This is a genomic window from Streptomyces sp. NPDC043952, from assembly GCF_056435325.1.
Genome location: NZ_JBWKES010000041.1, coordinates 1 through 54311, shown reverse-complemented (window position 1 = coordinate 54311; position 54311 = coordinate 1). Strand labels below are relative to the sequence as shown.

The window sequence follows — 54311 nt, the reverse complement described above, 5'->3', positions numbered from 1 at the left end:
CTCGATGGAGTCGCAGCTTCGGTTACACGCCTACCCCTACCTGGGGTCGCGCCCTCTCGGCTCCTTCCAGCCCGCTCACATCCGCGACTGGGTGCGGCAGCTCCAGGAGAACGGCGTTCGTGGCTCGTATGCCCGGACGATCTACTCCAACGTACGTGCCGCCCTCAGCGCGGCCGTGGATGACGGGCACCTTCCCCGGAACCCGTGCGCCGCTCGCTCGGTCCGTCCACCGACTGTTGACAACAAGCGCGTTGTGCCCTGGACACCGGAACGGGTCTTCTCCGTCCGGGCCGGCATGCCTGAGCGCTACCAAGCCATGGTCGACCTGCGGCTGCGGCCTTCGACAGGGCGAGATCCTGGGCGTGGCCGTCGACGCGATCGACTTCGAGTCGGACACCCTCCACGTGGTCCAGCAGCTTAAGCTGAGCCGCAGCAAGTGGGTCTTCGCCCCGCCAAAGGGTGGCAAGCTCCGAGACGTACCGCTCCCCGGTCCGGTCGCTGACGCCCTCCGCGCGCACATGAAGCGATTCCCGCCGGTAGAGATCACCTTGCCGTGGAAGGTGGCGGACGGGCCTCCGGTGACCAAGCGGCTGATCTTCACCGGGCCGCGTGGCGGGCACGTCTGGCGTACGTCGCTCAACGAAGAGGCGTGGAAGCGGGCCCTCGCCTCGGCCGGCGTGATCCCTGAGCGGAAGCCGGGCGGGTCGTACGCCGAGTCCCGCGAGAACGGCATGCACGCCCTCCGTCACTTCTACGCCTCGGTGCTCCTGGACGCGGGAGAGAACATCAAGGCCCTCGCCGAGTACATCGGCCACTCGGACCCCGGCCTGACCCTGCGTGTGTACGCGCACCTCATGCCATCCAGCCAGGAGCGTACCCGCAAGGCTGTCGCTGCTGTCTTCGGCGATGTTTGAACCAAACTTTCAGCCGGTTCACAGCGCGATTTGTGACAGCTGATTTGCTTGCAGCGATTCCCGTTACGTGATTCGCGTTACGGATTCAGTTTCACAGTTCCAAATTACGCACCACGTTTCCGCCTAGATGATTACGCCTTCCGAAGTGCGATTCACGTTTGGTGATCCTGAATCGCTTCGCAAATCAAATCTCGCGGCAAAGTTCCGCATCGCATCGCTGTCGACGCCGTCGCTCCTGAGCATGGCGGCAGGCTCTCTGCCAGGCGGCAAAGCCTAGCGCGGCCTGCGACGGGTCGAATCCTACGTGGGCACCCGCAGGTACCAGAGTCGGCCATCCGGTGCTGCCTGCCAACTAATAGGGTAGATATAACGCTCCTGGCTGTGGCTTTTTGTCAGTCACCTGACGGGGTGTATGTTTCCTCCTACCCGATTAGCGGAGAGGCCGCCCGTGCAGGGGCGGCCTCTCCTTTCCATGGGATCGGTTATTGCCTAGAGATGGAGCAACGCATGACCCACATGGAGAAGGCCATGGTGCCACGCCGAGGCCTCCGCATCGACCTCACCCTCCGCCCCCTGCCATCCCCGCTCATTGGTCTCGGCGGCGCTTGGCTGGGTGTCCGGGCCGGCGCTGACGAATCCGTCGTCGCCCTGGCGGCGCTCCTCGTCGCGTTCCGCGTGAGCATCCGCCGCATCTGAGCACGACGGCCCGGACACGGCCCCAGCACACAGAAGAACCCCCTCCTGCCAGGAAAGCCGCAGGCAGGGGGCTTGATCGGCGGAGGTTACTTCTTCTTGCCCTGGTTCTTGACCGCCTCGATTGCCGCGGCGGCGGCCTCCGGGTCGAGGTACGTGCCGCCCGGAGTCAGGGGCTTGAAGGAGGAGTCGAGTTCGTAGGAGAGGGGGATGCCCGTCGGGATGTTCAGGCCCGCGATGTCGGCGTCCGAGATGCCGTCCAGGTGCTTGACCAGGGCGCGCAGGGAGTTGCCGTGGGCGGCGACGAGGACCGTGCGGCCGGACAGGAGGTCCGGGACGATCGCGTCGTACCAGTAGGGGAGCATCCGCAAGACGACGTCCTTCAGGCACTCGGTCCTCGGGCGCAGCTCCGGCGGGAGGGTCGCGTAGCGCGCGTCGTCGAACTGGGAGAACTCGGAGTCGTCGGCCAGCGGGGGCGGCGGGGTGTCGTACGAGCGGCGCCAGAGCATGAACTGCTCCTCGCCGAACTCGGCCAGCGTGGCCGCCTTGTCCTTGCCCTGGAGGGCGCCGTAGTGGCGCTCGTTCAGGCGCCAGCTGCGGTGGACCGGGATCCAGTGGCGGTCCGCGGCCTCCAGGGCCAGCTGGGCGGTGCGGATCGCGCGCTTCTGGAGGGACGTGTGGACCACGTCGGGCAGCAGGTCGGCGTCCTTCAGGAGCTCGCCACCGCGGACTGCCTCCTTCTCGCCCTTCTCGTTCAGGTTGACGTCCACCCAGCCGGTGAACAGGTTCTTCGCGTTCCACTCGCTCTCGCCGTGGCGGAGGAGGATCAGCTTGTACGGTGCGTCGGCCATGCCTCAGAGCGTAATCCACGCCCACCGGGCGCCGGCGCGGCCGACCGGTGGGCGGAACGCCGGGGCGCCTGTCGTACGCCGGTTAATCCGGTGGTCGATGGTTAATCCGGTGGTCGATGTCAGACCCCGTTAGTAAGTTGTGCGAGCGCCAGCAGCCGCTTACCGATCCAGGCGTCAGCCGTATACCGCCCAGGGGGTCCCCTCATGCCCGCCGCCCGTCTCGGACGCGCCGCCCGGACAGCCGTGTCGGGGCTCCCCCGTGAGTTCTGGTGGCTGTGGACCAGCACCCTCGTCAACCGGCTCGGCGCCTTCGTGGCCACCTTCATGGCCCTCTACCTCACCCTCGACCGCGGCTACTCCGCCTCGTACGCCGGTCTCGTCGCCTCCCTGCACGGGCTGGGCGGGGTCGTGGCCTCGCTCGTGGGCGGGGTCATGGCCGACCGCGCCGGGCGGCGGCCCACCCTGCTCGTCGCCCAGTCGGCCACCGCCGCCTCCGTCGCGCTGCTGGGGTTCATGACCGGCCCGGTCGCCATCGCCGGCGTCGCCTTCCTCGTCGGCGTGGCGTCCAACGCCTCCCGCCCGGCCGTGCAGGCGATGATGGCCGACATCGTGCGGCCCGAGGACCGGGTGCGGGCCTTCTCGATCAACTACTGGGCCATCAACCTCGGTTTCGCCGTCTCCGCCGCGGCCGCCGGCTTCATCGCCGAGTTCAGCTATCTCGCCGGGTTCCTGATCGAGGCGGGCATGACGGCCGCCTGCGCCCTCGTCGTCTTCCTGAAGGTCCCCGAGTCCCGGCCCGCCGCCCCGGCCCACGAGGACGAGCCCCGGATCGGCCTCGGCACCGTCCTGCGCGATGGGCGCTACATGGCCGTCGTCGGCCTGTCCTTCCTCGTCGCGCTGATCTTCCAGCAGGGCGATGTCGCGCTGCCGGTCGCCATGGGCCGCGCCGGGTTCACGCCCGCCGACTACGGCGTCGCCATCGCCGTCAACGGCGTCCTGATCGTCGCCCTCCAGATCCCCGTCACCCGGTTCATCGAGCACCGCGACCCGCGCACCCTGCTCGTCGTCTCCTCCGTCCTCGCCGGGTACGGCTTCGGGCTCACCGCCTTCGCCGGGTCCGTCGGCGCCTTCATGGCCACCGTCTGCGTGTGGACCCTCGCCGAGATCGTCAACGCGCCGACCCAGACCGGCCTGGTCGTCCGCCTCTCCCCCGTGCACGGCCGCGGCCGCTACCAGGGCGTGTACACCCTGTCCTGGTCCGTCGCCGCCCTGGTCGCGCCCCTGATGTCCGGCCTGGTCCTCGACCGGTTCGGGGCGAAGTGGCTGTGGGGTACGTGCGCCGTCCTGGGGATGGCCGCCGGGCTCGGGTACGCCCTGCTGATGCGCGGCCTCGGCGATCGCGGGGGCGAGGAGGAAGGCCGTACGACGGACGGGCCGGTGGTCGTCCCCGCCGCCGATGCCGCTCCGGAGCGCTCGCCGGCCATGTGACAGCACCCACCGGTCGTGTGACGCGGGTCACACGCTGCCATGTCACATTCGCCGGGCCCCCTTCCGTCCATGAGGTGAAGCAGCAGCGAGCCGTACGACCCGACACAGGAGCGCAGCACCATGGACGCCCGTCTGAACCTGATGACCAACCCTGTCACCGGCAAGTTCCTCAAGTACGTCAACTCGGCCGGGAAGGTGCTCTCGGACTCCACCCTGCCGTTCGCGACGCAGGAGCTGGTGAAGCTGCGGGCCAGCCAGATCAACGGCTGCGGGTTCTGCACCGACATGCACAGCAAGGACGCCGCGGCCGCCGGAGAGAGCGCGCAGCGGCTGCACCTGGTCGCCGCCTGGCGGGAGGCCACGGTGTTCACCGAGGCCGAGCGTGCCGCGCTGGAGCTGACCGAGCAGGGCACCCGGATCGCGGACGCGTCCGGCGGGGTCACGGACGAGGCGTGGGCGCGGGCCGCCCGGCACTACGACGAGGAGCAGCTCGCCGCCCTCGTGGGCCTGATCGCCGTCATCAACCTGTACAACCGCGTGAACGTCCTCGTCCGGCAGCCCGCGGGCGACTACCAGCCCGGCATGTTCGACTGACCGCGGGAAGCCGGGGGGCGGCCGGTACGGGGGTCCGGCCGCTCCCCCGTCAGGGGCGCGCGTCAGGGGTGCATGCGCGCCCCCTTCAACGTCTTGTCCACCGCGTTGCGCGGGCCGTACACCGCGAGCCCGACCAGATCCAGATCGGCGGTCGGTACGGCGCGTACGGCCGCGCGGTTGTCGCGGTCGTTGCCGGTGGCGAACAGGTCCGCGGTGAACACCGCGCAGGGCAGGGCACGGCGGAGCGCCCGTCCGTGGGCCGCGCGCAGGGTCTCCTTCCCGCCCTCGAAGACCAGCACCGGCTGGCGGAACATGGGCAGGTACCGGGTTCCGTCCGCGTCCTCGTAGGGCTCGCCGACCACCTCGGGCAGCGTCGCGCCCAGGCCGCTGACCAGGAACGCGGTGACGTTCAACCGCTGCCAGGGGGCCAGGTCCGCGCGCAGCAGCACGGCGATCCTGGTGTCGAAGCGGAGGGGTTCGGCGGCGTCGGAGGGGGTCGGTCCGGGGGCGTCGGCCGGGATCGGCCCAGGGGTCAGGGTGCTCATGGGATGAGACTGCCGACCGTCCCGCCGCACGGTCTTGTACGTTGTTTGCATGGCCGCGAGCAGGGCCGCGCGGGGAGTTCCGGGCGGGGCTCCGGGCGGGGAAGTGAGCGCGTGGCGTCCGCGGGTGCCGGGCGTCACCGAGGTCTTCCACGCCCATTTCACCGAGTACGCCTACCCGATGCACGTCCACGACGCCTGGACGCTGCTCATCGTGGACGACGGCGCGGTCCGCTACGACCTCGACCGGCACGAGCACGGCACCCCCCTCGACACGGTCAGCCTGCTGCCCCCGCACGTGCCGCACAACGGCTCCCCCGCCACCCCCGGCGGCTTCCGCAAACGGGTCGTCTACCTCGACAGCAGCCGGCTCGGCGAGGAGCTGATCGGGGCGGCCGTGGACGGGCCCGATCTGCGCGATCCGGTGCTGCGGCTGCGCGTCGGGCAACTGCACGCGGCCCTCGCCCGGCCCGGCGACGAGCTGGAGGCGGAGAGCAGGCTGACGCTCGTCGGGGAGCGGCTGCGGGGGCATCTGCGGCGGCGCACCGAACCGCCGAGACCCCGACGAGACCCGCGACTCGCGCGGAAACTCAGGGAGTTGCTGGACGCGCGGCTCACCGACGGTCTCTCGCTCGCGGAGGCGTCCGGAGCGCTGCACGCCCATCCCGCTCATCTCGTACGGGCGTTCAGCGGCGCGTACGGCATCGCCCCGCACCAGTACCTGATGTCACGCCGGGTCGGCCGGGCCCGCCGGCTGCTGCTGGACGGGCTGCCGCCCGGCGAGGTGGCGGCCCTGACCGGGTTCTACGACCAGGCCCATCTCACCCGGCACTTCCGGAAGTTGGTCGGGGTGCCGCCGGGCCGCTACCGGAGCGGGGCGCGGCCGGCGTCGTAGGCCCCCAGAGCTCACTCGGCCGGGCGCTCGACGAGGTGTTTGAAGGCGTCCAGGTTGCGGGTGGACTCGCCGCGGGAGACGCGCCAGGCGTACTCCTTGCGGATGGAGGTCGCGAAGCCCAGCTCCAGCAGGGAGTTGAAGGCGCCGTCGGCCGCTTCCAGGACCTGGCCGAGGAGGCGGTCGATCTCGTCGGGGGTGACGGAGGCGAGCGGGAGGCGCGCGGTGACGTAGACGTCGCCGAGGCGGTCGACGGCGTAACTCACGCCGTACAGCTTGAGGTTGCGCTCCAGGAGCCAGCGGTGCACGCCGGCCTCGTTCTCGTCGGGGTGGCGCACGACGAAGGCGTTCAGGGAGAGGGAGTGCCGGCCGACGAGGAAGGAGACGGTGGTGGACAGCTTGTGGGTGCCGGGCAGCTTGACCACGTAGGTGCCGGGTCCGGGGTTCTCCCACTCCAGTTCGGCGTCCTGGAAAGCGGCCTCCAGGACCTGTCCGGCCTTCTCGACATCACCCATGGTGGGAGCGTACGCGACGGCGGTACGACTGGATCGCGGCCGTGTACACGTCGGCGGTCGCCGCGGCCGCCGCGTCCCAGCCGAAGGACCGGGCGTGCCGGGCGGCGGCGTCGCCCATGCGCGCGGTGAGGGCCCGCTCGTCGGCGAACCGGGCGAGGACGCGCGCGTAGTCGGCCGGTTCGTGCCCCTCGACCAGGAAGCCGGTCTCGCCGTCGCGCACCGCGACCGGGAGCCCGCCGACCGAGGCGGCGAGCACCGGGGTGCCGGCCGCCTGCGCCTCGATGGCGACCAGCCCGAAGGACTCGCTGTAGGACGGCATGACCAGCACGGACGCGGCCCGGAACCAGTCCGCGAGCTGCTCCTGGCCGACGGGCGGGCGGAACCGTACGACGTCCGCGATGCCGAGCCGGGCGGCGAGCTTCTGGAGGCCCTCGGGCTTGGCGAGGCCGCTGCCGCTGGGGCCGCCGACGACCGGGACGAGGATCTTGGAGCGCAGTTCTGGGCGTTCGTCGAGGAGGACGGCCACCGCGCGCAGCAGCACGTCCGGGGCCTTCAGGGGCTGTATGCGGCCCGCGAAGAGGGGGATCAGGGCGTCCTTCGGCAGGCCGAGGCGGGCGCGGGCGGCGGCGCGGCCGTCGGCGGGGCGGAAGCGCTCCAGGTTGACGCCGGGGTGGACGACGGCGACCGCGCCGGGGTCGGCGTCGTAGTGGCGGACGAGTTCGCCGGCCTCCTCCTCGGTGTTGGCGATCAGCCGGTCGGCGGCGGCGACGATCTGGGTCTCGCCGATGACCCGCGCGGCGGGCTCGGGGCGGTCGCCGGCGGCCAGGTTGGCGTTCTTGACCTTGGCCATGGTGTGCATGGCGTGCACCAGGGGGACGCCCCAGCGCTGGGCGGCGAGCCAGCCGACGTGGCCGGAGAGCCAGTAGTGGGAGTGGACCAGGTCGTAGTAGCCGGGGCGGTGGCCGGCCCAGGCCTGCATCACGCCGTGCGTGAAGGCGCACAGCTGGGCGGGCAGCTCCTCCTTGGCGAGGCCCTCGTACGGGCCCGCGTCCACGTGCCGGACCAGGACGCCGGGGGCGAGCTGGACGGTGGGCGGCAGATCGCCCGCGGTGGCGCGGGTGAAGACCTCCACCTCGATGCCGAGGGCGGCGAGCCGCTGGGCCAGCTCCACGATGTAGACGTTCATGCCGCCCGCGTCGCCGGTGCCGGGCTGGTGCAGGGGCGAGGTGTGCACGGAGAGCATCGCGACCCGGCGGGGCCGGCGGAGCAGCCGTAGCCGGGGCGCGGCGGACGGGGAGCGGCGCCCGAGCCTGCTGGCGTACTGGCTCACCTGGCGTTCCTCCTTGCTGCGGGCATGCCGGACGGAGGACTCGCCTGCGCCCTCCACGCAGGTGCAACAGCGGGCGGGTGGTCGGCCATTTCCCATACAAGCCGCTTTGCCGAATCATTACCCTTCTTGGCTCGGTCCTATCCCCCTTTACCCTCGTACTCATGTCGACCCGCGCAGCTGCCCGCCGCCCCGTCGGGACCGTGACGCGCGGTACCACCAATCCCAACCGGCTGCGCCGCATGGACCGCTGGATCGCGGCCGTCCACGGCGCCGAGCTGCGCCGCGCCGCCGAGCCGGTCGCCGTCGACCTCGGGTACGGCGCCGCCCCCTGGACCGCCGTGGAACTGCTCGGCAGGCTGCGCACCGCCGCCCCGGCCACCCGTGTCGTCGGCATCGAGATCGAGCCGGAGCGGGTGGCGGCGGCGCGGCCGTACGAGCGCGTGGGGCTGGTCTTCCGGCACGGCGGCTTCGAGGTCCCGGTGGCCGGGCGCCCGCTGCTGATCCGCGCGGCGAACGTGCTGCGCCAGTACGACGAGGACCAGGTCGCCGCCGTCTGGGAGCGGCTGTGCGCGCGGCTGGCCCCGGCGGGCGGCGCCTCGCGCGGGGGGCTGCTGGTCGAGGGGACGTGCGACGAGATCGGGCGGCGGCACGTCTGGGTGGCGCTCGGGCCCGAGGGGCCGCGGACCGTCACCTTCGCCGCCCGGCTCGGCTCCCTGGAACGCCCCTCCGACCTCGCCGAACGACTGCCGAAGGCGCTGATCCACCGCAATGTGCCCGGCGAGCCGGTGCACGCCTTCCTGCGCGACTTCGACCGCGCCTGGGCGGCCGCCGCGCCGTACGCCGCGTACGGCGCCCGGCAGCGCTGGCTGCGCGCGGTGCGCGACCTGACCGCGGACTGGCCGGTGACGGACGCGCCGGTCCGCTGGCGGCAGGGTGAAGTGACCGTGGCGTGGGGGGCTTTGGCGCCGCGGGGCTGAGGCGGGGGCGGAGCGGGGGGCAGAGCGGGGGGCGGAGCGGGGCCAGCGGGGCTGGAGCCGTCGAAACCACCCCTTCGGGTGGGCGGGCGGCGGAACGAACCCGGCGCGTCGTTCGTCAGACGGGCGAGGTGATCGTCGTCAGGGCCGGGCGTGGGGGGAAATCCGACTTTCCTCACGGCCTCTGTCGCTTTGCGCGCGGCCGTGGCACGATCCCTCAGGCATCCGTAAGTTACTGACGGTAAATCAGCTGGGGGGTAGGTATGGGTACGGGCAAGCGCGGTCTGCTCGCGGCCGCCCTGACCGTGGTCTGCGCGGTGGCCGTCCTCGCGGCACCGGGTACGGCGCTCGCCGCGCCGGCACCCCCGCGGGACGCCGGTGCGACGGCGGGTCCAAGCCCGAGCCCAAGCCCGAGACCCGTCCCGGACAAGGATCTGGAGCAGGTCCGCGAGAAGCTGGACAAGCTCTACCACGACGCGGCCGTGGCCACCGACGCGTACAACGCGGCGGAGGAGAAGGCCAAGAAGCAGTCCGCCGAGATCGCCGCGCTGGCCAGGAAGATCGCGGCCGGGCAGCGCAGGCTCGCGCAGCTCAAGGACCAGGCGGGCGCGGCGGCGCGGGAGCAGTACCGCACCGGAGGGGTGCCGCCCACCGCGCAGTTCCTGCTCAGCGACGACCCGGATCAGTTCCTGGGCGGCGCGGGGCTCGTCCTGCAGAGCCAGCAGGCGGCCAACCACCTGATCGGCGAACGGACCGACGCCCAGAAGCAGTTGCGGGACTACGCCGCCGACGCGGCCGCCCAGGGCAAGAAGCTGGACGCCGACCGCAAGGCCAAGGCGAGCGCCAAGAAGAAGATCCAGCAGCAGATCGACGCCGCGAAGAAGCTGGAGTCCTCGCTGGAGGAGAAGCAGCGGGAGCGGCTCGCGCAGCTGGAGCAGCAGGCCGCCGTGAAGGCGCAGACCGCGTGGCTGGACACCGGCATCCTCGACCGGATCCACGGCAAGGCGTCCGCGGCGGGCGAGAAGGCCGTGGCGTTCGCCACCGCCCAGCTCGGCAAGCCGTATGTGTGGGGCGCCGCGGGCCCGGACTCCTTCGACTGCTCGGGGCTGACCTCCCAGGCGTGGGCCGCGGCCGGCCATCCCATACCGCGCACCTCCCAGGAGCAGTGGAAGCAGCTCAAGCACATCGACGTCAAGGACATGCGGCCCGGCGACCTCGTCATCTACTTCGACGACGCCAGCCATGTCGCCCTGTACATAGGGGACGGCACGATCATCCAGGCCCCGCGTCCGGGGCGCTCGGTGACGGTCGCGGGGGCGGGTTCGATGCCGATTCTGGGGGTGGTACGGCCGGACGCGTGATGGCGGGGGCGGGAGACGGGAACGCCGGAGGGCGGGGGTGGGGACACCGGGGGTCCGGGGGCGGGGACGCCGGGGGCCGGAGGTGGGGACGCTGGGGGTCCGGGCGGGGGGGGGACGCCGGGGGCCGGGGGCCGGGGGCCGGGGGTGGGGACGCCGGGGGTCTGGGCGGGGTGCGCTGACGGTCCGGCCGGGGGGCGCCGCCGGTCCGGCCGGGGGGCGCCGCCGGTGCCTGGGCTGGAGGCTCCGAGGTTCCGTGGCCGGGGCGGGCCACGCGTGCTGCCGGGGCGGGCCGAGGTTCCGCCGACGCGTGCCGCCAACGCATGCCGCCGGGGCGGGCTGACGCGTGCCGCCCTCGGTCCGACCGGGGGTGCACCGACGCGGGCTTCCGTCGCTCCGGCCGGGATTCCGCCGACGCGGGCCGCCGGGGCGGGCTGACGCGTGCCGCCGTCGGTCCGACCGGGGTCGCGCCGACGCGTGCCGCCGTCGGTCCCGCCGGGATTGCGCCGACGCGGGCCGCCGGGGCGAGCCGACGCCCGCTGCCGTCGGTCCGGGTGGGGCGCGGGTGTGAGCGGGTCGCATGAGCCGGGTTATACGGCTTTCGTCCCGGTGACGCGGGTCATGTGACCCACTCCACCGCCAACCCCCGTGCAAACCGGGGCAGGACGTGAGCTTCGTCATTCCTCGGGGCCCGGTTCCCTGTCCAACTGCGGTACGGAAAGCGGCATATGACAGCGGCCCGAGCCGGAGCGACGCGGCTCACACCATTCCATCGGGGTGGCCGCACCCGCTATGGTCACCCGACGGTGGGTCGAGACCCCTCGACACCGCCGCGCCCTCGGGGGGAGGGAAGGAACCCAGGACGATGCCCGTACCCGTACCGCGGCAGAGAGCGATCCCGGCCGTGGAGAGTGGTCAGGCGCAGGCCGCCGGCGCCGTCGGCGGCCCCCTCAAGGAAGAGGCCCACCGCGACGCCGCGACCGTGAGCGGCGCCACTCTCACCCTGCTGCTGATCGAGGACGACCCGGTCGGCTCGCCGATCGTGCCCGAACTGCTGGACTCGGCCGGCAAGCCGATCCGCGTGCGCACCGCCCGCAACCTCACCGAGGCCGAGCGGCTGCTCACCGACGACGTCCACTGCATCCTGCTGGACCTGGCGCTGCCCGCGCCGGGCGGCAGCGACACCGACGACGAGCTGGCCGTACTGCACCACGTCCTCCAGCTCGCGCCCCGGCACGCCGTGCTCGCGCTGACCGCCTCCGGCGACGCCGAGCGCGGCGCCGAGGCCGTGCGCGTCGGCGCGCAGGACTACCTCTTCCGGGACGAGCTGGACGGCCGTCTGCTCAGCCGCGCCATCCGGTACGCGGTGGAGCGGAAACGGTCCGACACCGCCGAGCGCCGGCTCACCGAGAGCCGGCTGCGGGCGCAGGAGAACCGGCGCCTGGAGCGGGGGCTGCTGCCCACGCCGCTGCTCGACGGCTCCTCGCTGCGGTTCGCGGCCCGGTACCGTCCGGGCCGCTCGCGCGCGCTGCTCGGCGGCGACTTCTACGACGCCGTGCGCACCCCCGACGGCACGGTGCACGCCATGATCGGCGACGTCTGCGGGCACGGCCCGGACGAGGCCGCGCTCGGCGTGGAGCTGCGGATCGCCTGGCGGGCGCTGACCCTCGCGGGGCTGTGCGGGGACCAGCTGCTGGGCACGCTCCAGGAGGTGCTGGAGCACGAGCGCGCGGACGAGGAGATCTTCGCGACGCTGTGCACGGTGGACATCGCGCCGGACGGCCGCCACGCGGGCCTGTGCCTGGCCGGCCATCCGGCCCCGCTGCTGGTGCGCCCCGGCATGCCCGCGCGGCTGCTGCCGTACGACAACAACGGTCCCGCGCTCGGGCTGCTGCCCGGCGCCCGCTGGTCGCGGATGCAGGTGGAGCTGGGCGCCGAGTGGAGCCTGATGCTCTACACCGACGGGCTGATCGAGGGCCGCGTCGGGGTCGGCGGGGAGCGGCTCGGCCAGGACGGCATGGTGGAGATGATCCGCCGCCAGCTCGCCGGGGGGCTGCGCGGCGAGGAGCTGCTGCGGGCCGCGGTGCAGGAGGTGCGCCGGCTCAACGGGGGCGAGCTGACGGACGACGTGGCGGTGGTGTTGCTGGACCGGCTGGCGTGACGGCGCAGGGGCCGCCCCCGCCGTTGTTCCCCGCGCCCCTGCCGGGGCGGCCGGTGTTGCCGGGGCTGCCGGAGTTGCCGGGGCGGCGGGCGGCTTTCAGCGTCCGCCGTTCCAGGGGCCGTACGGGCCGTCGCTGCTGCTGCCGCCGCGGCGGCCGAAGCCCTTGCCGCCGCCCGTGACCTGCCTGACGGCGGGGCGGACGTCCACGAGGTAGACGATGCTGGCCACCGCGCCGGCGATCGGCAGGATGGACAGGATCGAGAACAGGATGCTGACGACCAGGGCGATGGCCAGGATGATCAGCCAGAAGACCTTGTTGTTCTTGTCGGCCGCGCGGAAGGCGTCCTCGCGGCGCACGGCGGCGTCGACGAGCGCGAACGCGGCCAGGGCCATGAGGACGATCTTCAGGATCCCCATGAAACCCGCGAAGCCCAACATCAGCATGTTCGCCACCGCCCCTGTCCGCTGCTCGGTCCCTTTGCCGCAACCGTACCCATAGAACGGGCGGAACGGGCCGGACACCCCAAAGATGCCCGGCCCGTCGCGGCCCGCGCGGTCACTTGGCCGGCGGAGTGGGCTTCTTGGCCGGGGGCGTCTTGCGGGCGGCCGGGGCCTTCCTGGCGGCGGCGGCCTTCTTCTCCGCGGCGGCCTCGGGCGTGGCGACCTTGGGGCGGCCGGCCTCGTCCTTGACCTCGACGGGCTCGGGCTTGCCCTCGACGGCGATGGCCAGGTCCTCGATGTCCTCGGCGGCCTCGCCGCGCCAGGTCTTCACGGCCTGCTCGCCGTGCTCGGCGACCTTCTCGTAGGTCTCACGGGCCTTGACGGCGTACTCGGCGGCGACGCCCACGCCGCGCAGAGCGAGGTCCTGGGCCTGCTCGCCGAGCTTCTTCAGGTCCACGTCGAAGCCGCCGATCAGCTCGGTGACCTTGGCCTGGAGGGTCTCCTGGGCCTCCTTGGCACGGGCGGTGGCCTTCTCCTGCACGACCTTCGGGTCGGTGCCGCGCACCTTCTCGATCCGGGCCGGGGCCTCGGTGCGCAGCTGCTCGACCAGCGCGGGCACCTTCTTGGCCTGCTGGAGGGCGAGGTCGGCGGTGCCGGCGGCGAAGTAGAGCGGGGTCGGGTCGCTGAGGGTCTTGCGCAGGTCGTCGGTGATGGCCATGGTGATCAGGTCCTCCCGGATCTCGCGTTCGGCTGAGATGGTGTGGGTTCGCGGTGGGCGCCCGGTGCCCTGGTCCGGCGTCAGCCGGCCGTCCGCCGCGAACCGGCATCGTCGGTGTCCGTTCCCTGCTCCGCGCCGTCCTCACCCGCGGGTTCGCCGGCCCCGAATCCGTTCTCCTTGCGGAAGGACTCGTAGATCTGGAGCAGCACCTGCTTCTGCCGCTCGTTGAGCGAGGGATCGGCGAGGATGACGGCGCGCGTCTCCACCTCGTCCCGGTCCCGCTCGGCGTCGAGGATGCCGGCGCGGACGTACAGCGTCTCGGCGGAGATGCGCAGGGCCTTGGCGACCTGCTGCAACACCTCCGCGCTCGGCTTGCGCAGCCCGCGCTCGATCTGGCTCAGATACGGATTGGACACCCCGGCCGCCTCGGCGAGCTGCCGCAGCGACAGCTGGGCGTTCCGCCGCTGCTCGCGCAGGTACTCACCGAGATTGCCGACGTTCAGCGATGCCATGCCTCCACCATGCCCCTCCCCGCTAACAATTGCAAGCACCTGCTTGCAGGAGTGTGCCGACGCGGAGGGGACGCCACTTGAGCCTGAGCACGATAGGTGTCGTTGTCGGTGGGCTCTGCCAGGGTGTGCGTCGTGGATGAACTGGTGGAGCGTGTCGACGGTCAAGATCGCGTGCTGGGGGTGGTCAGCCGTCGGGGGGCCATCCGGGAGGGTTGGCTGCACCGGGTCGCCGTGACGGTGTGTCGTGATGAGCGTGGACGGATCCTCGTCCACCGGCGGTCGAAGCAGGTATCGCGCTTCCCCGGGCTCCATGAGGTCCAGGTCGGTGGCGCCGCAAATGTCGGCGAGTCCTATGAACAGGCCGCCGCGCGGGAGCTGGCCGAAGAGCTGGGCATTCGTGCGCTGCCGCGCCTGCTGTTCACGTTCATCAACCGCAGCGGCTTGAGCCCTCACTGGCTCGGCGTGCACGAAGCCGTGGTGCCGGACGCCGTGGTCCCCGATCCCGATGAGGTCGCCTGGCATGGCTGGCTGACCTGGCCTGAGCTGCGGTCGGCCCTGCTGGAGTGGCGTTTTACTCCCGACAGCCACGAGGCCTTCAGCCGGTATCTCGCGTTCCGGACCGCGCAGTCCTGACCTTGCCCGCCTCGCGGGCTGGGACGCCTGCTTGCGGCCCACCGAAAGTTGAACCGGACAGGACGGCCCCCCGGCGGATCACAGCTGGATACCCCGAAGTCGTCACACTGGTCGGCCTGTTCGTATCAGCCCATTGGAGACGGACGGTCCTCAATGGCAGCTTCACGTCGTCACACAAGCCATCGTCGAATGCCATCGCCCCTTCCCGATGCAGGCAGCCCTTCGGGGCACGGTCGAAGCCCTCGTGAACCCGGCAATCAGCGTGCGACGATGCAGAAGGGATGTCCAGCAGGGTCGGTGAGGACCCGCGCCTTGTCCCCATGCGGCTGATGATCCGGCTTGCCCGCGCCCAGCTCCAGCAGCCGGGCTTCGGCCTCGTCCAGGCTCTCCGCCACCTTGAAGCAGATGTGAACCTGCTGAGGAACGATCTGGTCGGGCCAACTCGCAGCCCGGTAGTCCTCGACCCGCTGGAAGCCGATGAAGAGTCCGTCCTCACGGTGGAGACCGGCGAACTCGGCGTCCGACTTCGGGTGTGGTTCAAAACCGGTGGCCTGCTGATAGAACGCCGCCAGAGCCAGCGGATCAGGGCAATCGAGGGTTATCGCGACCAATTCCATCTGGAGGGGCATGAGACCTCCGAGCCGCCCAGTGGACTTCCGTGCACGCCGTAGAGGCGGCTGCCTGCCTACGGCCGAGCGGGACGGGGAGGGCGCGTTCGTTCCGCTCAACCGTAAGCACAGCAGGTCAGGGCCACACCATGCCAACAGTTATCTGAGACAGGACAGCCGGGACCGGCGATCTTGGCACTCCGGGCGGCGCTCGGCGGGGGCGAAATCACGGGCGCGGGGTCGTAAGCACGGGCGCGGAGGCCGGATTCCCGGTGACCGGTGCCCGCGGTTTCGCTGCCGGCGGATCGGCTGGATGTCGTACGGCGGCCTGTCAGGATGGCGGCATGGGGAGGGATACGGCGGTACGCCGGCTCGATCTGGGGTATTTCGTCCGGCCCGCGTCGGAGACAGGCGGGGCGCGGCCGCGGGTCGAGCCGGTCCTCGCCTATCTGGTGCGGCACGACAAGGGGCTGATCCTCTTCGATACCGGCATCGGCGCCGCGGACCCCGAGACGGAGGCGCACTACCGGCCCCGGCGGCGGGCGTTGCGGGACGCGCTGTCGGCGTCCGGGGTCGCCCTCGACGACATCTCGCTGGTCGTGAACTGCCATCTGCACTTCGACCACTGCGGCGGGAACCCTCTTCTGGGCGGCAGGCCCATCCTGGTCCAGGACGTCGAACTGGCCACCGCCCGCCGGGGCGACTACACCTTCGCCGAGCTGATCGACTTCCCCGGCGCCACCTACGAGGAGATCTCCGGCGAGGCCGAGGTCTGGCCGGGCGTCCGGATCATCCCGACGCCGGGGCACACCGATGGGCACCAGTCGCTCGTCGTCCGGCGGGACGACGGCACAGTGGTCCTCGCCGGCCAGGCCTGCGACTTCGCCTCCCACTTCGCCTCCGCCCAACTGGCCCGCCACGCGGCACTCGACGGCGCGGAGCAGCCGCTCCCTCCCTACCAGCCCTGGCTGGACCGCCTCGCCGACTTCGACCCCCGACGCGTCCTCTTCGCCCACGACAGCTCGACATGGGAACCACCACGAACCGAGGGCCGCTGACCGGAAGGCTCCGCGTGCTGCCGCGGAGTGGGCGAGGAAGGTGGAGAGAGGAAGATGGAGATCAGAGTTCGGCGGCGGAGAGGTTGCGCAAGGCAGGCGCGGGCGCCGGGGGTGAGGCCGGTGAAGGCGCGGGCCGCGTACGACAGCCCCTCCTCGTACACGTTGCCGTTCTGCACGATGGACAGCCGGTACCGGACGACCTGGTTCCGGTGCACGTCGTACGAGAGCACACCGAGGCCGTCGTCCGGGCGCTGCTGGACGGGGCCGAGCCCCCCGCGGCCGCCCTGCGGGGGCTCACCGAGGCACAGCGGGTCGCGCCGGCGGTGTGGGAGTTCGGCGGGGACGGTACGAGCGTCACGGCTGTCCCCCGTCGCACCGGCCCGCTCGGTGTCCGCGTGGCCGCCGCGCCGGCCGGGGCCGCGGCCGGGCTGCTCACGTCGGGGCCGCGGCCGGGCTGCTCACCGAGCCGGCGATCGGCAGGCTCAAGGAGTGCGAGGCGGACGGCTGCGTGCTGGTCTTCCTGCCCGAGCACCCCCGCCGCCGCTGGTGCTCCCCCGCCCGCTGCGGCAACCGCGCCCGCGTCGCCCGCTGCTACCAGCGGCACAGCGCGGCCCAGCCGCCCCGGACGTGAGCGCGGGAGGGCGGGCGCCGGAGCCGGTCAGGATCTAAGAAGCGGTGGGCCGGTGGGCCCGGCTACCGTGGCCCGCATGGACGCCGCCAACGCCGCCCCCGCCGACAGCCACGACCTGATCCGGGTGCACGGAGCCCGCGAGAACAACCTCAAGGACGTCAGCGTCGAGATCCCCAAGCGCCGCCTGACCGTGTTCACCGGAGTGTCCGGCTCCGGCAAGAGTTCGCTGGTGTTCGACACCATCGCCGCGGAGTCGCAGCGGCTGATCAACGAGACGTACAGCGCGTTCGTGCAGGGCTTCATGCCCACCCTCGCGCGGCCCGAGGTGGACGTCCTGGACGGGCTGACCACCGCGATCATCGTGGACCAGCAGCGGATGGGCGCCGACCCGCGCTCCACCGTCGGCACCGCCACCGACGCGGGCGCCATGCTGCGCATCCTCTTCAGCCGGCTCGGCACCCCGCACATCGGCTCGCCCAAGGCGTTCTCCTTCAACGTGGCCTCGATCAGCGGGGCGGGCGCGGTCACCGTGGAGCGCGGCGGCCGGCAGGTCAAGGAGCGGCGCAGCTTCAGCATCACGGGCGGCATGTGCCCGCGCTGCGAGGGCCGGGGCACCGTCACCGACCTCGACCTCACCCAGCTCTACGACGCCGGCAAGTCGCTGAACGAGGGCGCGCTGACCGTGCCCGGCTACAAGGCCGGCGGCTGGAACTTCCGGCTGTACGCCGAGTCCGGCTTCGTGGACCCGGACAAGCCGATCCGCTCGTACACCAAGCGGGAACTGGCCGACTTCCTGCACCGCGAGCCGACCCGGATGAAGATCGCGGGAATCAACATGACCTACGAGGGTCTGATCCCGCGCATCCAGCGGTCGATGCTGGCCAAGGACCGGGAGGGGATGCAGCCGCACATCCGGGAGTTCGTGGACCGTGCGGTCACCTTCACCGTGTGCCCGGACTGCGACGGCACCCGGCTGACCGAGGCGGCCCGCTCCTCGAAGATCGCGGGGATCGGCATCGCGGACGCGTGCGCCATGCAGATCAGCGATCTGGCCGATTGGGTACGGGAGTTGGCGGAGCCGTCGGTCGCGCCGCTGCTGGAGTCGCTGCGCGGCACCCTCGACTCGTTCGTGGAGATCGGCCTCGGCTACCTCTCGCTGGACCGGCCTTCGGGCACGCTGTCGGGCGGCGAGGCGCAGCGCGTGAAGATGGTCCGGCACCTCGGCTCCTCGCTCACCGATGTGACGTACGTCTTCGACGAGCCCTCCATCGGCCTGCACCCGCACGACGTGCGGCGGATGAACGCGCTGCTGCGGCGGCTGCGCGACAAGGGCAACACGGTGCTCGTCGTGGAGCACAAGCCCGAGGTGATCGCGATCGCCGACCATGTCGTGGACCTCGGCCCCGGCGCGGGCACGGCGGGCGGCACGGTCTGCTACGAGGGCGACCTCGCGGGGCTGCGGGCCGCGGGCACGCTCACCGGGCGCCATCTGGACGACCGGGCGACGCTGAAGGAGACGGTGCGCAAGCCCACCGGCGCGCTGGAGATCCGCGGCGCGACGACGCACAACCTGCGCGGGGTGGACGTGGACATCCCGCTCGGGGTGCTGACCGTGGTCACCGGGGTGGCCGGGTCCGGCAAGAGTTCGCTGGTGCACGGGTCGATCCCGGCCGGCGAGGGCGTCGTATCGGTGGACCAGGCGCCGATCCGCGGCTCGCGGCGCAGCAACCCGGCGACGTACACCGGGCTGCTGGACCCGGTCCGCAAGGCATTCGCCAAGGCCAACGGGGTCAAGCCCGCCCTGTTCAGCGCCAATTCGGAGGGCGCCTGCCCGAACTGCAACGGCGCGGGCGTCGTCTATACCGACCTCGCGATGATGGCCGGGGTGGCGACGACGTGCGAGGAGTGCGAGGGCAGGCGGTTCGAGGCGTCGGTGCTGCGGTACCGGCTCGGCGGGCGGGACATCAGCGAGGTGCTGGCGATGCCGGTGGCCGAGGCGGCGGGGTTCTTCGGCGCGGGCGAGGCGCACGTCCCGGCGGCCCACAGGATCCTGGGCCGGCTCGCCGACGTGGGCCTCGGCTACCTCACCCTCGGGCAGCCGCTCACCACCCTGTCCGGCGGCGAGCGGCAGCGCCTGAAGCTCGCCACGCACATGGCCGACAAGGGCGGCGTCTACGTCCTGGACGAGCCGACCACCGGCCTCCACCTGGCCGACGTCGGCCAACTCCTGGCCCTGCTCGACCGGTTGGTGGACTCCGGCAAGTCGGTCATCGTGGTGGAGCACCACCAGGCGGTCATGGCCCACGCCGACTGGATCATCGACCTCGGCCCCGGCGCCGGGCACGACGGCGGCCGGATCGTCTTCGAGGGCACCCCGGCCGACCTGGTCGCGGCCCGCTCGACGCTCACCGGGGAGCACCTGGCGGAGTACGTGGGGGCGTGAGGGGCGGGGCTTAACCGGGTGGGGCTTAGCCGGGCGGATCACCGGGACCCGCTGCCGGGGGGCGAACGGCGCTGACGCGGGCGTGGCCTCGGACGGCACAGCCCCGCCCCCTCCGTCCCGCCCCTCACCTCACCCCTCGAACCCCTGCTCCTTCAGGATCTCCTCGATCCGTGCCCGGTGTGCCCGCTCCCAGTCGTCCAGGGTCTGCGTCGCCTCCTTGGCGAGCTTGGCGCGGGCGGCGGTGAGGATGCCGGGGGCGCGGGCGGCCGGGACGGCGACCACGCCCTCCTCGTCGGCCACCACCACGTCCCCGGCCTCGATCCGCACGCCCCCGCAGCGCACGGGACGGCCGAAGGGGGTCGTGACCTTCTTGGCGCCCGGAATGGGCACGATCCCCCGCGCGAAGACGGGGAAACCCAGGTCGCGCACCTCGCCGAGATCGCGGATCAGTCCGTCGGCGACGAAGGCGGCGACGCCGTTGCGCTGGGCGACGGCGCACACGTTGCCGCCGGCCAGGGCGTACCGCAGATCGCCGGACTCGACCACGATCACCGAGCCGGGGGCGGCGCGGTGGATGGCCGCGTGCAGCATGAGGTTGTCGCCGGGCGGGCAGCTCACGGTGAACGCCGGTCCGGCCACACGGGGCACCGGCCCCCACAGCGGCCGTATCCCGATGTCCATGACCTGCTCCACGCCGAGCAGATCGGCGAGGGTGGTGGTGGGGATGTCCTGGAAGGCGGCGAAGTCCGGTGCTCCGGCGGTGAGTTCGGTCATGCCCGGCACGCTACCCGGCGCGCCCGCTCAGAACGGCAGCGGTCGGCCGTGCACGACGTCCAGACGGGACACCGCCCGTGTCAGCACCACGTACAGCCGGTGCGCGCCCCGTTCCTCCGCCTCGGTCACGGCGGCCGGTTCCACCGCGATGACGTGGTCGTATTCCAGGCCCTTGGCCACGCTCGCCGGGACGAGGGTCAGCCGGGCGCCGAGCGCGTCCGGGGCGGCGGGTTCGAGGCCCGCTGCGGTGAGGGCCCCGGCCACGGCCGGCACGTCCGCGTCGGCCGCGATCACGCCGACCGAGCCCTCCCGCGCGAGGGCGCGGCGGGCGGCGGTCACCGTGGTGGCGAGGACGTCACCGGTAGGGTGCAGGGTCAACTCGCCGTCCGCGCGCAGGGACCGGGCGGGCGGCACCGCCACCTCCAGGCGGGCCAGCAGCCGGTTGGCCAGGGCGACGACCGCCGCCGGCACCCGGAACCCGGTGGTCAGCGACACCACCGCCGCGTCCGGCCGGCCGAGATGGCGCAGCTGCGCGGACCAGTCGCGGGCGGCCCACGGCGCGGTGCCCTGGGCGAGGTCGCCGAGGACGGTCAGCGAGCCGAAGACGGCCCGGCGGGCGACGGCCCGGCACTCCATCGGCGAGAGGTCCTGCGCCTCGTCCACCACGATGTGCCCGTAGCTCTCGGGGTGTTCGATCAGCCCGGACAGCTCGTCCAGGAGGACCAGGTCGGCGGCCGACCAGCGGGCGGACTTGAACGAGCGCGGCGGGCGCGCCCACGGCAGTGCCGCCTGCTCGCCGGGGGACAGGAGCCCGTCCGCCGAGCGGGCCAACTCCTCCTTGTCGGTGAGGAGTCGGGCCAGCACCTCCTCCGGGCGGACCTTCGGCCACACCAGGTCGAGCTGGGCGGTGAGCGGCCGGGCGTGCTCCATGCGCCGCACCCAGGCGGCCGGCAGCACCCCGGAGCGCCGTTCGGCCAGCTCGCGCAGCCGTCGTACCACCCGTGTGCGCACCCGCTCGCGGCCGACGGAGTACGGCGGCTCCTCCGCGCGCACCTCCCGTACGATCGCGGCGAGTTCACCGGCGGGCACCCGCCAGCGGTAGGAGCCGTCCGGCACGGCGAGGTCGCTCACCCCGTCCGTGCTCACCCGCGCGTACAGCGCCCGGCGCAGCACCTCGGCCATCCGCGGGTCGTGCTTGAGGGCGGCCGTGGGCGCCGGGTCGGTGCCGGTGACCGGGTGGCGGGCGATCTCGTCCAGCAGGGTGGACTGGCGCACCCCGCTCTCGCCGAGCGCGGGCAGCACCTCGGAGATGTAGGCGAGGAAGGTCCGGTTGGGGCCGAGGATCAGCAGGCCGGAGCGCCTGAGCCGCTTGGGGTGGGTGTAGAGCAGATAGGCGGCGCGGTGCAGTCCGACGGCGGTCTTGCCGGTGCCGGGGGCGCCCTGCACACACACCGAGTCGGCGAGGGCGGCGCGCACCAGGTCGTCCTGCTCGGGCTGGATGGTGGCGGCGATGTCCCGCATGGGCCCGACACGGGGACGCTCCAGCTCACGGGCGACGATGCCGCCCGGCCGCGGCGCCCCGCCCCCGGAAGCCCCGGCCGCCCCGCCCCCGGAAGGGTCCTCCCCCAGGTGCTCGTCCTCGAAGCCTGTGAGGTCCACCGTCTCCCCGGTGCTGCCGGGCGCCCAGCCGAACCGCCGCCGTACCGCCACGCCCTGGGGGTCGCGGGCGCTCGCCTGGTAGAAGGCGCGGGAGACGGGGGCCCGCCAGTCGACCACGAGGGGCGGGGCGGCGGGGCTCTCGGTGATCCGCAGCCGCCCGAGGTGGAAGCGGAGCCCGCCGTGCTCGGGGTGGTCGGGGGCGAAGTCCAGACGGCCGAAGAACAGGGGGCCCGGCGGGAGTTCGCGCAGCGCCTTGGCCTGGCTGCGCAGCCGGTGGCCGAGCACCTCGGCGTCCGCGCCGGAGGCGGAGACGTCCTCCCCGATGACGACCTGCTCCGCGGCGCCCTCGACCATCGCGGCGAGGGCGGCCCGGCAGGCGTCGTGGTGGGCGCGCTCGGCGCGCAGGGCGTCGGTGAGGGCGGGGCGTGGCGTCATGCCGCCCAGCCTACGACAAGTCGTTACCGAGTTAAATTTTTAACCCACTCTCACTGCGCCGTGGGCGCGGCCGGCACCCCCGCCAGCCGCCCGAACGCCCGCTCCGCCGCCCGCACCGCGTCCGGCGCGATGTCCTCGACCTTCTCCCCCGCCGCGATCCGCCGCCAGTTGTCCAGGGCGAGGATCCGCTGGACGGCGATGATCTGCCCGGCCGCGAGCCGTGCGTCCAGGTCCCCGCCGAGCGCCTCGGCGAGCCGGGCCTCCGAGCGCTCCTGGTGCCGGTAGGCGCGCGCGACCAGGGCCGGGGTGCCGTAGAGCAGGGTGTGGAAGGCGAGCACCTGGGGGTGGTCGTTGAGCCCGGTGACCGGGTCGCGCCGCTCCAGGCCCGCGAGGAAGTGCCGGCGCAGCGCGGCCACCGGGTCCGGCTCGCCGGCGACCACCCGCGCGGCCTCGTCCTCGTGGTCCGCGATCCGGTACAGGACCAGGTCCTCCTTGGCCGGGAAGTACCGGAAGAGGGTCGGCTTGGAGATCCCGGCGGCGGCGGCCACCTCCGCCACCGACACCGCGTCGAAGCCCCGCTCCAGGAACAGCCGTACGGCGGTGTCGGACACCTCCTGGTACATCCGCTGCCGCTTGCGCTCCCGCAGACCCGGCTCGCGCGGTTCCGTCTCACCCATGGGGCGAGCCTACGCAAGGCTCAGCCGGGACCCGGTCGGGGCAGTCCCCGGCCGCGCCGGGACAGCCCGAGCGAGGCCGTCGCCGCGGCGAGCGTCATGCCGTACGACGCCACCGCCCGCCGCACGTTGGGCGCGTCCAGGCTCGATCCGGTGACCAGGCGGTCGAGGTCGACGTAGGCCGAGCGGACCAGCTCGATCCAGCGGTAGACCCGCCAGTCCTCCTGCCAGTTCCGGGTGTACCGGGCGTCCAGCCGGGCCGCCCAGCGGCGGAACATGCGGTCGCGGATCTCCGGCCGGGTCGGGGTGAGGTGCATGTGCCGGACCAGTTCGTACAGCGGGTCGCCGACCAGGGCCATCTCCCAGTCGATGAGGGTGAGGGCGGGGCCGTCGTCGCGGCGCACCAGGTTCCAGGGGTTGAGGTCGCCGTGCAGCAGGGCGGGCGCGCGGTCGGCGACGTGGTGGCGGGCGAGGATCTCGCGCAGCCGGGGCGCGTCCGGCAGGCCGAGGAGGCGGGCCGTCTGCCGGGACCCTTCCGGCAGCGCCTCGACCAGCGCGACGAGCTGTTCGCTGAGCCAGCCGTAGAAGCCGGGACGGCCGCCGAGCGGGTCGATGCCGGCCGGATCGACGCCGGTCAGCGCGGCCAGCTGGTCGACCAGGTGGTCCGCCTCGTGCGGGCGCAGCCCGTCGACCGGGTGGTCGGGGCGGCGGCCGAGGTCGCGGGCGCCCTCGTAGGTGTGCACGGCGAACCGGTCGCCCCGGTAGCGGTGGGCGGGGTCGGTGGCGTGGCTGGTGCCCAGGGCGAGCACGCGGGGGGCGGCGACCGGCACCCCGGACCGTTCGATGGCGGCGAGGACGGCGTGTTCGCTCAGGAAGCTGCGCTCGCGGCGCAGGACGACGGTCGCCTCGCGCCGTACGACGACGGGGAAGCCGGTGCCGGGCACCCGGAGCACGGTGGTGAGGTGGGCGGCGCCCTTGAACACCCGCTCGGCCGGGGCGGCGCCCTCCAGGAACAGGGCGTCGGCGACCGCGCGGTGCGGGAAGTCGGGGTGTTCGGGGACCCGCCGGTCCGGTGTCCAGGCGATGGCACGGGGGCGTGCGGCGGGCCGGGCGGCGCCGCGCCGGAAGAGGATCCGCTCGATCTCCTCGTCGCCGGGCACCCGGCCGAGCCGCAGCGGTTCGGCGGCCGCGCGCAGGGCGTCGCCCACGGTGGCGGTGGCCCGCTCCAGGGGCTTGGGGCCGAAGTTGCGGACCAGGGCGCGGACGGCGCCGATGACGTCGGCGTAGAGGGACTGGGCGTGTTCGAGGGCGAGGTAGTGGGGCAGGTCCCTGGCGAGCCCGGCGACGGCGGCGGGCCGGGCGCGGGCCACCGCCTCGGCCCAGGCGCGCACGACGGCCGCCCGCTCGCGCTCCGGGTACCGGGACCGTACGAGGTGGACGGCGAGGTCGTACAACGGGTCGCCGAAGCTCGCCAGTTCCCAGCCCGTGCAGCACAACCCGCTTTCGGTGAGTGTCAGTTGGGAGCAGCGCAGGTCGCCGTGGAGCAGGACGTACGGGCGGCGGGTCAGTACGGGCACCCGGTCGGCGAACCGGGCGAGCGCGTCCTCGGGGACGCCGAGCGCGGTGAACAGCCCGCCGTAGGCACGCCAGTTCACCCCCCGGATCTGCCGGTCGGCGAGGTGGGCGAGGGTGCGCAGGAAGCCCTGGGAGTCGGTGTGGTTGCGCGGCCAGTGCGCGGGCAGCGGGGGCAGCGCGGTGCCGCGCACCTGGGCGAGGGCGGCGGACAGCGCGGCGATGCCCTCAAGGGGCGGCACCTCGCCGTCCACATGGCTGTGGATGACGTAACCCTCCCCGGCGGCCAGGCACTCGGGGGCGATCCCCGGCAGCACCCGGTGGACCGCGCGCAGGATCTCCGCCTCGCCGTCCCAGGTGCGCACGGCCGGTGCCGCGTCCGGGCGGGGCAGCCGCACGGTCACCGGCGTGCCCGGAGCGCGGCCGAGCAGACCGGCGAGCGGTTGGGTCAGCGGCAGGACGTGGTCGCGGTGGCGCGGGCCCTCGCGGACCGGCCGCCCGGCCGCGGCGCGGGCCGCGAACGCGCGGCAGGCGGCGGCGGTCCGCATGGTCGTGGCGCGCTCCCCTGCGACGGTAGGGGGAACTGACGGTGCGCCCACTGGCCGCTCCGGAGGTCGATCGCACAAGGGGGAGGACATGCCGGACGACAGGTCCGGGGAAACGCTATTCCCCCGTGGCGGCCGGTACGGCCGCCGTGCGCGGTGGAGTAGCCCAACGGGTGGTCCGCCGCTCGGCTGTGCCGATCCGGCGACCGGGGCCCGGCTCCTCGCCGCGCCCCGCGCCCGCATGCCCGCGACCGGACGGTGACCGGCCGCGCATCCGCATGCTAGCCGACCCCGCGCCCGCCCCTGAGCAGGCGCAACAGCGGTTCCAGCGACCGTACGACGTGCTCGGCGCCGGCCGCGCGCAGGGGCTTCTCCTTCGCCTCGTTGCGGGCGTAGCCCAGGAAGGGGACCCCGGCGTCGCGGGCCGCGGCGAGGTCGGAGGGGGTGTCGCCGATCATCAGGGCGGCGGTGGGGGCGGCACCCATGGCGGCGAGGGCGCGCAGCAGGCAGTGCGGGTCCGGCTTGAGGTGGTGCAGGTGTTCGGTACGGCCGTACAGGTGCGGGGCGAAGCAGGCGGTCAGGCCCCGGCTCTCCAGGTAGCTGCGCACCACGCGGGGCGAGTTGTCGGTGGTGACGGCGAGCCGGGTGCCGACGGCGGTCCAGGTGCGGATCAGCGGGTCGGCCCAGGCGGTGGGCAGCGCGGAGGCGGCGGCGCGCAGCTCCTCCTGGGTGAGACGTTCCTCCAGGCCGGTGACGAGGTCGCTGCCGGGCCGGCGGCGGCCCACCGCGCGCAGCACCACCTGGGGGTCGAGGGTGCCGCGTTCGGCCGGGGTGAGCAGGCCGTGCAGCCCCTGCCGCTCCAGCCAGGCCACCAGGTCCGCGGCGATCCGCTCGGCCTTGTGCGTGGCGAACAGCCGGCAGATGGGTCCGTCGAAGTCCCACAGCACGACCCGAGCGGAAGTGATCAGTACACGAAGCTTCTCGATCTCGCTCGCATCAGAAGTCGTATCAGAAGTCACTAGGAGAGTGTCAGGTCCGTGGAGATGGTTTCCCAGAGGGCGTCGAACCACTTCTGCGATTCCTCCACGAACGCCGCGTCCCGCTGCCCGGCACGCCGCTCGAAGGAGAAGAGCAGGGACTCGGAGCCGACCGCGTCGTACATCTCCAGCGTCCCGCTGTCGGTGGGCTCGGCGCGGCGCGTGATCATGTAGTGCGCGAACAGCGCCTCGGACCCGTTGAGCAGGTAGAGCTTCACCGGCGGGGTGAACGGCAGGGCCCGGAAGGTGACGTGGACGTCGATGTCGTGGGTGCCGCGCAGGGCCTGGAGGTTGTACTGGAGCACCTGGCCCTGGGCGTTGCGCATGGCCAGCCAGCGCTGGTGCACCGCGTCGTCCTCCGCGCTCCCGGCGTCGACCGAGACCGGGAAGGCGAGGCTGATCTCCCGCGAGGGCAGCAGGATGCGGGCGTCGATCCGCTCCGGGCGCAGCTTGCCCTCGTGGATCAGGCGCAGCGGTTCGCCGAGGGCCGGGATCAGGCTCTGCGCGGTCAGGCAGAGGGCGTCGATGCGCACCCGCGGTGCCGCGAACGCGTCGGTCAGCCGGGGCGCGAGGGCCACCATGGTCGGCTGGGGCTCCTCGGCCCCGGACCGCTGCTCGGCGACCCGCGGCGGGCTGCCCTTGGTGACGCCGGTGAGCAGGCCGTCCTGCTGGAGCAGCCGCAGGGCCTGGCGCACGGCACCGCGCTCGACGCCGAACTCCTCTGCCAACTCGGCCTGCGTGGGCAGCCGTTCGCCCGGCCGCAGGATCCCGGTGCGCATGCGTTCGCGCAGGACGCCCGCGATCTCCCGTGGGGTGCGCCTGCCGCTGCCGTTGACTGCCATGTGCTCCTGGGTCACCACCAAACGTTACAACTTCCGCCCATCTGACGGCAGTTGCCGGGAAGTTGTTTATGTAGTGCCACCAAGTGGGGACAACTTAAACAGAGTTGGTTGCCAACTTTTCCAAGTTGGCGGAAGTTCCACCTTCGAAGGGGGATTCGCCGTGCCCGCTCTCGCCCTCCTGTCCGCCACCCTCGTCCTCGGCTTCGAACAGCTCGTCCAGTGGAAGTACGGCACCGCCGGCGCCGTCGGCCTGCTCCTGTTCACCGTCGGCCTCAAGGCCAAGAGCCCGGCGGTCAGCTCCGCCGGCGCGCTCCTGCTCGCGGTGCTCCTGACCGGCCCCGCGCTCTGAGGACCGAGGCGCCCGCTCCGAGGACCGCGGCGGCTACGGCGTCAGCTCCAGATCGGTGCTGATCGTCTCCCACAGCGCGTCGAACCACCGCCGGGACTCCGCCACGAAGGCGGCGTCCCGCGCCCCGGCGCCCGGCCCGAACGCGAACAGCATCGAGCGCGTGCCGTCCGCGTCGTACAGCTGGAGCGGTTCCGCGCCGAACTCCTGCTCACGGCGGTCCAGGGTGTAGTACGCCAGCAGCGCCTCGTCCTCGTTGAGCAGGTACAGCTTGACCGGGGGTGTGAACGGCAGGGCGCGGAAGGTCAGCCGCACCTCGATGCCGTGCGTGGTGCGCAGGGCCAGCAGGTTCTGCCGCAGCACCATGCCCTGGGCGTTGCGCACCGCCAGCCAGCGCTCGTGCAGCAGCCCGCCGTCGCCCGCGCGCACCGGGTCCACCGGCGCCGGGAAGGCCAGCTCGATCCGGCGGCTGGGCAGCAGCACCCGCACCTCGATCTTGGCCGGTTTCAGCTCCCCCGCATGGATCAGCCGGAGCTGCTCGCCGACGGCCAGCGTGAGCGACACGGAGGTCAGGCAGAGCGCGTCGATCCGCACGTGCGGGGCGGCGAAGGCGGCCGCGACGCGCGGTCCCAGCCCCACCACGGTGGGCTGCGGCGGCGCGGCGGACCACCCCGGCCACGCCCCCTCGGCCACCCTGGCCGGGCTGCCCCTGGACACCCCGGTGAGCAGTCGCTCCGCGTGCAGGATGTCCAGTGCCTGGCGGACGGCGCCGCGCTCCACACCGAACTCCTCGGCCAGCTCGGCCTGGGTGGGCATGCGCTGCCCGGCGCGCAGTACGCCGGAGCCGATCCGGCTGCGCAGCTCGTCGGCGATCTCCCGGTGGGACGCGCGGGACGCGCGGGGTCCCCTGGCGGAGGCGTGCTCCGGGTCCACGGGCGAACCCTACAACTTCCCGCCAACTTGCGGCAGTTCACCGACAGGTGGTTATGAGACGCCTTCCAACGGAGATAAGTAGAGATAAGTTGGCAGCCAACTCGGCTGACATGGTCAAGCTTGCCGACAACTGAATACGACGCGCACAGCCACAACTGAACACCGCACAGCACAGCCACAACTGAACAGCTCGCTACGGATGTACGGATCAGCGCCGCCGGCGAGGGGAGCGGTCAGAAGTCGTCCGGGCACCAAGGGCGCACGGGCGAGCGGAACAGGGCGTCGGCCAGCCGGGCGGCGCCCTCTCGCTCTGCCCGCACCCGGCCCAGCGCGGCCAGCCGCAGCAGCGACTCCCCGCCGAGCCACACGGAGGCCAGCTCCTGGACGCCCAGCGTCAGATCGGGGCTCGCGGTGGTGGCCGTACAGGACGCGCCCTCGGGCGAGGCATCCAGCCGGTACCGCCCGCCCGCGTAACCGCCGTCGTCCAGGACCTCCAGCACCAGCGTGCCCTCCCGGTCGTAGCCGCGCGCCTCCAGGGCCCGTACGACGTCCAGGACGCGCACCCACAGCAGGTCCGCGTGATCGGTGATCCGGGCGGCGCGCGGGTCGGGCAGGAAGTGCGGGAGCAGGTCGTCGGGACCGCGCCCGCCGGTGTCGACCCTGGTGATCCAGTCGATGGAGCACATGTAGTGCCACAGCGCGCGCTCGGCCGCCGGAGTGGTCCCGAACAGCCGTTCCACGCGCGCGGTCTGGTCGGGCTGCTGTCCGGTCCAGGTGTCGTCGCTGCGGTACGTCACCAGGCCCTGGGCCTCCCCGGACGCCGAGCGGTACAGGGCGTGCACCGGCTCCACGTAGTCGGAGTGGACGCGCAGCGCGCCGGTGAACTGCTCCCACCACAGCTCGTCGCGGCTGACCGCGCCGGGCTGTGCGCGGCGGAACCGGTCGAACAGCTCGGGCCCGAGCTTGCGCACCTCAGCGCCGTCCAGCAGCTCGATCCGGCCGCCGTCGTCCGGGCCGGACCAGCGGGGGTCGAGGCCGGCCCGCGGGACGTCGACGGTCCACCGGGACATCCAGGTGGCCGGGCCGAAGCCGAACCGGCCGTAGATCGGGTACTCGGCGGCGAGCAGGGTCGCGACGACGTCCCCGCGCTCGCGGGCCGCCGCGAGGTCCTGGGCCATCATGCGGCTCAGCAGGCCGCGTCGGCGGTGCGTCGGGCTGACGGTCACGCCGCTGATGGCGTCGGCGGGCACCACACCGCCGCCCACCGTGGTCAGCTCCTGCTCGAAGGACCGGAAGGTGGCCACCCAGCGCCCGCCGTCGACGGCCCCCCGATAGCGGCCCGGTGTGAACTTCCGCCGCCGGGCGTCGAGTTGCTCACGGGCCAGGGCCGGAGGCTGGGTGAACCCCACGGCCAGGGCGCGCTGCCAGTCGTCGAAGTCGGCCTCGGTGGCGGTGCGGACGTCGCTCATGGGCCCACGGTAGGCATCCGTCCCGCCGGATGTCCTCCCGATTTCCGCCCGTCGGCCGCGTCACCGGCCCGTCACACCAGCAGGTCCTCCACCTGCGCCTCGCCCATCCGGTACCGGCGGGCGATCTCCCCGCCGCATCCGTCGGCGGTGTGCTGGAGCCGCTGCCGCCGCCCCGACACCTCGTGTTCGTACCGCACCAACCGGCCCAGCGCGGCGGACAGTTCGAGATCCGTGCGGGCGCTCAGGTCGCTCAGCTCCACCTCGGCGAGCATCTCGGCGGCGAGCCGTCGTACCTCCTCGCCCCGCGGGGTGCCGACGGTGACATGGCGGGCCGAGGAGCGCTGGCGGGCCGGGGCGTCGCGCAGGATCTCCGGGAGCCGCTCGACCAGGGAGGCGTCCTTCGGCGCGGGCACCGCCGCCCGGCCGCGGCGGGCCAGCTCCGCGTGCAGGATGTCGATCCGGCCCTGCAACAGCCGCCGCACATAGCTGAGGTCGGCCTCGTCGCGCTGGGCGTCGCGGCGCAGCGCGCGCAGTTCGGACAGGCTCAGTCCGGACAGCTCGGGCAGGGCCGGCCGGGACGGTTCGGGCGCCGCCGGCCGGGCCGGCGCCGGTGCGATCACGGGCTCGTCGGCCCGCTGGACGGGCGGCCGGTACGTCCCCTGCGGGATGGGCAGCTCGCTGGTGCTGGATGTGCTCATGTGGTTCGGACCGTCCCCTCGACCGGCGTGTGACAGCATCGTGCCACCCCCGGCGCACCGTATGTGACCGAGTGCCCCCGAACAGCCCCGGATGGGCGGTAAGGGTTCCATAAGGTCCGCCTGTGACCGCCGCCCGCGTACCCGGCATCATGGTCCGCATGCGAGCGGTGGTGCAGAGAGTGGACGGCGCGAGCGTCGTCGTGGACGGCGAGACGGTGGGCGCGATCGAGGGCGAGGGCCTGTGCGTCCTGGTCGGCGTGACCCACGAGGACACCAAGGAGAAGGCGGCGCAGCTGGCCCGCAAGCTCTGGTCGGTGCGGATGCTGTCCGGGGAGCGCTCGTGCAGCGACATCGACGCCCCGCTGCTCGTCGTCAGCCAGTTCACCCTCTACGGCGACGCCCGCAAGGGCCGCCGCCCCACCTGGAACGCGGCGGCCCCCGGCGACATCGCCGAACCGCTGGTGGACGAGGTCGTGGCCCAGCTGCGGGCACTGGGCGCGACGGTGGCGACGGGACGGTTCGGCGCGAAGATGCGGGTGTCCCTGACGAACGACGGACCGTTCACGGTACTGCTGGAGATGTAGGCCGGCGGGCGCGTGCCCCGAAGGGGCGCGGGGGCCGGGTGCCCCGAAGGGGCGCGGGGGCCGGGTGCCCCGAAGGGGCGCGGGGAACTGCGCGACCAGCCACGACGTACCCGCGGCCGGTCACGTTGCACCCGCGGCCGGTCGCGATGCACCCGCGGCCGGACACCGCGTACCCGCAGCCGGTCACCGCGTACCCGCGGCCGGTCACGCGGCCCGCACCCCGTCGCGCTACGGCTCGACCACGACCTCCTGCGCCGCCGCCGTGTCCCCGGTCAGGAGTCCCGCGTCGACCGGCACGTTCCGCTTGACCAGCGCGAGCGCCACAGGACCCAGCTCGTGATGGCGTACCGACGACGTCACGAAGCCGATCTTGCGGCCCTCGGGCCCCTCCTCCGCGAGCCGGATCTCCGTGCCCGGCGCCGGCAGGTGCACATCGCTGCCGTCGAGGTGGAGGAAGACGAGCCGGCGCGGCGGCTTGCCGAGGTTCTGCACACGGGCGACGGTCTCCTGCCCCCGGTAGCAGCCCTTCTGGAGATGCACCGCCGTGCCGATCCAGCCCAGCTCGTGCGGGATCGTCCGGTGATCGGTCTCGAAGCCGAGCCGCGGCCGGTGCCGCTCCACCCGCAGCGCCTCGTGCGCGAGCAGCCCCGCCGCGGGCCCGTGCGCCGCCGCGAAGGACTCCAGCTCCGCGCGCGGCAGGAAGAGATCACGGCCGTACGGCGTCTCGCGTACGACGACGCCCTCGGGCACCTCGGCGATGGACCCGGCGGGCAGGTACACCACCGCGAACTCGTCGGTGCGGTCGGCGACGTCCACCCGGTAGAAGAACTTCATCGACTCCAGGTAGGCGACCAGCGCCTGCCGGGTGCCGGGCTCGACGTGCGCCCAGACCGTCGTACCGTCGTCCACCAGGTACAGCGCGTGCTCGATGTGCCCGTTCGCCGAGAGGATCAGCGCCTCGGTCGCCTGGCCGGCCGGCAGATCGCTGACGTGCTGGGTGAGCAGCAGGTGCAGCCAGTTCAGCCGGTCCTCGCCGCTGACGGTGACGACACCGCGGTGCGAGAGGTCGACGAATCCGGTGCCCTCGGCGAGGGCGCGCTGCTCGCGGAACAGATCGCCGTAGTGGGCGGCGACGCCTTCGTCCACGCCCTCGGCGGGGACGGCGCCGGGCAGGGACAGCAGGGGGCTTTTCATACGCGCAAGCCTACGACGTGGTAGTTGAACTCTTCAGGGAGCAGTCCTTGCAGCGGCCGAAGATCGCGAAGTGCTTCATGTCGGTGTCGAAGCCGAACTGCCGCCGCAGCTTGTCGGTGAACTCCGCCGCCACGCTCACGTCCGCCTCGATCACGCTCTCGCAGTCGCGGCACACCAGGTGCAGATGGTGGTGCCGGTCGGCGAGGTGGTACGTCGGCGCGCCGTGCCCCAGATGGGCATGGCTGACCAGGCCCAGCTCCTCCAGCAGCTCCAGGGTGCGGTAGACGGTGGAAATGTTGACCCCCGACGCCGTCTTCCTCACTTCCACGAGGATGTCGTCGGGGGTCGCGTGCTCCAGGGTGTCCACGGCTTCGAGGACAAGCTGGCGCTGCGGGGTCAGCCGGTAACCGCGCTGCCTGAGGTCGCTCTTCCAGTCGGTGCTCACCACACCGACGAGTCTAGGACCACGCCCGTCGCCACGGAGAGCCGTGAGGTGCCCGCGGGCCTACTTGAAGAAGGCGATGCCGTCGTCCGGCATGTCGTCCGGGAGGGCCTTGGCCCAGCGTTCGACGTCCTCGGGGGTGACGACCTTCTTCAGGTGGGCGGACATGTAGGGGCGCAGCTCGACCTCGGGGGTCTGCTTCTCGCCGACCCACATGAGGTCGCTCTTGACGTAGCCGTACAGCCGCTTGCCGCCGGTGTAGGGGCGGGCGTCGGCGGTCCGGGCGACGGCGTCCGTGACCAGGTCGATCTGGGGCTTCTTGGCGGCCATCTCGCCGTACCAGATCTCGATGGTGCCGTCGTCGCGGGTCATCGTGACCTCGACCTTGCGGTCGCCGTCGATCCGCCAGAAGCCGGACTCGGTCTCCAGCGGGCGGACCTTGTTGCCGTCGTTGTCCAGCACCCAGGTGCGGGAGTGGTACTCCAGGAAGTCCCGGCCGTCGTGGGTGAAGGTGACTTCCTGGCCGAAGTTGCACTTCTCGGAGCCGGGGAAGTCGTGCACGCCAGCGCCGGCCCAGTCGCCGAGGAGGAAGGCGAGCGGGACGAGGTCCTTGTGCAGGTCGGACGGGATCTCGATCATGAGCGGAGCTTTCCTGGTGGGGGGGGGTCAGCGCTGGCCCTGGTACAGCTTCTTCACGGTCAGGTAGGCGAAGGCGAGCACGCCGACGCAGACCAGGACCAGCAGGGTTTCGAAGAAGATCTCCACGGGTGCTCCTTGAGCGAGGGTGGGCATACGACAGAGCCGGGCCCCAGCTTACGCGGCCGGGCCCCGGCTCTCTTTCCGAGGTGGGCCTCAGCGCTTCCCCGGCGGGCCTCAGCCGCTCCGAGGCGGCCCCCAGCCGCTCCCCGGCGGGCCCCAGCCGCTCCGAGGCGGCCCCCAGCCGCTCCCCGGCGGGCCCCAGCCGCTCCGAGGCGGCCCCAGCCGGGCGGCGGTCCGCTTCCGCACGCGCCGCTTCCGCACGCCGAAGGGCCGCACCCCACCTGGCGTCCAACCCAGGGGTGCGGCCCTTCCGCGTCGTCCGCCGGTCAGACGGCGATGGCGACCTCCGCGAGCCCGCCCTGCTGCGCGACGACCGTGCGGTCGGCGGAGCCGCCGGGCACCAGCGCGCGCACGGTCCACGTGCCCTCGGCCGCGTAGAAGCGGAACTGGCCGGTCGCCGAGGTCGGAACCTCCGCGGTGAACTCGCCGGTCGAGTCGAGCAGCCGGACGTAGCCCGTCACCGGCTCGCCGTCGCGGGTCACCTGGCCCTGGATCGTGGTCTCACCGGGCTTGATCGTCGAGGCGTCGGGGCCACCGGCCTTCGCTCCGCACATGCTGTTTCTCCAGAGGTCGCTTGGGGTCGCTTACTTGTTGGCGCCGAGCTCGATCGGCACGCCGACGAGCGAGCCGTACTCGGTCCAGGAGCCGTCGTAGTTCTTGACGTTCTCCACGCCGAGCAGCTCGTGCAGCACGAACCAGGTCAGGGCGGAGCGCTCACCGATGCGGCAGTAGGCGATCGTGTCCTTGGCGAGGTCCACGTTCTCCGCGGTGTACAGCTCCTTGAGCTCCTCGTCCGACTTGAACGTGCCGTCGTCGTTGGCGTTCTTCGACCACGGGATGTTGCGCGCGCTCGGGACGTGGCCCGGACGCTGCGACTGCTCCTGCGGCAGGTGGGCCGGGGCGAGCAGCTTGCCGGAGAACTCGTCGGGGGACCGCACGTCGACCAGGTTCTGGACGCCGATGGCCTTGACGACGTCGTCGCGGAAGGCGCGGATCGCGGTGTTCTGCGGCTTGGCCTTGTACGTGGTCTCCGGGCGCTCGGGGACCTCGTCGCCGGCGACCAGCTCGCGGGCGTCCAGCTCCCACTTCTTGCGGCCGCCGTCGAGGAGCTTGACGTTCTCGTGGCCGTACAGCTTGAAGTACCAGTAGGCGTAGGAGGCGAACCAGTTGTTGTTGCCGCCGTAGAGGATCACCGTGTGGTCGTTGGCGATGCCCTTCTGCGACAGGAGCTTCTCGAAGCCCTCCTGGTCGATGAAGTCACGGCGCACCGGGTCCTGGAGGTCCTTCGTCCAGTCGATGCGGATCGCGTTCTTGATGTGGTTCTTCTCGTAGGCGGACGTGTCCTCGTCCACCTCGACGATCGCGATGGTCGGGTCGTCCAGGTGCTCCTGCAGCCAGTCGGCGTCGACCAGGACGTCGCTGCGACTCATGCTCTTTCTCCTCCGGGGCAGTTACGGCGGGGCGTGCGAGTGCGAAGGGGCGCGCGCTCGGGGTGCGGGCGGCGCACGGGTGCCCAGCAGGGCAGGGGGATGACGCGGAAGCGGGGCTCCCGCTCAGAAGGGGCGACAGAGCATGGCGGCCACGCGGCACAGGTCGACTGCCCGCCGCTTCGTGAGGTCCGCCTGACGCTTCATGGCCTCGATCGTAGGTACGCGGAGGCGCGTGTGTCACCGGTGTGTCGTATGGCGAGACAGGATCGTCCGAATGGCGGGATGGAAAGAGCACCCGGTGGCCGTCGAAGGGGCCTCCGGGCGCTCGGGTGTGCGCTCACATCTGCGGTACGGACGTCACCGTCTCGCCTGTCGGACGTACGGCGCCCATCCGGGCCGTTTGGCGGCTTCTACCCCGCCAGCTTGACGTCGGAACCCTTCACGCTGATCTGCACGCCGTTCTGCGCGGCCTCCACCTTGTCCAGCTTGATGCCGCCGGGCAGCTGGTCCACGACCTGCTGGAAGTCGGTGATCGTACGGACGCGGTCCTCGGCGAGTCCGAGCCCGGCGACCGAGGGGAGGGAGTCGGCGCGCACCTCGACCTTGTTGTTCACGACGCTGACGGTGCTCAGGACGGAGACCGTGCGGTCGACGGGGATGGCGCCGGCGATGGTGCCGTTCACCTTGACGGCGACCTTGATCTTTCCGTTGCCGCCGTCGGAGAGGCCGACGACCTTGGCCTGGATGCCGAGGCCGATGTCGGTGGGCTGCGACTTGGCGGTCTTCAGCAGCTCGTCGTACGAGATGGTCGCGGTGCCGGTGGCGCTGGAGGCGGTGGCGGAGCTGTAGTCACCGGAGAAGGAGACGCCCTTCATGTCGGCCTTGAGGTCGTCGATGCGGATCGTCTTCCCCGCCTGTCCGGTGGCCGCGTCGTAGCTCTTGATCCCGACCTCAACGTCGTCCAGCGAGCCGCCGGCGACCTGGGTGAGGAAGGGGAAGCCCTTGATGTCCACGCTGGGGGTCGTCGACAGGTTCTCCGAGGACTTCAGCTTGTCCGCGGCCTCCCCCTGGGCGAAGTGCACCGCCACCCGGTCCACGATCACGAACAGCCCGCCCAGGATCACGACGACTATCAGCAGTATTCGCAGGGCGCGCATGTGGTGTTTCCCCCCGGTCGACGTAGGTCACGGCTACGCAACGGTAACGCCGTGGGGCTTCGGGCAGGGTAAATGTCGATCACTTGTGACAGGGCACGCACTTGTAGCACCGACGGCGCCGAATGGGGTGCCTCGTCCTACCCTGGAGGCATGTACGCACGGCGACGTCACGTGACCCCTCCCTGACGCGGCCCTCGCACTGCTCCGCAGGCTTCGGGACCGCTGCGCCGGACTCCGTCCGCCGTCTTCCCGCGGCCCGCGTCGCTTGCTCCCCTCGCGCCGGGAGCCTTCCCCGACGGGCCGTGCCCGCGGTGGCGCCGAACCGGACCGCCCGGCCTACCCTGGAGGCATGTACGCACGGCGACGTCACGTGTACTTCGCCATGATGGGGATCTGTATCGGCCTCTTCGTCCTGGCGTGGGGAGTCGTACGGATCTGGTCCGTCCCGGCGGCCGTCGGCATGTGTGTCGTCGCCATGGTGATCCCGCCGGTCGCCGCGATGATCGCGAACCGGCGGGGGCCGGAGGACCGCTGGTGGGACGACCCCTCCGGCGATCCCAAGTCCGACGAGTGGTGGGACGAACTGGACGGCAAGAAGCGCCCGCGCCCCTGACCACTCGAATCAGTAGACGAGCGCCTGCGTGTCGTCGGCCAGCGCCTCCTGCACGAAGACCTGCGCACCCGCGATGCGCACGCCCTCGATGACGTCCTTCTCCGTGATCTCCCGCCGGGCCGCGCACTGGGTGCACAACGTGACGCGGCCGGCCGCGACGATCGAGTCGAGCAGATCGGGCAGCGGAGCGGCGTGCGGCAGCTCGAACTCCGCGGCCCGCCCCGGCAGCGCGAACCAGGACGACTCCCCGGTCAGCCACAGCGAGACATCGACCCCGCTGGCCACGGCCACCGCCGCCACCGTGAACGCCTGCGAGCAGCGCTCGGGGGCATCGGCCCCGGCCGTCACCTTGATCACGAGCTTCTTCGCCATGCGGGAAGCGTAGCCCGCGGCGCGAGCGCGGCTCAGACCGCCACCACGGCGATCGTCACCAGCAGGCTCGCCAGGCTGAGCACGGTCAGCACACCGCTCACGAACGCGCCGTCGACTTTGCGGGCCCGGTGGCGACGGCGCGGTACGACGTCCGGCGCGGGCGCCTCGGGTGGCAGCGGCCAGTGCGCCGGCGGCCGGAGCGGCGGCGGGAACAGCGGCGGCGGGATCGCGTAGCCGGGGTTCAGCGGGGCGCGGTCCTGGTCGTACCTGGTCACGGGCGGTGCTCCGCCCTCTGGTGCCGGCGCAGCAGCACGTTCGCGTCCGCCTCCGCGCTGCGGTCGCACTCCGCCCGCGCCACCTCGCGCCGCTCCGCGAGCGCCAGGCACGCCGAGCAGCCCGGCACCGGGCGGGGCGGCCGGCTCGGGTCGTCCGGGTCCGGCGGCGACGCCAGCGCGCGCTCGTTCGCGATCCGCACCTCGGCGCTGAGGCGTGCGCGGTCGTAGAGGTCGGCTCGGGCGGCCGGGGTGACCGGATTCGTACTCACCTGATTTACTCCTTTGCTCCAACTTCTATACGGAATGAGCCAGTTGCACTACTCTGCGTGTTCCTGGCCTGATACGAGAATGGCCCAGCGCGGCGGCGGAAACGCATGGAACGGCGCCTTGTGCCAGGCCGCGCGGGCCATGTGCCACAAATTCCACAAACCGGGGAGGGTGCGGTGCCGCAGCGACGGGCGACCACGGGTCGCAGCCAGGAGCCGAGGGCTCGCTTCATCGAGGAACTGCGGTTACTCCGGGACGAACGCCAGCTGACTTTCCGGGCGTTGGCCGCGCAGGTGGGCTGGGACCCGACCCTCTTCAGCAAGATGGAGAAGGGCCAGTCGCTCGGCGGCCCGGAGACGGTGGCCGCGCTGGACACGTTCTACGGCACGGGCGACAAGCTGCTCACGCTGTGGGAGCTGGCGAAGGCGGACCCCAAGCAGTTCAAGGAGCGGTACTGGCAGTACATGTCGCTGGAGGCGGCAGCGGTGAGCATGTGGCACTTCAGCGGCAGCGTCTTGCATGGTCTGCTTCAGACCCGCGAGTACGCGCAGGCGCTACTTGCCACGGGTGGCGGCACCCGCGATGAAGTGGAGCAACAGGCGGACGCTCGCATGGGGCGTCAAAGCGTGCTGGACGGAGAGTGCGCCCCACCGTTTCGCGCCATCCTGTCCGAGGCGGTGCTACGCAACTCACTGCGGGACGGGAAGCAGTGGCGGCGGCAATTGGAGCACCTGGTGGAGATCTCGGAGCGGCCGAATGTCACCCTTTACGTACTGCCATTCGGAGCCGGGCTGCACGGGCTGATGGACATCGCGGTCACATTCCTGCGATCTCCGAGCGGCCGGACCGTGGCCTACGTCGAGAACGCTGTGCAAGGTGAACTCATCGAGGAAGCAAGCAGGGTTGAGGATCTGCAACGCAGATATGATGCGATTCGTGACGCGGCCTTGAACCCTGCCGCCTCGCGAACGTTCATCTTGCGAATGTTGGAGGAAGCGCCATGCGAGCCATCGACCTGAGCAGTCTGACGTGGCGCAAGAGCTCGTACAGCAATTCGGACGGCGGCGCCTGCGTCGAGGTCTCCGACGATCTCCTCCACGCCGCCGACTGGCGCAAGAGCTCGTACAGCAACCAAACCGGTGGGGAGTGCCTGGAGTTCGCCGGCAACCTCCCCCTCGTCCCCGTCCGCGACAGCAAGGACACCACCCGCACCCCCCTCCTCTTCACCGCCCCCGCCTGGGCGGCCTTCGTGAGCGGGGTCAAGGCCGGGCGGTAATCCGACCTCAGACCGCTGGAGAAACCGCCGTGCGATTCACCGACCCGAACGCGATCACCTGGCGTAAGAGCAGCTACAGCAACCAGGACGGCGGCGCCTGCGTCGAGGTCTCCGACGACCTCCTCCACGCCGCCGACTGGCGCAAGAGCTCGTACAGCAACCAAACCGGTGGGGAGTGCCTGGAGTTCGCCGGCAACCTCCCCCTCGTCCCCGTCCGCGACAGCAAGGACACCACCCGCACCCCCCTCCTCTTCACCGCCCCCACCTGGAAGGCGTTCGTGAGCGGGGTCAAGCGGGGCTGATTCCCAGCGGCCAGGACTCGGTGGACGGGCTGTCCAGCCAGGCCCGTTCGCCGGTGGCACTCACTGTCAGGCCGAAGCGGTGGAGGCCGGGCGAGCCCCGGTCCCGCCACCACTCGTAGGCTCTGGTCACCTCGTCCCAGAGGCGTCGGGGCCCCCACTGCCAGACGCGAGCGCGGGCGCCGTCGCGGAACATCACGCAGGCCCACGACATGTCGGTGAGGCTGTAGAACCACACCGGCCGAGCGCCCTCGCGCTTGTCCGCCACGGCATGGCTACACTGCGGCACGCGGAGACCGAGTACGAACGGCAGGTCGGTGAAGCGGCCCGTCACGAACTCCTTCTCGGTGAGGGAAGTCGTCGTCTTATCCGCGTCTTCGAGAGGCCCCGCCGCCAGGTAGCCGGTGTGGGACAGCGGGCCCCCTCGCTGTGCACGGAGCTTCATGAACTCCACGGGCCGGATGAACGGGCCCGTCGCCGCGTCGCCCTCCACCGTCAGGCGGACCACGGCGTCCGCGTTGCCGTAGACCGTGCCCCAGGGCGCGAGGATCAGCCCGCCGGGACGCGTCTGCCGGATCCAGGCCATGGGCACCTGCCGGATGGCGACCGTGGCCAGGACGCGGTCGTACGGCGCCCCGGCGCGATGGCCCCCGGCGCCGTCGCCCACGATCACCTCCGGGTGGAGGTCCAGTCGGCGCAACCGGTCGCGGGCCCCCGCGGACACGGTCTCGTCCACCTCGATGGTCGTCACGTTGCCCGGCCCGAGGCGGTGGGTCAGCGCGCCGGCCGTCTCGCCGGTGCCGGTGCCCACGTCCAGCACCCGCATGCCGTCGCCCACTTCCAGGTCACGGAGCAGGGCGTAGACCACGGACGGCATGGAGGACGAACTGGTGGCCAGGGTTCCCGGCCCAGGTCCCGGATGGGCGCCGTCGTCCCACTGCGTGACGATGGGGACGTCGCTGTCCGCCGCCGCGAGCCAGGAGTCCGAGTCCTCCCGCCGGTCGACGGCGGCGCTCACACGGGTCGCCATGTCGTAGGGCCACATGAGGTCCGGGAGGAACGCGGCCCGGTCGACGGCCGCGAACGTCGATGCCCAGTCCGAGGTCAGCGCACCGGATTCCATGAGGACGCGCCCCAGCTCCTTGCGGCCGGGGCGGTCCGTGCGCGGGTGGTCGTGGATCACTTGCGGTGCTTCCCGTCGCCTTCGGGGCTGGAGCCGTCCGGGCTCGGGGGCTCCTCCGGCGGGGTCCACGGCTGGCCCGGAGTGGTGTCGTCTCCGCTGCCCCGGTCGGCGTACGGGTCGGTGACAGGCTTCATCGCCATCCGTCCTTTCGTCTCAGCGCACTCCGTGTGCGATGACGAACACGCTAGAGACGCCGGAGGGCCCGTCCCAGGGAAGTTCCACGGAGTTCCACGGGGATCAGAGCCCGCGCCTCGGACCCGTACACCGCGAGCCGCGTGAACTCCCTGAAGGCCGAGAGGTATTGACGGACTTCGGTGGGCGCGGTCACGTTCACCCGAGCGGTCAGCAACTCCACCTCGGCCTGCTCATCGTCGTAGACGGTGAAGGTCTCGATCATCCACATGCGGCGGGCCGCGGAGGAAGGGATCACACCGAGCGATACGGAAGGGAGTGCCATGGCGGTCATCAGATGACGCAGTTGCCCGGCCATCGTCTCCGCGTCACCGACCCGGTGCCGCAGGACGGACTCCTCCAGAAGCAGGGCGAACCGGTGGTCTCCCCCGTGTACGACGCGCGCCGACCGGGCGAGGCGGGCTTCGACGGCGTCCGCGACATCGTCGGGCGTCCGGTGGAAGCGGCTGATGGAATCCAGTAGCGCCGTGGCGTAGCCGCGTGTCTGGAGGACACCGGGGACGACGTTGGCGCAGTAGGTCCGGAAGACCCGCGTCCGCTCGTAGAGGGGGACATACGACTCCTGGAGCCTGCGCAGGCCGGTACGTTGGACACGCCGCCACTCCACGTACATGTTGTCGGCGGACCGGACCGCCGCGATCAGGTCGGGCGCCTGGTCCTCCGCTCCGCAAGCGGCGCACCACCGGCGGATGTCGTCGTCCGAGGGCGGCGTCACGGCGTTCTCCAGCCGGGACACCTTGGACTTGTACCAGCCGGCGCCCTCGGCCAGGGCGCGACCGGTGAGGCCCGCGTCCTTCCTGAGCTCCCGCAGCCGATCGGCCACGGCCTTGCGCGCTGCTTGGACGCTCGATGAGGGGGACGCGGGCACGTGAGCCGACCGGTCTACCGGATCCGGTAGTCCTCGTGTGGGATCGCCCGCTCCCACACGGCGTCGAACGCCGACGCGCACAGCTTCGCCACGTCGGGACGCTCGTCCAGCTCCGGGCCGGCCGAACCCCCGTCACCGGTGAAGTGGTTCCACATGATCACGCGTCCGTCGAACAGCCAGAAGTCGTTGCCGGGGAGCGCGATGTCCGAGGCCTTCCGGCGGGGCAGCCAGCGGACCGTCTCCCCCGCCGCCACGTTCTGGTACGTACAGGCGTGCTCGTACCGGATGTAGTCGCTCACCGGCTCGGACACGATGCGCGCCCTGCGGAACGCGACCCCTCGGGCCGTCGCGTCCCGCACCCAGGTGTGGAAATCGTTCCACCACGTCTGCGGGTCCGGCTCGGGTCGCCAGCCGGAACGCCATCGTCGAACTCGGCCGCCTCCTCCCCGATCCCGTAGGAGTCGCGCATCTCCAGATGCACGGCCGAGTGCCGCGTCTCGGCAAGCAGATCAGTGAACGCCGAGTCGGTCCGCGACATCGCATGCCTCCCTCAGCGCGGGCACCATGCGGATGGGCAGCCGCACCACCGCTTCCGTCTCCGGGACCGGCCCCGTCTCCCGGCACTGGGCCAGGAGCGCTTCCCCCGCTTTCACCCCTGAACGACGATTTCCCTCGCTTCGTCGTCCACCCAGGCCGTGGGGCACTGCGCGCCGTTCGTGTCGGGGTCTTTCGCGATGAACCGTAAGGCCATGACCGCCTCCGCCCCCTGTGGTCTGCACGACGTGCGACGACCATCATCCGGCAGCGGGGGCCGGTCAAGGGCGCCTAGCCCAGCACCCGTCCCAGTGCCCACACCACCGGTGCCGCCGCCGACAGGGGGAGGGCGACGCCCGCGGTGAAGTGGACGAAGCGGGAGGGGTAGTCGTAGCTGGCGACGCGGTGGCCGACCAGGGCGCAGGCGCCGGCCAGGGCGCCGAGGAGGGCGCCCTGGGTGCCGAGGCCGGTCATGCCGCCCACCGCGATGCCCGCGCCCGCCGCGGCGAGCAGCGCGACCACGACCGACGCGGGGGTCGGCAGGGGCAGCGCGCGCGCCAGCGCGGCGACCGCCACCGCGGCCGCGCCCACCGAGGTGGCGTGCGGGGCGGCGCCCAGGTAGCCGGTGGCCAGGATCGCCAGGGCCGCGGAGGCGACCGTCGCCATCAGGCCGTACATCCGCTCGTCCGGCGAGGCGTGCGAGCGGAGCTGGAGGACCAGGGAGAGCAGGACCCACACGCCGAGGGTGCCCAGGATCGCGGCGGGGGCGTTGCCCCGGCCCGCGGCCAGGACCGCCACGTCGGCCACGAGGCCGCCCGCGAACGCCAGCGCGATGCCCTGCCGGGCCGGCCACATGCCGTTCAGCCGGAACCAGCCCGCCGCCGTCACCGCCTGGAGCAGCACCAGCGGGACGGCCAGGGCGTACGAGCCGAGGCCCGCCGCCGCGGCCAGCAGCAGGCCCAGCAGCGCGGTGAGCAGCGCCGGCTGCATGCCGGGCTCGATGATCGGCGAACGGCCCTCCATGCGGGCCCGCTGCGCGTCGGTGATCCGGGAGTTGCCGGCGAGCGTCGCGGGGCCGTACGAGGGCTCGTCACCCGACGGTTCCCTGGCGGCCCCGGCCCCGGTCCCGGCCCCGGTCCCGACCGGCGACTCGGGCGCCGAGACCGGCGCGGCGGCGGAAGGCATGGCCTGCGCGGGTCCCGCCACCGCCACCGGCTGCGGCTGCGGCATCGGCCCAGGGTGCCCCATCTGCTGCGGGTGCGCGTGCCCCATCGGCTGCGGCGCCGGGTGCCCCACCTGCGGCTGCCCCACCTGCTGATGCCCCGACCACTGGTGCTGCGCCTGCCCCGTCTGCTGATGCTGCGGCCGCACCCCCTGCCCGCCCTGCTGGTACCCCTGACCGTGACCCGGACCCTGCGCCTGGCCCGGTCCCTGCCCCTGACCGGGGGCCTGGCCCTGGCCCTGGTCCGGTCCCGGATAGCCCGTCACCGGTGGCAGATACGCCGTCGCCTCCGCCGCCGGCTGGACCGGTGCGTGGGTCTGGGTCTCCCAGGTCTGGCCCTGCCAGGTCTGGGTCTGCTGGGGGTCGTAGCCGCCCTGCGGGGCGGGGTGGCCCGGCCAGTCCTGTGGGGGCGCGGGCTGCTGGTAGGGGTCGTAGCCCTCGTAGGGGCCGCCCTGATACGGCTGGTCGGTCATCGACTCACCCTCCTGCGAACGGCGGGAGCACCTCGACCGTGCCGCCCTCGGCCAGCCGTACCGTCTCATGCGCGCGCGTGCCGACGGGGTCGCCGTCGATCAGGTAGGAGCAGCGCTGGAGCACGCGGGTGAGTTCGCCGGGGTGCCGGGTGCGGACGGCGGAGAGCGCGTCGGCGAGGGTGGCCGCGTCGTACGGCTCCTCGGCGACACCGGCCGCGGCCTTGGCGGCGGCCCAGTAGCGCACCGTGACCTTGGGCATCTGGTTCCTCAATCGACGGCTGGTAAAAGTCAGTAGGTAACGGAAGCCAGGCTAGCCGCAGCGGCGGGCGGCCCAGTCCCCGATGCGGTCCACCAGGGCGTCGTCCGCGGCGTGCTCCGCGTGGCCCATGCCCGGCTCCAGCCACAGTTCGGCGTGGCCGCCGGAGGCGTCGGCGAGCATCCGCGGGTGGTCGAGCGGGAAGTAGCCGTCCCGGTCGCCGTGCACGATCAGCAGCGGGGTGGGGGCGATCCGGGGGACCGCCTCCACGGGCGAGAGCGGTATGGGGTCCCAGTCCCGGTGGTGGATGCGGGTGCGCAGACCGTAGCGGCCGATCAGGCGGCCCTCGGGGCGGGTGACCAGCCAGTGCAGCCGGCGCATCGGGGCGGTGCCCCGGTAGTACCAGCGGGCCGGTGAGCTGACCGCGACCACCGCGTCCACCGTGCCCGGACGCAGCGCCGCGTGCCGCAGCACCACCGAGGCGCCCATGGAGAAGCCGACGGTCGCCAGGCGCCCGTGCCCGAAGCCGCGCGCCCAGGCGACGGCGGCGGCCAGGTCGAGGACCTCCTTGTCGCCGACCGTGGAGCGCCCGCCCGAGCGCCCGTGGCCCCGGAAGGAGAAGGTCACGACGGCGCCGTAACGGGCGAGCCCGGCCGCCACCCTTCGCACATGCGGACGGTCCACGTCCCCGGTGAAACCGTGCGCGATCACCAGAACGGGGGCGTCGGAGTCGTATACGGCCCCGCCCGCGTCGTATACGGCCTCGACCGGGACGCCGTCCGCCGTGCGCAGGAATGTCCGGACAGGGCCTGGTCTGCCTGTCTCGGCATCCGGACGTACGGTGGAACCTGCCACATCTCCTGCCGGGCGATTGCTCATGTGGGCTATTCTGCTGGGCAGAGGACTCGGGCAGCGTCGCCACCGGGTCCTTTTGTGCTTTCGGAAGCGTTGTATACGGAGCGGCCCCTTCGGGTGCCCCCCGGTGTACGGGCCTTCGGGAACGCAGAGCAGTGCCCGTCCGCACAGTTCTCGCAGGGACCGAGGAGGAACCAGACGTATGAGTTCTCTGCTGCTCCTGACCAACGCCCTCCAGCCGTCGACGGAGGTCCTGCCCGCCCTCGGCCTGCTCCTGCACAACGTGCGGGTCGCCCCCGCCGAGGGCCCCGCCCTGGTCGACACCCCCGGCGCCGACGTCATCCTGATCGACGGCCGGCGCGACCTGCCGCAGGTGCGCAGCCTGTGCCAGCTGCTGCGCTCCACCGGCCCCGGCTGTCCCCTGCTGCTCGTGGTCACCGAGGGCGGGCTCGCCGCCGTCACCGCCGACTGGGGCGTGGACGACGTGCTCCTCGACACCGCGGGCCCGGCCGAGGTCGAGGCGCGGCTGCGGCTCGCGATGGGCCGCCAGCAGCTCACGCACGACGACTCGCCGATGGAGATCCGCAACGGCGACCTCTCGGTGGACGAGGCGACGTACTCCGCCAAGCTCAAGGGCCGGGTGCTCGACCTGACCTTCAAGGAGTTCGAGCTGCTGAAGTACCTCGCCCAGCATCCGGGCCGGGTCTTCACCCGCGCGCAGCTGCTCCAGGAGGTGTGGGGCTACGACTACTTCGGCGGCACCCGGACCGTCGACGTGCACGTACGGCGGCTGCGGGCCAAGCTCGGCCCGGAGCACGAGTCGCTGATCGGCACCGTACGCAACGTCGGTTACCGGTTCGTCACCCCCGAGAAGGGCGACCGCGGCGGGGACGAGGCCAAGGCGAAGGCGAACCGGGCCAAGGCGGACGAGGCGGACGCGGCCGGCACCCCGGTCGGGGCCGAGGTCCACGCGGACGCCTGATCCGCCACACCTTCCGACGGTTTCCCGCGCACAGCCGGGGTGTGGAACACCCTGCCCGAGCTGGGTCAATCCGCGTAGACTCCGCGCGTGGCCAAGGTGACTCGGGATGATGTGGCGCGGCTGGCGGGGACTTCCACCGCCGTCGTCAGTTATGTCATCAACAATGGACCCCGGCCGGTCGCCCCGGCCACGCGCGAGCGTGTCCTCGCCGCGATCAAGGAGCTGGGGTACCGCCCCGACCGGGTCGCCCAGGCGATGGCGTCCCGGCGCACCGACCTGATAGGGCTGATCATCCCGGACGCCCGCCAGCCCTTCTTCGGGGAGATGGCGCACGCCGTGGAACAGGCCGCCGCCGAGCGCGGCAAGATGGTGCTCGTCGGCAACACCGACTACATCGCCGAGCGCGAGGTCCACTATCTGCGGGCCTTCCTCGGGATGCGGGTCTCCGGGCTGATCCTGGTCAGCCACGCGCTGAACGACCTGGCCGCCGCCGAGATCGACGCCTGGGACGCCCGCGTGGTGCTGCTGCACGAGCGGCCGGAGGCCATCGACGACGTCGCCGTGGTGACGGACGACCTCGGCGGCGCCCAGCTCGCCGTGCGCCACCTGCTGGAACACGGCCACCCGTACGTCGCCTGCATGGGCGGCACCGCGGACACCCCGGCCGTCGGCGACCCGGTCTCCGACCACGTGGAGGGCTGGAAGCGGGCCATGGCCGAGGCGGGCCTGAGCACCGAGGGCCGGCTGTTCGAGGCGCCGTACAACCGGTACGACGCCTACCGCGCGGCCCTGGACATCCTGTCCGGGCCGCAGCGCCCGCCGGCGATGTTCTGCTCCACCGACGACCAGGCGATCGGCGTGCTGCGGGCCGCCCGCGAGCTGCGCATCGACGTGCCCGGCGAGCTGGCCGTGGCGGGCTTCGACGACATCAAGGAGGCCGCGTTCGCCGACCCGCCGCTGACCACGGTCGCCTCCGACCGCTCGGCGATGGCGCGGGCGGCGGTCGACCTGGTGCTGGACGACGGGCTGCGGGTGGCCGGGTCCCGGCGCGAGCGGCTGAAGACGTTCCCCTCCCGGCTGGTGGTGCGCCCCTCCTGCGGATGCGGGCACTGACCACGTCGTCGGCGCCTTCTGAGAGGCCGGTGAGAGCCCTCGCCGAGCCCCGAGGAGCGTCTTTATATCGGGCAAACGAGGTTCTGCCGGGCTTCTCAGCACGCACTCAGGAAGCTCTCATGGTCGCCGGGGAGGCTTCTTCCATGACCGAGAGCTTCCGCCGCAGCGGCGAGTACGACTACGACCCGCAGGGTCCGCACCGTCAGAGTCATGGCTACTCCGCTCCCGTGAACCCTCAGTGGCCGCCCCCGCCGGCGTACGAGCCGGCGGCCACCTCGCCCCTGCCGCCCGCCGGACCGGAGACGGCGCCGGAGCCGGGGCGCAAGCGGGCCCGCGGTCCCGTGGCCCTCCTCGCGGCGGTCGCGCTCGTCGCGGCGGCGGTCGGCGGCGCCACCGCGTACGGTTTCCAGGAGCTGGCGGGCAAGAGCGACGCGACCGCCACCGGGACCAGCACCGCCGTGGTGCCGGCCGGCAAGAAGGGCAATGTCGCCGCGATCGCGGCCGCGGTCAGCCCGAGCGTGGTGGAGATCAACGCCACCCTCGCCGACGGCTCCTCCACCGGCTCCGGCGTGGTCATCTCGTCCAAGGGCGAGGTCATCACCAACAACCACGTCATCGCGGGCGCGCAGTCGGTCAAGGTGCGCACCAGCGACGGGCACAGCTACACCGCCGACGTGGTGGGCACCGACCGCTCCAAGGACCTCGCGCTGATCAAGCTGGAGGGCGCCTCGGGGCTGCGGGCGGCGAGCCTCGGCAACTCGGACAGCGTGCAGGTCGGCGACTCGGTGGTGGCGATCGGCTCGCCCGAGGGCCTGACCGGCACCGTCACCAGCGGCATCGTCTCGGCGCTCAACCGGGATGTCACGGTGCCGACGGACGAGAGCCAGGGGCAGGGCCAGGGCGGCGACGGGAGCTGGCCGTTCCAGTTCGGCGGACGCGAGTTCAACGGCGACACCGGCTCGTCCACCACCACGTACAAGGCGATCCAGACGGACGCCTCCCTCAACCCCGGCAACTCCGGCGGCGCGCTGATCGACGCGGCCGGCAACATCATCGGCATCAACTCCGCGATGTACTCGTCGAGCCAGCAGGCGTCCTCGTCCTCGGACGCGGGCAGCATCGGCCTCGGCTTCGCGATCCCCGTCAACACGGTCAAGTCCGACCTGGCCAAGCTGCGCTCGGGCGGGCAGAACTAGGGGCCCACCAGGGCTCCACAGAGCCCCACCGGGGCTTCGCAGGGCCCCGCCGGGGCCTCACGTGGGCCCCTCGGGCCCGCACACCGGTCCCACCGGGGCCGTCCAGCGTCACTCGGGGTGTCTGGAGGAACATCATGATCCAGCTGACTTTCCACCGGGAAGCGGGCCTCGGCCCGGCCGATCTCACCCTCGCCCTCGCCGTGGCACGCCGGCTGCACGCGCCGGCCGCCCCCGAGCCCCGCGCCGCGGAGATCGCCCCGGCGCACGTCCCCCAGCTGATGGGGCTGCGCCGCAGCGCCTCGGACCGGCACCACCGCCGGGGTCACAAGGTGCCGCTGCACCGGCTGACCGCGATGCGCAATCTCGCCGCCCTCACGGCCTGACCCCCGGCATCCGTGCCGCCCGGCCCGGCACCATGGCAGGCTGGAGGACCGGAACGACCGGAGAACCCTGACGACAGAACGACCCGGACACGCACCACCCCCACCACAGAACCCATCCACCCCCAAGGAATCGCGAGCATGAGCCCCGCCGAAGGCGACCGTGACACCCAGCGCATCCTGATCGTCGACGACGAGCCGGCCGTACGCGAGGCGCTCCAGCGCTCCCTCGCCTTCGAGGGGTACGACACCGAGGTCGCCGTCGACGGCGCGGACGCGCTGGAGAAGGCCGCGGCGTACCAGCCGGACCTGGTCGTCCTGGACATCCAGATGCCCCGGATGGACGGTCTGACGGCGGCCCGCCGCATCCGCGGCGGCGGCGACACCCTGCCGATCCTCATGCTCACCGCCCGCGACACGGTCGGCGACCGGGTGACCGGCCTGGACGCGGGCGCCGACGACTACCTCGTCAAGCCGTTCGAGCTGGACGAGCTGTTCGCCCGGATCCGCGCCCTGCTGCGGCGCAGCTCGTACGCGGCGGCCGTCTCCCCGGCGGCCCAGGCGGACGAGGCCCTCACCTTCGGCGATCTGCGCATGGACCTCGCGACCCGCGAGGTCACGCGGGGCGGCCGGCAGGTCGAGCTGACCCGCACCGAGTTCACGCTCCTGGAGATGTTCATGGCGCACCCGCGCCAGGTCCTCACCCGCGAGCAGATCCTCAAGGCGGTCTGGGGCTTCGACTTCGAGCCGTCCTCCAACTCGCTGGACGTGTACGTGATGTACCTGCGGCGCAAGACCGAGGCGGGCGGGGAGCCCCGGCTGGTGCACACCGTGCGGGGCGTCGGCTATGTGCTGCGGCAGGGCGGCGCCGAGTGAACAAGCTCGTACGGCGCTACCGCTCGCTGCCGATCAGGGCCCGGCTGGCCGTCCTGGTCGCGGCGGCGGTGGCGTTCGCGGTCGCGGCGGTGTCGGTGTCGTGCTGGTTCATCGTGGAGAAGAAGCTCTACGACGAGGTGGACAACCGGCTGATGAGCATAAGGCCGTTCTCCCCCGACTACGCCACCACGCTGCTGGCCGCCTGCCCGCAGGCCCCGGCCACCATGGTCGGCCGCTCCCCGGCCTTCGTGTACCTCCAGATGGTGACGGTCGACGGCAAGTTCTGCGTCGTACCGGACTCCGACGGCGTGCTGAAGGTGACGGCGACGGACAAGAACGCGGCGAAGGGCATGGACTTCCGCAAGCGTCTCTTCTACGACAGCGCCGACAGCGCCGGAAACGACGTCCGGGTCATGGACATGGCTATCCCGACGGGGCCGGGGGAGACCTACCCCGGCATCGTCGTGGTGGCCGCCATCTCCCTCAAGGACACCCAGAAGACGCTGGACGACCTCGCGCTGATCCTGCTCCTGGTCTCCGGCGTCGGCGTGCTGGGAGCGGGCGCCGCCGGTCTCGCCGTGGCCCGCGCGGGCCTGCGCCCGGTCGACCGGCTGACGGAGGCCGTGGAGCAGCTGGCCCGCACCGAGGACCTGACCATCCGCATCCCCGTGGAGGACGACAGCGACGACGAGGTGGCCCGGCTGTCGCGGTCGTTCAACTCGATGACCTCCTCGCTGGCCGGGTCCCGCGTGATGCAGCAGCAGCTGATCGCGGACGCCGGGCACGAGCTGCGCACCCCGCTGACCTCGCTGCGCACCAACATCGAACTGCTCACCCGCAGCGAGGAGACGGGCCGCCCGCTCCCGCCGGAGGACCGCAAGGCCCTGCTCTCCTCGGTGACGGCGCAGGTGACCGAACTGGCGTCGCTGATCGGCGACTTGCAGGAGCTGTCCCGGCCGCAGGGGCAGGGCGGCGAGCAGACGCAGATCGCCTCGTTCCAGGACATCGTGGAGGCCGCCCTGCGCCGGGCCCGGCTGCGCGGCCCGGAGCTGACCATCACGGCGGACCTGGAGCCCTGGTACGTGTACGGGGAGCCGTCCGCGCTGGAGCGCGCCGTGGTCAACATCCTGGACAACGCGGTGAAGTTCAGCCCCGAGGGCGGCACCATCGAGGTCCGGCTGACCGGGGGCGTGCTCACCGTGCGCGACCACGGTCCCGGTGTCCCCGAGGACGAACTCCCGCATGTCTTCGACCGGTTCTGGCGCTCCCCCGGCGCCCGCGCGCTGCCCGGCTCCGGCCTCGGCCTGTCCATCGTCGCCCGTACGGTCCAGCAGTGCGGCGGCGAGGTCACCCTGGCCCCGGCACCGGGCGGCGGCACGGTGGCGACCGTACGGCTGCCGGGGGCACCGGTCCCCCCGCCGGAACCGGCCGCGAGCGAGACGACCGGGCAGTCGTAACCGGCCCCGGCGGCCCGGAGCGCACCTCGGCACAGGACCACGTCCGCTCGGCGGCATCACCGACGTCACCGCCCCCGGCCGGCCCCTCGTGCACCGCCTGTCCGGTGCGCATGCCGGGACGGACAAGCCGGCCATGGACACCCTGGGCGCCTTCCCGCGGCCCCCGGAATGAACACCGGGGCGGGCCGCCGGCCGGTGTTCTCGGCGGCGCCGGTGACCGCCCCGTACTCTCGTACGCATGAGCAGCGACGACACCGTACGGGCCTTTCCCGCCCGCTCCATCGAGACCCTTTCCGCGCTCACCCCGGACCAGGCCGAGGCCGTGCTCACCCTGCTCGGCGAGGCCGCGGCGGTCGACGGGCAGCAGCCGGTGTCCGAGCAGGGCCGCCTGCAACTGCGCGGGGGCGCCCGTGAGGGCGTCTCGCACCTGCTGCTGACCGTCGACGGCCAACTCGTCGGCTACGCCCAGCTGGAGGACACCGACCCGGTGGAGGCGCCGGCCGCCGAACTCGTCATCCACCCCGCGCACCGCGGCCACGGACACGGCCGCGCGCTCGGCACGGCCCTGCTCGCCGCCTCCGGCAAGCGCCTCCGGGTGTGGGCGCACGGCGGACACCCGGCCGCCCGCCATCTCGCCCAGGTGCTCGGTCTGACCCTGTTCCGCGAACTTCGCCAGATGCGGCGCGAGTTGACGGGACTTGAGCTGCCGGAGCCGCAGCTGCCCGAGGGCGTGAGCGTGCGCGCCTTCGAGCCTGGCGAGGACGACGCCGCGTGGCTCGCGGTCAACGCGGGCGCGTTCGCCCACCATCCCGAGCAGGGCTCGCTGACCCAGCGCGACCTGGACGACCGCAAGGCCCAGCCGTGGTTCGACCCGGCCGGGTTCTTCCTCGCCGAGCGGCGCGGGGAGCTGATCGGCTTCCACTGGACCAAGGTGCACGCGGAGGAGGGCCTCGGCGAGGTCTATGTGCTCGGGGTGCGCCCCGGCGAGCAGGGCGGCGGCCTGGGCAAGGCGCTCACCACCATCGGCCTGCGCCATCTCGCCGCGCAGGGCCTGCCGACCGCGATGCTCTACGTCGACGCGGACAACAAGGCCGCGGTCGCGGTGTACGAGCGGCTGGGATTCCGTACGTACGAGACGGACCTGATGTACCGCACCGAGACGTGACATAAGGGTCATCGGACCCCTCAAGGGGCGGTCGCCTTGACGGCCGCCCCTTCTTTGCACCACCCTTTCACTACTCAATTAGTGAAAGGGTGGTGCACGCGTGGTCGAATACCGCATCGACCGGCACAGCGGTGTCGCCACGTACGTCCAGATCGTCCAGCAGACCAAGCAGGCCCTGCGCCTGGGTCTGCTGCGCCCCGGCGACCGGCTGCCGACGGCCCGCGAGGTCGTCGAGGCCACCGCCATCAACCCCAACACCGTCCTCAAGGCCTACCGCGAGCTGGAGCGGGAGGGCCTGGTCGAGGCGCGGCGGGGGCTCGGCACCTTCGTGCGCCGAGCGCTGGGCACCGCCCCCGCCGACTCCCCGCTCCGCGCGGAGCTGGAGGACTGGGCCCGCCGCGCCGGCGCGGCCGGCCTGGAGCGGGAGGACGTGGCCGCGATCTTCACCGCCGTACTCGACAAGCACTTCCAGGGAGATCCGTCATGAGCAGCGACACGGCCCTGCGGGCCGACGCTCTGGGCAAACGGTTCGGCCGCCGGGGCGGCTGGGCCCTGCGGGACTGCGCGTTCCGGCTGCCGAGGGGGCGCGTGTGCGCCGTCGTGGGCCCCAACGGGGCGGGCAAGTCCACCCTGCTGGCCCTCGCCGCCGGGCTGACGGCCCCCACCGAGGGCGCCCTCACCGTCCTCGGCACCACCCCCGCCGAGGCCCGCCCGCGGGTCGGCTACGTCGCCCAGGACAAGCCCCTGTACCCGCAGCTCACCGTCGCGGAGACGCTGCGCATGGGCGCCGACCTCAACCCCGGACGCTGGGACGCGGACCTCGCCGGGCACATCGCCGGGAACCTGGACGCGGCCGCCCGCATCCGCACCCTCTCCGGCGGCCAGCGCACCCGTGTCGCGCTCGCCCTCGCCCTCGGCAAGCGGCCCGAACTGCTGTTCCTGGACGAGCCGATGGCCGACCTCGACCCGGTGGCCCGGCACGAGCTGATGGGCACGCTGATGGGCCAGGCCGCGCTGCACGGCACCACCATCGTGCTCTCCTCGCACGTCATCGCGGAGCTGGAGGAGTCCTGCGACCATCTGCTGCTGGTCGCGGGCGGCCGGATCCGGCTGGCCGGCGAGATCGACGAGCTGCTCGCCGCCCATCTGCGGATCAGCGGCGCCGCCGCGGGCGCCGACCTCGGCCCGCACACCGTGGTCGAGTCCCGCGTCACCGGCCGCCAGCTCACCGCGCTGATCCGCCCGGCCGGACCGCTCGCCGGCGACTGGCGCACCACCGCGCCCTCCCTGGAGGAGCTGGTCCTCGCCCACCTGCGGGGCCCCGGCGCCCCGAACCCCACGAAGGAGCGTGCCGCGTGAGCGCCGTGACCCTGACCGCCGCACCCGCCGACCGGCCCCGGCAGATCCGCTGGCTGCTGCGCCTGCACCGGCCCGCGCTGTACACCTGGGGCGTGCTGTGGCTCGCCCTGGCCGCCCTGCTGATCGCCCTCTCCGGCCCGCTCGCGGACGCGGCGGCCGAGGGCTGGCGGCAGTACAACGCCTGCGGCATGAGCGAGCGGTGCAGCTACGACCAGGCCGCGATCATGCACTACAAGGACTACTACAACTACGCCACCATCGCCCTGAACGTGCTGCCCTTCCTGGTGGCCGCCTGGGCGGGCGCCGCGCTGACCGGCCGGGAGCTGGAGTCCGGCACCGCCCGCCTCGCCTGGACCCAGGCCACCTCCCCGGCGCGCTGGCTCGCGGTGCGCCTCGCCGTGCCGGCGCTCGGCGTCGCCGTCTGCACCGGGCTGCTGGCGTGGCTGCACCACCGCGCCTGGGCCGCGGGGCAGGGCCGGATCGACTCCGCCAAGGAGTGGTACGACCGCTTCACCCTGCACGCCAACGGCCCCATCGTGGTGGCACTCGCCCTCGCCGGGCTCGCGGCCGGCGCCCTGGCCGGGCTGCTGCTGCGCCGGACGCTGCCCGCGCTGGTCGTCGGGGTGGCGGTGAGCGGGGGGCTGCTGGGGCTGGCGTACCAGGCGCTGCCGTACCTGTGGCCGGCGGTCACCCGCGAGAGCACGGTGAACCACGGCTTCGCCGGCCGCGGGCTGGTGGTCGACCAGGGCATGGTGACCCGCTCCGGCGCCCATGTGCCGATTCCGTCGTGCGACACCCCCGCGTCGTGCGAGACCGCGTACGCGGGCTTCGCCGGCCGCTACAGCACCTACCACCCCGCCTCCCACTTCTGGGGGCTCCAGCTCACCACCAGCGCGCTGTTCCTGGCCGTCGCCGCGCTGCTGGTCACCGGCTGCTTCCTGGTGCTGCGCCGGCAGACCGGGACGCTGCGCACCGCGCGGGCCGCCGCCTGACGCCTTCTTCCACCGGGTGGGGGGGGGGGGGGGGGGGGGGGGTTCCCCCTCCCCCCCCCCCCCCCCCCCCCCCCCCCCCCCCCCTCCCCCCCCCCACCCCCCCCCCCCCCCCCCCCCCCCCCCCCCCCCCCCCCCCCCCC

Annotated in this window: 60 protein-coding genes and 2 pseudogenes (1 of these 62 running past the window's edge); 28 read left to right on the top strand and 34 right to left on the bottom strand. The window is 72.6% G+C overall.

Annotated features, from left to right (window positions below; all coding sequences use genetic code 11):
• Window positions 1-914: pseudogene (locus tag AC069R_RS30120) on the top strand (tyrosine-type recombinase/integrase); it begins 302 nt to the left of the window's first position.
• Window positions 915-1421: 507 nt separating this feature from the next.
• A complete protein-coding gene (locus AC069R_RS30115; RefSeq protein ID WP_478769903.1) occupies window positions 1422-1610 on the top strand; it encodes a hypothetical protein in 189 nt (62 codons plus the stop codon).
• An 86-nt stretch (window positions 1611-1696) separates the two neighbouring features.
• On the opposite strand, the gene AC069R_RS30110 is transcribed toward AC069R_RS30115, so the two are convergent.
• Entirely contained in the window at window positions 1697-2458 is a 762-nt protein-coding gene (locus tag AC069R_RS30110) for a phosphoglyceromutase (RefSeq protein ID WP_478769902.1), read from the bottom strand.
• Between the two features lie 204 nt (window positions 2459-2662).
• Here AC069R_RS30110 and AC069R_RS30105 point away from each other — a divergent pair, with 204 nt between their 5' ends.
• Both AC069R_RS30105 and AC069R_RS30100 read left to right on the top strand, forming a co-directional pair.
• Entirely contained in the window at window positions 2663-3946 is a 1284-nt protein-coding gene (locus tag AC069R_RS30105) for an MDR family MFS transporter (protein WP_478769901.1), read from the top strand.
• A 120-nt stretch (window positions 3947-4066) separates the two neighbouring features.
• Complete coding sequence (locus tag AC069R_RS30100) at window positions 4067-4540, top strand: carboxymuconolactone decarboxylase family protein (protein ID WP_478769900.1); 474 nt, start codon at window positions 4067-4069, stop codon at window positions 4538-4540.
• 62 nt (window positions 4541-4602) lie between these two features.
• On the opposite strand, the gene AC069R_RS30095 is transcribed toward AC069R_RS30100, so the two are convergent.
• Complete coding sequence (locus tag AC069R_RS30095; RefSeq protein WP_478769899.1) at window positions 4603-5085, bottom strand: DUF2000 family protein; 483 nt, start codon at window positions 5083-5085, stop codon at window positions 4603-4605.
• A gap of 49 nt (window positions 5086-5134) precedes the next feature.
• On the opposite strand from AC069R_RS30095, the gene AC069R_RS30090 reads away from it, so the two are divergent.
• Window positions 5135-5977, top strand: a complete 843-nt coding sequence (locus AC069R_RS30090) for a helix-turn-helix transcriptional regulator (RefSeq protein WP_478769898.1) — start codon at window positions 5135-5137, stop codon at window positions 5975-5977.
• 11 nt (window positions 5978-5988) lie between these two features.
• On the opposite strand, the gene AC069R_RS30085 is transcribed toward AC069R_RS30090, so the two are convergent.
• Together AC069R_RS30085 and mshA are read right to left on the bottom strand one after the other, a co-directional pair.
• The gene (locus AC069R_RS30085; protein ID WP_478769897.1) at window positions 5989-6489 is read right to left on the bottom strand and encodes a type III secretion system chaperone family protein; all 501 of its coding nucleotides are present in this window, start codon (window positions 6487-6489) and stop codon (window positions 5989-5991) included.
• Complete coding sequence (gene mshA, locus AC069R_RS30080) at window positions 6482-7819, bottom strand: D-inositol-3-phosphate glycosyltransferase (protein ID WP_478769896.1); 1338 nt, start codon at window positions 7817-7819, stop codon at window positions 6482-6484. The genes AC069R_RS30085 and mshA overlap by 8 nt, the downstream gene beginning before the upstream one ends.
• A gap of 161 nt (window positions 7820-7980) precedes the next feature.
• On the opposite strand from mshA, the gene AC069R_RS30075 reads away from it, so the two are divergent.
• From AC069R_RS30075 to AC069R_RS30065, 3 genes are all read left to right on the top strand, one after another.
• Window positions 7981-8796 carry a class I SAM-dependent methyltransferase gene (locus AC069R_RS30075; protein ID WP_478769895.1) on the top strand — a complete coding sequence of 272 codons (816 nt, stop codon included), beginning with the start codon at window positions 7981-7983 and terminating at the stop codon, window positions 8794-8796.
• Between the two features lie 260 nt (window positions 8797-9056).
• Window positions 9057-10154 (top strand): C40 family peptidase, encoded by a 1098-nt coding sequence (locus tag AC069R_RS30070; protein WP_478769894.1) that lies wholly within the window; start codon window positions 9057-9059, stop codon window positions 10152-10154.
• An 862-nt stretch (window positions 10155-11016) separates the two neighbouring features.
• Complete coding sequence (locus AC069R_RS30065) at window positions 11017-12312, top strand: PP2C family protein-serine/threonine phosphatase (protein ID WP_478769893.1); 1296 nt, start codon at window positions 11017-11019, stop codon at window positions 12310-12312.
• Between the two features lie 96 nt (window positions 12313-12408).
• Here AC069R_RS30065 and AC069R_RS30060 read toward each other — a convergent pair whose 3' ends face one another.
• The 3 genes from AC069R_RS30060 to AC069R_RS30050 all read right to left on the bottom strand — a co-directional run bounded on the left by AC069R_RS30060 (window position 12409) and on the right by AC069R_RS30050 (window position 13983).
• A complete protein-coding gene (locus AC069R_RS30060) occupies window positions 12409-12756 on the bottom strand; it encodes a DUF2516 family protein (protein WP_397985277.1) in 348 nt (115 codons plus the stop codon).
• A gap of 112 nt (window positions 12757-12868) precedes the next feature.
• The gene (locus tag AC069R_RS30055) at window positions 12869-13471 is read right to left on the bottom strand and encodes a hypothetical protein (protein WP_478769892.1); all 603 of its coding nucleotides are present in this window, start codon (window positions 13469-13471) and stop codon (window positions 12869-12871) included.
• A gap of 80 nt (window positions 13472-13551) precedes the next feature.
• Complete coding sequence (locus tag AC069R_RS30050; RefSeq protein WP_397985275.1) at window positions 13552-13983, bottom strand: helix-turn-helix domain-containing protein; 432 nt, start codon at window positions 13981-13983, stop codon at window positions 13552-13554.
• Between the two features lie 132 nt (window positions 13984-14115).
• On the opposite strand from AC069R_RS30050, the gene AC069R_RS30045 reads away from it, so the two are divergent.
• On the top strand, window positions 14116-14616 hold the full coding sequence (locus AC069R_RS30045; RefSeq protein WP_478769891.1) for an NUDIX hydrolase: 501 nt from the start codon (window positions 14116-14118) through the stop codon (window positions 14614-14616).
• Window positions 14617-14873: 257 nt separating this feature from the next.
• Here the strand turns inward: AC069R_RS30045 and AC069R_RS30040 are convergent, their stop codons facing one another.
• A complete protein-coding gene (locus tag AC069R_RS30040) occupies window positions 14874-15245 on the bottom strand; it encodes a VOC family protein (protein ID WP_478769890.1) in 372 nt (123 codons plus the stop codon).
• A gap of 323 nt (window positions 15246-15568) precedes the next feature.
• Between AC069R_RS30040 and AC069R_RS30035 the strand changes: the two genes are divergently transcribed.
• From AC069R_RS30035 to AC069R_RS30025, 3 genes are all read left to right on the top strand, one after another.
• A complete protein-coding gene (locus tag AC069R_RS30035) occupies window positions 15569-16282 on the top strand; it encodes an N-acyl homoserine lactonase family protein (RefSeq protein WP_478769889.1) in 714 nt (237 codons plus the stop codon).
• Between the two features lie 508 nt (window positions 16283-16790).
• A complete protein-coding gene (locus AC069R_RS30030; protein ID WP_478769888.1) occupies window positions 16791-16913 on the top strand; it encodes a CGNR zinc finger domain-containing protein in 123 nt (40 codons plus the stop codon).
• Window positions 16914-16989: 76 nt separating this feature from the next.
• Window positions 16990-19356 (top strand): ATP-binding cassette domain-containing protein, encoded by a 2367-nt coding sequence (locus AC069R_RS30025; RefSeq protein ID WP_478769887.1) that lies wholly within the window; start codon window positions 16990-16992, stop codon window positions 19354-19356.
• A gap of 129 nt (window positions 19357-19485) precedes the next feature.
• Here the strand turns inward: AC069R_RS30025 and AC069R_RS30020 are convergent, their stop codons facing one another.
• The 6 genes from AC069R_RS30020 to AC069R_RS29995 all read right to left on the bottom strand — a co-directional run bounded on the left by AC069R_RS30020 (window position 19486) and on the right by AC069R_RS29995 (window position 26915).
• Window positions 19486-20130 carry an RraA family protein gene (locus AC069R_RS30020; protein WP_478769886.1) on the bottom strand — a complete coding sequence of 215 codons (645 nt, stop codon included), beginning with the start codon at window positions 20128-20130 and terminating at the stop codon, window positions 19486-19488.
• A gap of 27 nt (window positions 20131-20157) precedes the next feature.
• Window positions 20158-22224 (bottom strand): HelD family protein, encoded by a 2067-nt coding sequence (locus AC069R_RS30015; RefSeq protein WP_478769885.1) that lies wholly within the window; start codon window positions 22222-22224, stop codon window positions 20158-20160.
• A 50-nt stretch (window positions 22225-22274) separates the two neighbouring features.
• Window positions 22275-22901: a TetR/AcrR family transcriptional regulator gene (locus tag AC069R_RS30010; protein ID WP_478769884.1), complete on the bottom strand. Its 627-nt coding sequence runs from the start codon at window positions 22899-22901 to the stop codon at window positions 22275-22277.
• A gap of 20 nt (window positions 22902-22921) precedes the next feature.
• Window positions 22922-25018: a phosphotransferase family protein gene (locus AC069R_RS30005; protein WP_478769883.1), complete on the bottom strand. Its 2097-nt coding sequence runs from the start codon at window positions 25016-25018 to the stop codon at window positions 22922-22924.
• 278 nt (window positions 25019-25296) lie between these two features.
• The gene (locus tag AC069R_RS30000; RefSeq protein ID WP_478769882.1) at window positions 25297-26034 is read right to left on the bottom strand and encodes an HAD family hydrolase; all 738 of its coding nucleotides are present in this window, start codon (window positions 26032-26034) and stop codon (window positions 25297-25299) included.
• Entirely contained in the window at window positions 26034-26915 is an 882-nt protein-coding gene (locus AC069R_RS29995; protein WP_478769881.1) for a winged helix-turn-helix domain-containing protein, read from the bottom strand. The genes AC069R_RS30000 and AC069R_RS29995 overlap by 1 nt, the downstream gene beginning before the upstream one ends.
• 139 nt (window positions 26916-27054) lie before the next feature.
• Here AC069R_RS29995 and AC069R_RS29990 point away from each other — a divergent pair, with 139 nt between their 5' ends.
• Window positions 27055-27243 carry a hypothetical protein gene (locus AC069R_RS29990; RefSeq protein ID WP_478769880.1) on the top strand — a complete coding sequence of 63 codons (189 nt, stop codon included), beginning with the start codon at window positions 27055-27057 and terminating at the stop codon, window positions 27241-27243.
• A 33-nt stretch (window positions 27244-27276) separates the two neighbouring features.
• On the opposite strand, the gene AC069R_RS29985 is transcribed toward AC069R_RS29990, so the two are convergent.
• From AC069R_RS29985 to AC069R_RS29975, 3 genes are all read right to left on the bottom strand, one after another.
• Window positions 27277-28173, bottom strand: a complete 897-nt coding sequence (locus tag AC069R_RS29985) for a winged helix-turn-helix domain-containing protein (RefSeq protein WP_478769879.1) — start codon at window positions 28171-28173, stop codon at window positions 27277-27279.
• 233 nt (window positions 28174-28406) lie between these two features.
• Window positions 28407-29642, bottom strand: coding sequence for a GNAT family N-acetyltransferase (locus AC069R_RS29980; protein ID WP_478769878.1), 1236 nt, complete (start codon window positions 29640-29642; stop codon window positions 28407-28409).
• Between the two features lie 71 nt (window positions 29643-29713).
• Window positions 29714-30340, bottom strand: coding sequence for an RsiG family protein (locus AC069R_RS29975; protein WP_478769877.1), 627 nt, complete (start codon window positions 30338-30340; stop codon window positions 29714-29716).
• Window positions 30341-30498: 158 nt separating this feature from the next.
• Here AC069R_RS29975 and dtd point away from each other — a divergent pair, with 158 nt between their 5' ends.
• Window positions 30499-30924, top strand: coding sequence for a D-aminoacyl-tRNA deacylase (gene dtd, locus AC069R_RS29970; protein WP_478769909.1), 426 nt, complete (start codon window positions 30499-30501; stop codon window positions 30922-30924).
• A 228-nt stretch (window positions 30925-31152) separates the two neighbouring features.
• Here dtd and ygfZ read toward each other — a convergent pair whose 3' ends face one another.
• From ygfZ to AC069R_RS29935, 7 genes are all read right to left on the bottom strand, one after another.
• Window positions 31153-32118 carry a CAF17-like 4Fe-4S cluster assembly/insertion protein YgfZ gene (ygfZ, locus tag AC069R_RS29965; protein ID WP_478769876.1) on the bottom strand — a complete coding sequence of 322 codons (966 nt, stop codon included), beginning with the start codon at window positions 32116-32118 and terminating at the stop codon, window positions 31153-31155.
• 10 nt (window positions 32119-32128) lie between these two features.
• Window positions 32129-32566 carry a Fur family transcriptional regulator gene (locus tag AC069R_RS29960; protein WP_159702722.1) on the bottom strand — a complete coding sequence of 146 codons (438 nt, stop codon included), beginning with the start codon at window positions 32564-32566 and terminating at the stop codon, window positions 32129-32131.
• A gap of 57 nt (window positions 32567-32623) precedes the next feature.
• Complete coding sequence (locus tag AC069R_RS29955) at window positions 32624-33199, bottom strand: FABP family protein (RefSeq protein ID WP_397985261.1); 576 nt, start codon at window positions 33197-33199, stop codon at window positions 32624-32626.
• A gap of 446 nt (window positions 33200-33645) precedes the next feature.
• Entirely contained in the window at window positions 33646-33933 is a 288-nt protein-coding gene (locus AC069R_RS29950; protein WP_006139129.1) for a DUF1416 domain-containing protein, read from the bottom strand.
• Between the two features lie 30 nt (window positions 33934-33963).
• On the bottom strand, window positions 33964-34809 hold the full coding sequence (locus AC069R_RS29945) for a sulfurtransferase (RefSeq protein WP_471063739.1): 846 nt from the start codon (window positions 34807-34809) through the stop codon (window positions 33964-33966).
• A gap of 123 nt (window positions 34810-34932) precedes the next feature.
• Complete coding sequence (locus AC069R_RS29940; protein ID WP_350751515.1) at window positions 34933-35013, bottom strand: Ms5788A family Cys-rich leader peptide; 81 nt, start codon at window positions 35011-35013, stop codon at window positions 34933-34935.
• A gap of 206 nt (window positions 35014-35219) precedes the next feature.
• A complete protein-coding gene (locus AC069R_RS29935) occupies window positions 35220-35966 on the bottom strand; it encodes an LmeA family phospholipid-binding protein (RefSeq protein WP_478769875.1) in 747 nt (248 codons plus the stop codon).
• 349 nt (window positions 35967-36315) lie between these two features.
• Between AC069R_RS29935 and AC069R_RS29930 the strand changes: the two genes are divergently transcribed.
• The gene (locus AC069R_RS29930) at window positions 36316-36579 is read left to right on the top strand and encodes a DUF3099 domain-containing protein (protein ID WP_397985254.1); all 264 of its coding nucleotides are present in this window, start codon (window positions 36316-36318) and stop codon (window positions 36577-36579) included.
• Between the two features lie 9 nt (window positions 36580-36588).
• Here AC069R_RS29930 and AC069R_RS29925 read toward each other — a convergent pair whose 3' ends face one another.
• From AC069R_RS29925 to AC069R_RS29915, 3 genes are read right to left on the bottom strand one after another with little or no spacing between them, the layout of a single operon-like run.
• Window positions 36589-36951: a DsrE family protein gene (locus tag AC069R_RS29925; RefSeq protein WP_478769874.1), complete on the bottom strand. Its 363-nt coding sequence runs from the start codon at window positions 36949-36951 to the stop codon at window positions 36589-36591.
• Between the two features lie 32 nt (window positions 36952-36983).
• On the bottom strand, window positions 36984-37226 hold the full coding sequence (locus AC069R_RS29920) for a hypothetical protein (RefSeq protein WP_478769873.1): 243 nt from the start codon (window positions 37224-37226) through the stop codon (window positions 36984-36986).
• Complete coding sequence (locus tag AC069R_RS29915) at window positions 37223-37495, bottom strand: hypothetical protein (protein WP_478769872.1); 273 nt, start codon at window positions 37493-37495, stop codon at window positions 37223-37225. The genes AC069R_RS29920 and AC069R_RS29915 overlap by 4 nt, the downstream gene beginning before the upstream one ends.
• Before the next feature lie 174 nt (window positions 37496-37669).
• Between AC069R_RS29915 and AC069R_RS29910 the strand changes: the two genes are divergently transcribed.
• From AC069R_RS29910 to AC069R_RS29900, 3 genes are read left to right on the top strand one after another with little or no spacing between them, the layout of a single operon-like run.
• Window positions 37670-38512, top strand: a complete 843-nt coding sequence (locus tag AC069R_RS29910; protein WP_478769871.1) for a helix-turn-helix domain-containing protein — start codon at window positions 37670-37672, stop codon at window positions 38510-38512.
• A complete protein-coding gene (locus AC069R_RS29905) occupies window positions 38494-38769 on the top strand; it encodes a DUF397 domain-containing protein (protein ID WP_478769870.1) in 276 nt (91 codons plus the stop codon). The genes AC069R_RS29910 and AC069R_RS29905 overlap by 19 nt, the downstream gene beginning before the upstream one ends.
• Before the next feature lie 29 nt (window positions 38770-38798).
• A complete protein-coding gene (locus AC069R_RS29900; protein ID WP_478769869.1) occupies window positions 38799-39071 on the top strand; it encodes a DUF397 domain-containing protein in 273 nt (90 codons plus the stop codon).
• On the opposite strand, the gene AC069R_RS29895 is transcribed toward AC069R_RS29900, so the two are convergent.
• The 7 genes and pseudogenes from AC069R_RS29895 to AC069R_RS29865 all read right to left on the bottom strand — a co-directional run bounded on the left by AC069R_RS29895 (window position 39058) and on the right by AC069R_RS29865 (window position 44675).
• The gene (locus AC069R_RS29895; protein ID WP_478769868.1) at window positions 39058-40251 is read right to left on the bottom strand and encodes a methyltransferase domain-containing protein; all 1194 of its coding nucleotides are present in this window, start codon (window positions 40249-40251) and stop codon (window positions 39058-39060) included. The two genes, AC069R_RS29900 and AC069R_RS29895, sit on opposite strands and share 14 nt — an antisense overlap.
• Complete coding sequence (locus tag AC069R_RS29890; protein WP_478769867.1) at window positions 40248-40385, bottom strand: hypothetical protein; 138 nt, start codon at window positions 40383-40385, stop codon at window positions 40248-40250. Before AC069R_RS29890 ends, AC069R_RS29895 begins: the two co-directional genes overlap by 4 nt.
• 50 nt (window positions 40386-40435) lie before the next feature.
• Window positions 40436-41311, bottom strand: coding sequence for a helix-turn-helix domain-containing protein (locus AC069R_RS29885; protein ID WP_478769866.1), 876 nt, complete (start codon window positions 41309-41311; stop codon window positions 40436-40438).
• 14 nt (window positions 41312-41325) lie between these two features.
• A pseudogene (locus AC069R_RS29880) lies at window positions 41326-41849 on the bottom strand (DUF6879 family protein).
• Between the two features lie 287 nt (window positions 41850-42136).
• Window positions 42137-43540, bottom strand: a complete 1404-nt coding sequence (locus AC069R_RS29875) for a hypothetical protein (RefSeq protein WP_478769865.1) — start codon at window positions 43538-43540, stop codon at window positions 42137-42139.
• A 4-nt stretch (window positions 43541-43544) separates the two neighbouring features.
• Window positions 43545-43799 carry a MoaD/ThiS family protein gene (locus tag AC069R_RS29870; RefSeq protein ID WP_397985245.1) on the bottom strand — a complete coding sequence of 85 codons (255 nt, stop codon included), beginning with the start codon at window positions 43797-43799 and terminating at the stop codon, window positions 43545-43547.
• A gap of 51 nt (window positions 43800-43850) precedes the next feature.
• Entirely contained in the window at window positions 43851-44675 is an 825-nt protein-coding gene (locus AC069R_RS29865; RefSeq protein ID WP_478769864.1) for an alpha/beta hydrolase family protein, read from the bottom strand.
• Window positions 44676-44853: 178 nt separating this feature from the next.
• On the opposite strand from AC069R_RS29865, the gene AC069R_RS29860 reads away from it, so the two are divergent.
• The 10 genes from AC069R_RS29860 (at window position 44854) to AC069R_RS29815 (ending at window position 54171) form a co-directional block, all read left to right on the top strand.
• Entirely contained in the window at window positions 44854-45633 is a 780-nt protein-coding gene (locus tag AC069R_RS29860) for a winged helix-turn-helix transcriptional regulator (RefSeq protein WP_478769863.1), read from the top strand.
• 87 nt (window positions 45634-45720) lie between these two features.
• A complete protein-coding gene (locus AC069R_RS29855; protein WP_478769862.1) occupies window positions 45721-46746 on the top strand; it encodes a LacI family DNA-binding transcriptional regulator in 1026 nt (341 codons plus the stop codon).
• A gap of 143 nt (window positions 46747-46889) precedes the next feature.
• Window positions 46890-47942, top strand: a complete 1053-nt coding sequence (locus AC069R_RS29850; RefSeq protein WP_478769861.1) for a S1C family serine protease — start codon at window positions 46890-46892, stop codon at window positions 47940-47942.
• A gap of 134 nt (window positions 47943-48076) precedes the next feature.
• Entirely contained in the window at window positions 48077-48325 is a 249-nt protein-coding gene (locus AC069R_RS29845; protein WP_397985240.1) for a hypothetical protein, read from the top strand.
• Window positions 48326-48463: 138 nt separating this feature from the next.
• Entirely contained in the window at window positions 48464-49198 is a 735-nt protein-coding gene (locus AC069R_RS29840) for a response regulator transcription factor (RefSeq protein ID WP_037653459.1), read from the top strand.
• Entirely contained in the window at window positions 49195-50655 is a 1461-nt protein-coding gene (locus AC069R_RS29835; RefSeq protein ID WP_478769860.1) for a HAMP domain-containing sensor histidine kinase, read from the top strand. Before AC069R_RS29840 ends, AC069R_RS29835 begins: the two co-directional genes overlap by 4 nt.
• Window positions 50656-50893: 238 nt before the next feature.
• Window positions 50894-51820 carry a mycothiol synthase gene (mshD, locus tag AC069R_RS29830; protein WP_478769859.1) on the top strand — a complete coding sequence of 309 codons (927 nt, stop codon included), beginning with the start codon at window positions 50894-50896 and terminating at the stop codon, window positions 51818-51820.
• A 100-nt stretch (window positions 51821-51920) separates the two neighbouring features.
• The gene (locus tag AC069R_RS29825) at window positions 51921-52307 is read left to right on the top strand and encodes a GntR family transcriptional regulator (protein WP_397985237.1); all 387 of its coding nucleotides are present in this window, start codon (window positions 51921-51923) and stop codon (window positions 52305-52307) included.
• The gene (locus tag AC069R_RS29820; protein ID WP_478769858.1) at window positions 52304-53179 is read left to right on the top strand and encodes an ABC transporter ATP-binding protein; all 876 of its coding nucleotides are present in this window, start codon (window positions 52304-52306) and stop codon (window positions 53177-53179) included. Before AC069R_RS29825 ends, AC069R_RS29820 begins: the two co-directional genes overlap by 4 nt.
• Complete coding sequence (locus AC069R_RS29815) at window positions 53176-54171, top strand: ABC transporter permease (RefSeq protein WP_478769857.1); 996 nt, start codon at window positions 53176-53178, stop codon at window positions 54169-54171. Before AC069R_RS29820 ends, AC069R_RS29815 begins: the two co-directional genes overlap by 4 nt.
• Window positions 54172-54311: the final 140 nt, after the last annotated feature.

What these genes read in the sequence shown, in the direction of transcription:
- AC069R_RS30115 (WP_478769903.1), top strand. Translation starts at nt 1,422, where the DNA reads ATGACCCACATGGAGAAGGCCATGGTGCCACGCCGAGGCCTCCGCATC.
- AC069R_RS30110 (WP_478769902.1), bottom strand. Translation starts at nt 2,458, where the DNA reads ATGGCCGACGCACCGTACAAGCTGATCCTCCTCCGCCACGGCGAGAGC.
- AC069R_RS30105 (WP_478769901.1), top strand. Translation starts at nt 2,663, where the DNA reads ATGCCCGCCGCCCGTCTCGGACGCGCCGCCCGGACAGCCGTGTCGGGG.
- AC069R_RS30100 (WP_478769900.1), top strand. Translation starts at nt 4,067, where the DNA reads ATGGACGCCCGTCTGAACCTGATGACCAACCCTGTCACCGGCAAGTTC.
- AC069R_RS30095 (WP_478769899.1), bottom strand. Translation starts at nt 5,085, where the DNA reads ATGAGCACCCTGACCCCTGGGCCGATCCCGGCCGACGCCCCCGGACCG.
- AC069R_RS30090 (WP_478769898.1), top strand. Translation starts at nt 5,135, where the DNA reads ATGGCCGCGAGCAGGGCCGCGCGGGGAGTTCCGGGCGGGGCTCCGGGC.
- AC069R_RS30085 (WP_478769897.1), bottom strand. Translation starts at nt 6,489, where the DNA reads ATGGGTGATGTCGAGAAGGCCGGACAGGTCCTGGAGGCCGCTTTCCAG.
- AC069R_RS30075 (WP_478769895.1), top strand. Translation starts at nt 7,981, where the DNA reads ATGTCGACCCGCGCAGCTGCCCGCCGCCCCGTCGGGACCGTGACGCGC.
- AC069R_RS30070 (WP_478769894.1), top strand. Translation starts at nt 9,057, where the DNA reads ATGGGTACGGGCAAGCGCGGTCTGCTCGCGGCCGCCCTGACCGTGGTC.
- AC069R_RS30065 (WP_478769893.1), top strand. Translation starts at nt 11,017, where the DNA reads ATGCCCGTACCCGTACCGCGGCAGAGAGCGATCCCGGCCGTGGAGAGT.
- AC069R_RS30060 (WP_397985277.1), bottom strand. Translation starts at nt 12,756, where the DNA reads ATGCTGATGTTGGGCTTCGCGGGTTTCATGGGGATCCTGAAGATCGTC.
- AC069R_RS30055 (WP_478769892.1), bottom strand. Translation starts at nt 13,471, where the DNA reads ATGGCCATCACCGACGACCTGCGCAAGACCCTCAGCGACCCGACCCCG.
- AC069R_RS30050 (WP_397985275.1), bottom strand. Translation starts at nt 13,983, where the DNA reads ATGGCATCGCTGAACGTCGGCAATCTCGGTGAGTACCTGCGCGAGCAG.
- AC069R_RS30040 (WP_478769890.1), bottom strand. Translation starts at nt 15,245, where the DNA reads ATGCCCCTCCAGATGGAATTGGTCGCGATAACCCTCGATTGCCCTGAT.
- AC069R_RS30035 (WP_478769889.1), top strand. Translation starts at nt 15,569, where the DNA reads ATGGGGAGGGATACGGCGGTACGCCGGCTCGATCTGGGGTATTTCGTC.
- AC069R_RS30025 (WP_478769887.1), top strand. Translation starts at nt 16,990, where the DNA reads ATGGACGCCGCCAACGCCGCCCCCGCCGACAGCCACGACCTGATCCGG.
- AC069R_RS30020 (WP_478769886.1), bottom strand. Translation starts at nt 20,130, where the DNA reads ATGACCGAACTCACCGCCGGAGCACCGGACTTCGCCGCCTTCCAGGAC.
- AC069R_RS30015 (WP_478769885.1), bottom strand. Translation starts at nt 22,224, where the DNA reads ATGACGCCACGCCCCGCCCTCACCGACGCCCTGCGCGCCGAGCGCGCC.
- AC069R_RS30010 (WP_478769884.1), bottom strand. Translation starts at nt 22,901, where the DNA reads ATGGGTGAGACGGAACCGCGCGAGCCGGGTCTGCGGGAGCGCAAGCGG.
- AC069R_RS30005 (WP_478769883.1), bottom strand. Translation starts at nt 25,018, where the DNA reads ATGCGGACCGCCGCCGCCTGCCGCGCGTTCGCGGCCCGCGCCGCGGCC.
- AC069R_RS29980 (WP_478769878.1), bottom strand. Translation starts at nt 29,642, where the DNA reads ATGAGCGACGTCCGCACCGCCACCGAGGCCGACTTCGACGACTGGCAG.
- AC069R_RS29975 (WP_478769877.1), bottom strand. Translation starts at nt 30,340, where the DNA reads ATGAGCACATCCAGCACCAGCGAGCTGCCCATCCCGCAGGGGACGTAC.
- dtd (WP_478769909.1), top strand. Translation starts at nt 30,499, where the DNA reads ATGCGAGCGGTGGTGCAGAGAGTGGACGGCGCGAGCGTCGTCGTGGAC.
- ygfZ (WP_478769876.1), bottom strand. Translation starts at nt 32,118, where the DNA reads ATGAAAAGCCCCCTGCTGTCCCTGCCCGGCGCCGTCCCCGCCGAGGGC.
- AC069R_RS29955 (WP_397985261.1), bottom strand. Translation starts at nt 33,199, where the DNA reads ATGATCGAGATCCCGTCCGACCTGCACAAGGACCTCGTCCCGCTCGCC.
- AC069R_RS29950 (WP_006139129.1), bottom strand. Translation starts at nt 33,933, where the DNA reads ATGTGCGGAGCGAAGGCCGGTGGCCCCGACGCCTCGACGATCAAGCCC.
- AC069R_RS29945 (WP_471063739.1), bottom strand. Translation starts at nt 34,809, where the DNA reads ATGAGTCGCAGCGACGTCCTGGTCGACGCCGACTGGCTGCAGGAGCAC.
- AC069R_RS29940 (WP_350751515.1), bottom strand. Translation starts at nt 35,013, where the DNA reads ATGAAGCGTCAGGCGGACCTCACGAAGCGGCGGGCAGTCGACCTGTGC.
- AC069R_RS29935 (WP_478769875.1), bottom strand. Translation starts at nt 35,966, where the DNA reads ATGCGCGCCCTGCGAATACTGCTGATAGTCGTCGTGATCCTGGGCGGG.
- AC069R_RS29930 (WP_397985254.1), top strand. Translation starts at nt 36,316, where the DNA reads ATGTACGCACGGCGACGTCACGTGTACTTCGCCATGATGGGGATCTGT.
- AC069R_RS29925 (WP_478769874.1), bottom strand. Translation starts at nt 36,951, where the DNA reads ATGGCGAAGAAGCTCGTGATCAAGGTGACGGCCGGGGCCGATGCCCCC.
- AC069R_RS29905 (WP_478769870.1), top strand. Translation starts at nt 38,494, where the DNA reads ATGCGAGCCATCGACCTGAGCAGTCTGACGTGGCGCAAGAGCTCGTAC.
- AC069R_RS29890 (WP_478769867.1), bottom strand. Translation starts at nt 40,385, where the DNA reads ATGAAGCCTGTCACCGACCCGTACGCCGACCGGGGCAGCGGAGACGAC.
- AC069R_RS29875 (WP_478769865.1), bottom strand. Translation starts at nt 43,540, where the DNA reads ATGACCGACCAGCCGTATCAGGGCGGCCCCTACGAGGGCTACGACCCC.
- AC069R_RS29870 (WP_397985245.1), bottom strand. Translation starts at nt 43,799, where the DNA reads ATGCCCAAGGTCACGGTGCGCTACTGGGCCGCCGCCAAGGCCGCGGCC.
- AC069R_RS29865 (WP_478769864.1), bottom strand. Translation starts at nt 44,675, where the DNA reads ATGAGCAATCGCCCGGCAGGAGATGTGGCAGGTTCCACCGTACGTCCG.
- AC069R_RS29860 (WP_478769863.1), top strand. Translation starts at nt 44,854, where the DNA reads ATGAGTTCTCTGCTGCTCCTGACCAACGCCCTCCAGCCGTCGACGGAG.
- AC069R_RS29850 (WP_478769861.1), top strand. Translation starts at nt 46,890, where the DNA reads ATGACCGAGAGCTTCCGCCGCAGCGGCGAGTACGACTACGACCCGCAG.
- AC069R_RS29845 (WP_397985240.1), top strand. Translation starts at nt 48,077, where the DNA reads ATGATCCAGCTGACTTTCCACCGGGAAGCGGGCCTCGGCCCGGCCGAT.
- AC069R_RS29840 (WP_037653459.1), top strand. Translation starts at nt 48,464, where the DNA reads ATGAGCCCCGCCGAAGGCGACCGTGACACCCAGCGCATCCTGATCGTC.
- mshD (WP_478769859.1), top strand. Translation starts at nt 50,894, where the DNA reads ATGAGCAGCGACGACACCGTACGGGCCTTTCCCGCCCGCTCCATCGAG.
- AC069R_RS29820 (WP_478769858.1), top strand. Translation starts at nt 52,304, where the DNA reads ATGAGCAGCGACACGGCCCTGCGGGCCGACGCTCTGGGCAAACGGTTC.